Here is a 55,222-nt window from a genome sequence, read left to right as displayed (position 1 = left end):
GGCACTGTTGCAAATAGTCGGTGGTGATAAACTTATCATCCCCTTTTGCTGATGGAGCTGCACATGAACCCATTCAAAGGCCGGCATTTTCAGCGTGACATCATTCTGTGGGCCGTACGCTGGTACTGCAAATACGGCATCAGTTACCGTGAGCTGCAGGAGATGCTGGCTGAACGCGGAGTGAATGTCGATCACTCCACGATTTACCGCTGGGTTCAGCGTTATGCGCCTGAAATGGAAAAACGGCTGCGCTGGTACTGGCGTAACCCTTCCGATCTTTGCCCGTGGCACATGGATGAAACCTACGTGAAGGTCAATGGCCGCTGGGCGTATCTGTACCGGGCCGTCGACAGCCGGGGCCGCACTGTCGATTTTTATCTCTCCTCCCGTCGTAACAGCAAAGCTGCATACCGGTTTCTGGGTAAAATCCTCAACAACGTGAAGAAGTGGCAGATCCCGCGATTCATCAACACGGATAAAGCGCCCGCCTATGGTCGCGCGCTTGCTCTGCTCAAACGCGAAGGCCGGTGCCCGTCTGACGTTGAACACCGACAGATTAAGTACCGGAACAACGTGATTGAATGCGATCATGGCAAACTGAAACGGATAATCGGCGCCACGCTGGGATTTAAATCCATGAAGACGGCTTACGCCACCATCAAAGGTATTGAGGTGATGCGTGCACTACGCAAAGGCCAGGCCTCAGCATTTTATTATGGTGATCCCCTGGGCGAAATGCGCCTGGTAAGCAGAGTTTTTGAAATGTAAGGCCTTTGAATAAGACAAAAGGCTGCCTCATCGCTAACTTTGCAACAGTGCCCATAGGTGATGCATCAAATCGGCTTAGCGAACACACCCGAGGCCTACTAAAGGATATTGAGTCAAGCAATGTACTTACAGTTGAGCAGCAGGCAGAGACAGATCAAATAGCAACGGCAGTAAACCAAATGGTGGCAAGCATTCAAGAGGTTGCGAGCAATGCACAGCATGCTGCAGATGCGGCCGGAAGAGCAGACACTGAGACGGCATCTGGCCAGCGTCTGGTAGCCCACACAAGCCAGTCAATCACTGCCCTTGAAGGTGAAATTAGGCAAGCCACTCAGGTTATTCATGAGCTTGAAGGTCAAAGTAACGAGATATCAAAAGTTCTTGACGTTATACGAGGGATCGCCGAGCAAACGAATTTGTTGGCACTCAACGCAGCAATTGAGGCCGCGCGTGCTGGTGAGCAGGGGCGTGGTTTTGCTGTTGTCGCCGATGAGGTTCGCAGTCTTGCTGCTCGCACACAGCAATCGACAACGGATATTCAAAGCATGATCAGCGCTCTACAAGAGCGAGCGCAATCCGCTGTTACAGTCATGGAGCAAAGTAGTCGGCAAGCGCACACGAGTGTAGCTCACGCAGAGGAAGCAGCTACAGCTCTTGATGGAATTGGCCAACGCGTTAACGAAATTACCGACATGAACGCGCAAATAGCGACTGCGGTCGAGCAGCAGGGAGCAGTAAGTGAAGACATAAACCGCAGTATTATCAATATACGCGATGCTGCTGATACCAATGTACAGACCGGGCAGAATAATTTGCAAAGTGCGAAATCTGTCGCTCAGTTAACTAGCGCTCTGAGCGAACTGGCAAAACAGTTTTGGGAAAAACGAGGATAACGCTTTTCAGTATCTCGACAGGGATAACTTACTTTACCATCGGTTATCCCTTTTAGCCGCACAAATTTTAGCCATGGCTTTTCAGGAAGTCAGGGCTATCAGAATGGCCTTAGAAAGCCTAGTCAAAGAGCTGTCACGAGAACACCGTTAGCTTAGCGTACGATTTTTTCCGAATTCTGCGGTTCCCCCTAATTCCCAGTGACGCATATTTTTTCGCAGGTGCTCTTCAGTCACAGGTTCAGCCAGCTCACGGCATCTCAGTACAGGAAACTCATCGATGTCCCGGATATCATGATCCATAGATTTCGAGGCTGAAATCCCCCGAATATCTGTGATATCGCATGAAAAATGAGGGATATTTTCTTTTCTAATCAGTTGCTGAACCTCAGGAACAGCAAGTGAATGGCTTTCGAGCCGGCGCTGGTAGCCCGGTTTGCGGTAGTCGATCGTCCAGGGACGGGAATGAAATGATGACAGAGAAAAAGACATCCAGTCCTGCCAGTAGACCACCGACCGTGTCCAGAACGTGTCGACAGGGGCGATGATCGGACAGGGAATTAGCTGCCCGGAAGCAATAGCACCCTCCAGGCGGGCTGGCCTTCCCAGAGAATGCTGGATCTCCTCACGTATCCAGCCAGCTGTTCTGCGCCAGACAGAAGGCCTGGCTTCTGCCGCCTGATCGACAAATTTACCTCTTCCCGGTTCATCGCTCATATGCTTTCCCTGATGGTCATATTAGTCCTGATCACGTCCGGCCAGCCTTAGCGTAGCTAAGGATAATCGCGAAAATATACTACGGCAGAGGCTTAACGTCAGTATTTCTACTGCTGAGCATAAGCTGTGGTCACGAATGCCGCCAGGCGGCATGGAGGCGCCAGCAGGTGGTAAACAGAATACTGATGGTGAGTGGCGCCGGGACCCGGCGTAGCCGGAAATGCTGCTTCAATATTCGGGTTAAGAATGCCGAGCAGCGCGCAGGCATTCCGGGAATGCGCCAAAGGCGCATAGAGGCGCCCTCAGAAGTTGACCAGAGCACGGTTGTTAATGGCGCCGTAGCCCGGCGCAGCCGGTTACGCTGTTGATAGGTTCCACCAATCCATCCCTTCGCCCTGCTAAGCCATAACCCGCTTATAGCTATGATGTGGTTTCATTAAGCCCTTTTAACTCCGGTGAGCGGGCTGTACGGCGCTTGCGACGTACAGCGCGTGATTTCCGGAGCCGTGGCGCCGGCAAGGCCGGTGCCCGGGGGCTGTATTGAGAACCTGCCGCGATGTTACTGGCAGCCACTCAAATGTTTAGTTACATCATCCAGCATTAAAAGCGATGTTGTTCCGGGCCTTCGGCCCGGGGCGGCCTCGCTTTTTAGTGGTGGGAGGGGCTGTGATGGTTCAGGTGTGCACGATTCACGTCTTTGCGTGAATATTTTGTATGTTGTAACTATTTTATATGACTAATGCCCGCCGCGTAGTGGCGGGAGGTACATTTGCTGTTTCCGAACCGGCGCGGACGTAGTCCGCTGCAAGGGCGGACATTATCCCCGTTTTCCACAGGAAAGCGGGACTGAATAAGATCCGTTTTTTAATTGAATGATTAAAAAGCGCAAAGGCGCGTAAGCGTTCGTTGGTAAGAAATAGCACAGGGCTACCAGAAGATTAAGAAAAACTTGCGGGTAATACTTCCAGTCATTGCCGGTAAGAAGTCCTCTATGTTTGCGGATATTTGTGCATAACTACAGGGACATGACCAGGTTGCATCATCAGGGTTTTTTTCGCCGGTAATGCGTGTCGTAACGGCAGGCTTTATTGATTGTTTTTTAGCCTGTTTTTAAACGCGGGGAAGCACAAAAACCGCCAGCGGCGGTAGAGGAAAAACGTGGAGTGAGCGTTAAGTTAGCCTGGTGGCTCAGCGTCAAAATTGAGCTTGATCTGACGCAGGTAATGATAGACCAGCAACTCGAAATCATCCGGAGTCATGCCTGAGACTTCCGGCCGCGTGTTGATCAGCCAGGCTGCAATCTGGAACTGCCGGTCATCGAGCTGGGTAGAACGCGCAATTCTGGAAAGGCGCTTCTGTTCTATCGCTCGCTCGCGGCGAACCTTCAGGGCCTGCGCCACTTTCTCGTCAAAGAAGCGCTGTCTGGCCGCTTTTACGGACATCACTTCGCCAGGGGCAAGAATCCCCTCAGCCAGCGCGCGCAGACGTTCTTCACGCTCTTTGAACAGCAGATCGAGATTGACCTGGAGGAGCTTGAAAAACTGCTCTGTTAACGTGACATGACGCGGGAGGTATGTTTTTGTGTACGGGTCCAGGCGACGCATGTACGGCTCGATAAGGCCGTAATTTTCTAACAGATCGAGTGCGCGGCAAATGCGGGAAGGCGTGACCTCTTCACCAGGTATTACCTCACCCCGGGAATCTTTTGGACTTAATGCCTTGCATATCTGTGAACTGTTGAGGGCGACGTTAAACGTGGCAATGTCGCAGCCGCTGACCAGCAGAACGGCCAGTGCATCGAGGAGATGCTGGCGTTCCTGTCGGAAATCGCGCTCACGGCCAGCATTTGTGCGCATATGCACGAAATACGGATGCCGCGAGAAACGGCGTTTCTGGGCACGATGATACCCGTCCCGAAGTACTTTCGGGAGCTCGCTAAAGTTCGCAGGTCGAAGATATTTAGGATCAGCACACTTACACGCCGTCGAGTGTGTTCCGCGACGACGGCGTGTACGCTTCGGAGAAACAACAACAGAATCGCGTGCTTCACGCAGATTCGCTAAGTCGTATTCCGACCAGTCGAAATAGGTAGAATCGGAAAATGTTCCGCTATTCAAACCCGCCCGCACTTATGTTGCACGGAAGGAGCAAATGGCGCAGAAACAGGTGTTGAACTTTTCTGAGCATAAAACTATACTCCCTGCATAGAGCAACAGCTTCTATACAGTTTAGGTAAGCCCCGGTAATCTTCTTCGTCGCCAAACATTGAAAGATTATCGGGGTTTTGTCTTTTCTGGTCCCGGGTAGACACCTCATCAGAACCAGTTCCCTGCCACCTTACGGCGTGGCCGGCCATCAAAATTCTTTAAACGATCAGTAATCTAGCACTACGTGCCCACTCAAGCAAGAATGTCAGCCCATAACGCCAGTTTAACTGGCTTTGTCGATTAAACGGCTAAACAGTTCTGCCTGACTCAGACCGCTTTCTGCACACATTTCCTGAAATTTGCTCTTGAGCTCTTTAGGCACAAGGATCTTAATTTCTTTATGCGTTTCACGTTTCCGCGCAACAAAACTTTGTTGTCGCTCAGAAGCACTCAGCGGATGGCCTTTGCGGTACGCACGTTTTTCTTTCGATGAGGAAACTGCATTTCCAGGCTGCGACATCTCTGCCTCCTCAAGGATCAAATCTGGATCTTTGCAGAGAATACTACAGATTCCTGAAATCAGCGACTTACTTTATGAACGTAACCTGTGTTGGCGCACGGTTTACGTTTCAGGATCGTTTATTGAAATGTCAGTACGTCTGTTTCCAGTCCGTTCCCTGCGCCCAGCGGGATGTCCAGTGATTCAGGTAGCTGCGTGCTAAGACTGGGTCATCCCAGACGACAAGCACGTTCTCCGAATTCGAGCGGTCTGCAGCCCGGCTGAAGTTAAATGAGCCGACCTGGGTGTTGCGGCCATCAGCGACGATCACTTTGTCGTGGAGAATTTTGTAAGCACTGACTGTACGAACCGGGATGCCGGCACCAACCAGAAGGTTCATGGCTGCTTTACTGGCTTTGTTGTTGTTCCCGGCATTAGCTTTCCAGTCCAGAACCACGCCCACATCGATCCCCCGGTGTTTTGCCCTGACAAGCGCCCCGACCACCTCCGGGGAGGTGAAGGAGTAGCCCATCAGACGGATTTCCTGTTGCGCGGTCTCAATTGTCTTAAGAACCAGCTGGAGAGCTGTACCTTCCGGAGAAAATCCTGCCTCAACGGTGGCTGCGTAAGTATTCGGTACTGGCACGCACAGAACCAGACCGAGCAGACTGGGCAGAAACCATCGGCACATATGTTTTTTAGACATTATTTGCATGGTATTTCCTTCGCTGGATGTATTCAGAAACGCCGGAATCGGGGGAAACTTGCTTTTCCCCGATTGCCGGGGTTGGACAACGACGCCCTGCGGAGGCGTCAGGCCGTTTAGTTGAACAAACAGGATCATGCGGAAGTTTTTTCGGCCCTCAAGCTTTGTTCCCCTCGATCCATTGCGGGTAGTCCTTGCTGATATCGCATCGCAGCGTTTTATTGCCAACGCTGATGATGTAACCCGGAGAATACTTCTTCTCACCATCGCTACAGCGGTTATCCTCCTTCAGGCTATTTGCCTTTATCACCTCCGCCAGAATCTGTCGCAGAAGCACGTTAGTCGTGACCTGCTCAGGCACCGCGGTAGGCGCTGCCATAATCTGTTCAGGTAGTTCTGAATGGATAAGTACAGGCCCTTTTGACGAAGCAAACGTCGGCCCGCTTAATGACAGGCAACCGGAGATAACCGCAGATAAAGCGATTTGCTTATTTTTCATGTGAATTCCTTTTGTTTGATTGAAGCAACAGTAAAAACAGGTCAGAGAACACTGACCAGAAAACCAATACACAGCAGATGGAGGGCATAGGCTGGTGCAAACCACCGTCCGGCCTGCAGGCGTCGTCCGGGAGCCGGTACCAGCCCGTGCACGCAAAACAGCACAGTCAACGTCAGCAGTACACCGGAAAGCGTCATCACATCACCATGTCGGGCATTAAGCAGGGCGACCAGCAACAGCCAGACAGCAAACAGGGCTGGCCGCAGTGTGTCCCGGACCTGCCAGACAAGCAGCGCGCCGGCGAGCATCAGTAGACCGGGTATACCGTAACTGGCAGAGCTAAGCGGTAGATATCCCACCAGGGCCATGAACGCTGCAACGCCATTAAGCACGGTCGTTGCCTGCAGGAAGCGGGTCACCTGCATGACAACAGCGAAAGCGAACAGGATATTCAGTTGCCACCACATGAGTCCGGCTTCCCTGAAGGCCAGCCAGTAACCCGGCTGGGCCAGGAGTGCCATCAGCCACAGGCGGTTGAGGCTGTGCTGACGCAGGGTTTTGCCTGCCATGTTGCAGCCACTGACCAGCGCAAACAGGGGGAATGCACAACGCCCGACCATGTTCAGTAAGGGTATCTCCAGCAGGAAGGCAGTGGCGATGTGGTCCCCCACCATTGCCATAAACGCGGCCATCCGGATGACATCGCGCTGCAGCGCGGAGAAATTCAGGGTCAGCCTGAAAGGATGCAGGGCAACAGATTTACCCGGATTCATGTTGCAGCCTCCTGTCGTTGTGCGCAAAGGTGTGCTCTGACGCGCTCCGCCAGCTGTTGCTCATCATCGCCACGCAGCAGCGGGATACCCGCCTGTTTCAGCACCTCTTCCAGCAGCAGGTCACGTCGCTGACGTTTCGGCGCCTGATGGGAACGGTCGTCCAGCTCTACTGCCACAATGATTCTTCCGGTGCGGTCCGTGATAACCACATCGCAGTGCCACTGCGATACCAGGCGGAACAGTTGCCACCATTCACGGCTCCCGGACTTACGATCGGGCGCCACTCTGACGATATCGGCCACACGAACCTGCGGACACAGCCGCCACTGGCGGGTATCGGTCACCCTGTCGAGCCGGCGCAGAAAACGCTGCTCCCGCTCCGTCATCAGCTGACCGGCACTGACGAACGACGGTCGGCGGCACAGCAACAGTTCAGTTCTGCCCGGCCGAATCCCTTTTTCACGCAGCATCTGCAAAAGCGGATGTCGGGCCGAACCGGCCTGCCTGAGCAATACCACAAATCCGGCGAGCAGAACGGCAATGATGAATATTCCGGTAAACATACACATATCCTCCCTGAATCAGTCCCCACCGAGCGTCTTTTCCAGCTCAATGTCTTTTTCCGGTACATTCACCACCCACTCACGCTCGGTACGCAGCATCTGTTCGCGCACCTGCTGGCGGATACCCCGACCGTCAGCCACCGCTTCCTTAATGGCCTCTTCCAGCTCAAGCTCTCCCCGTGCTGTACCGTCACGCAGCCGACGTTCTTCATCAGCAGACAACAGGGGTTCGGGCCTGGTGCTCTCCTCACCCGGCACTGCCGGCAGCAGTTCCTGCCGGGCCTGCTCCGCCAGCTCCCGGGCCGCTTTTTCCTGTGCCTCTGCCAGTTTCTGCTGCTCATCCGGAGGCAGCGTAATGGGGTCTTCCGCTTTCGCCGCTGATTCAGCCTCCGCCACGCTGCGCACTGTCCGTGCCACCTCATCAGGCTCCGAGATCCGTCCCCCGGTCAGGCGGGCTGCATTGAGCAACCGTTCTTCGCCGTGCAGGCGTATCACCACCCCGCTCTCCGGGTTCTCCTGTGCCAGGCGCAGCGCCGTCTGTGCATCATCAGCAATGAGTGTCTGTCCGTTACGGCTGGCCTGCAGGCCGGCAAACTGCGCATCCTCCCCACCACGCAGCCGGGACTCATCACTGAGCACCACGCGCATCCCGTCATCCTCAATCCGGATTTCGGTCAGCAGTGCCCCGGCTTCTTTTCCGTGACGGGTCCACGCCGGCAGGGCTACATAAGGTGTCGGGTATTTCCTGCCGGCAGCAATGAAGCGCGCCATTGTTTCACCCTCAAGGCCGTTTTCCGCCAGAACCCTGCGTCCCAGCGCGGTTTTATCCAGCCGTGAGGCGGTGGCCAGCAGTCGGTTGCCGGTGTCGGATTCATGGTCACTTTTCTGGTGCAGCAGGTCGTGGGCGGTCTGTCCGGCATTTGAGTGCCGGGCATCGCCACTCCAGCCAGCCAGATCGTCGGTATAGACCTGCACATGCTCTTTTGCGCGTGACAGTGTCACGTAGGTGGACTCCAGAGACGCCATTCTTTTCCTGCCACCTTCGGTACCGGTCAGGGCAATGGCAAAGCGTTCACTGGCCCCCTGCACGCCATACACCGTCAGGGCATAGGCGAGGTCAATATGACGGTCCTCCGTCATGGCCTGCGGGTCGACAATTTTCTCCTGATCTCCCTGGCGAAAGCGGATGGCCCCGTCGTCAGTGAACCCGGCCACCTCCCACAGGCTGTTGGCCACATAGCCGCGGTCGGTGTCCGAGCGGGTAAAGCGCACCCTGTCCCCCTGACTGATCGTCAGATCGCGGGGTGTGAAGAGGGAAATATCCTGTGCAGTGTTCTGCTGAGGAGAGATCAGCACCGACTCCCCGTCAGCATTACGCAGCGTGACCACGGCGTCCTGCATATCCACCTCCGCCACAGTCCAGTAGCGCTCGTTCATCATGGCCACGGCGCCGGTGTACTCAGCAAAGGTTTCAGCCGCACGCAGGGCGTTGTCAGGCACCCGGAGCGGCTCCAGGACGGTGAACGTGCGTTCTTCAGCACCTGTATCGCCTTTCTCATGCCGGGCGGCATGTATGGCATCATTGATGGCATGACGGTCGGCGTTGAGTTCTGCCACAACCAGCGTCTGCTGCTGCGCCTCCGGGGTGCGCCCCATCCAGTCATCCCGGATGGCTTCAATGATGTCGGTCCGGACCAGTGACAATTGCTCTGGTGTCAGTGTCTGTTCACCGGCGACAGGAGTGTCCTGCTCCTGGTCCTTTTTCGGCGCACGGATTTCCATGACGGAATTCCCGGGCACCCAGGCTCCTTCCTGACGTGGTACCTGTTGCGGGCTGACGTCATCCACCTGGCGCAGTGATGTATCAACCTGACCTGCGATGATGCTTTCAATCGCCGGGCGCAGCGCCGGGGTCTGGCGGACAATCTCCTGCATCACCACCGTATCGATGGCACTGCGCTGCTGCACCAGGCGGAACGGCAGACCGGTTGAGATGGCCTGCAGCTGCGCGGTATCCCCGCTGGAGACCATTCGTCCGCCGCCTGCGGCAACCAGCTGATAGAGCTCGGCCATATCACGGTTACCCACCATCGAGCTCTCATCGGTCAGGAACAGGACATTGCGGAAGTCCGGTGTTTCCCCGGCTTGTATGGCCAGCCGGGTTTCACTCAAAAAACTGGCGAGCGTTCGTGCCTCCACCCCGGCCTCACGCATCTCATGCACGGCCCGGTGCGTGGGTCCCAGGCCAATGACCTGCGGGCGCACGGATTCAGACAGGGTGTTCAGGGCACCCATCACCGCCCGGAACTGGGTGGTTTTCCCCACACCGGCATACCCCTGAATGGCCATAAAGCGGTCGGTGTTTTCCAGCACTGTCCGCGTGGCCTCCCGCTGGCCTGCCGTCAAACCGGCCAGCACTGAGGCAGGCGTCAGCGCCATCAGGGGCTGTACCGCATCCTTACCCTCAGCAATATGGCGGATGATGGTCTTTTCCATCTCATACGCCACTCGCGGAACCAGCACCCTGTTTCCCGCCCCGGAAACTGAATCCAGTTGTATCAGATCCCCACTGTCCACCTGCCGGGCGATTTCAGTCCGGACATCAGTCAGCGGCTGGCCGGATTTTACCGCTTCTGACAGCAGGGCAATTTCACTGAGGTGTACCTGTCCCTGCTGCGCGCGCGGGATGGCCAGACTCACCGCCTGCTCAGCATCCGACATCAGGCGGTCACGACTGGCCTGTATAGCAGTATCCAGATTTGCCTCGCCGGTCGACTGACGGACCTGGTCACTGGCCAGTCGCACGGCAGACACACTCTCCACTTTGCGTGCTGCCTGCCGGCCTTCCAGCGGCGTATAAATCCGGATGTCGCTGCCGCTCTGCGCCAGCGCGTTCAGGGTCTGTTTATTAAGCCCGCGCGGACCGACGGCGGCCAGTACCGTGCGCGACGCGCTGGTACCCGCTCCGGTCCCTTCCACATAGTCATGGGCCAGCTTCACGGCCCGTTCAGTGGGCAGACGCAGTTCCCGGTCGCCGCTGCGCAGCCGTACCACGCCATTTTCCAGCCCCGCCACGGTGAACTGCTCTTTCGCTTTGATGGCTCCCTTCAGCTCTCGCCCCAGCGCCCTGACGCGGTCCCCTTCAGAAACCGCCAGTGTCCGGCTGCGGTACAGGCTCCAGCTGCCGTCCAGTTGCGTCACCTTCAGTGTCAGACGACTACCGTCTTCCCCCTGCAGCACCAGGCTGTTAGTGGCCTCAGCCACCCGGTCAATGGTGTGCCGGGTCATTGTTTTCTTCTCAGCGTCCCACTGCTCCATCACCATCCCGGGCCGGTAGTTATCACGCTGATGACGGGTTTTGCTGTCCAGCCACACCGGCTCCAGTACCCGGAGTGTCACCTGCTCCCGGCCCAGCTCACCCGCATCACGGCGCATATCCCGGATAACCTCCGTCAGATGCTGCTGTTCCCGGGCACCGGTCACCTGGGCCACGACATCCCGCCCTTCAGCAGACAGGCGCACGTACTCCTGCGCCAGCTGGCCATAACGGGTACGCTTGTCCGCCTCGCTGACCAGTCGTACCTCCGGCAGTTGCGTACCGTAAAACCGGTACTGTGGAATATCCGCCTCTTTCAGCACAGACAGCGCGTTCCCCGTTCCCTGTCGGTTTTCCGTATCCATAAAAATCAGCTGCGCACCGGCGCTGAGCGCCTTTTCCTGCAGCAGCACGGTTTCTTTCAGCGACAGTCTCTCCGCCCGGTCAACGATAACTGTGCCCTGCACCGGCAATACGGTGTCTGCATTCATCTGCGAGCGCAGCATTACATGGCCTGCCAGATGCGGGCTTTCTGACAGAAACTGGCCACTGCGACCGTCGGCTGCAATTATCATCACCTCACGGCCCTGTGCGCGGGCCATCATGGCCACGTCTTCCGTGCGCTCACGCAAGGTTTGCGCGCCTCCGCGACCGCTGAGAATAGCCACCGGGCTTTTATCCTGGGTCAGCACAGAGACAGCATCACCTGCCGGCATATCGCGCTCTTTTGCCCGTTCAGGAAAGACCAGCACGGTTTGCTCCTGAATGGCCGTGCGCGCCAGCTGATGGACACTGAGTTCGTTCAGCAGGTGGATATCGGAAGTAAAAATACCCTTTTCACGGTCAAGCGGGATAAGTCGCTGCCCTTCAATCGCGGCATCAATGCCGGCACGGGCCTGCTCAAACAGACCTGACGCTGACGGCAGACGACTGACCGTGCCGGCCAGCATTTCGGACCAGGTAAACTGGACCTTCTTCTCCGACAATGCCGAAATCGTGTCACTGACGGCTTTCTGCACGTCTGACTCAGAAATCTGAGCGGTAGACACACTGGCGGGCTGGCCTGTTGAGCGAATACCCTCTGTGCCACCAACAACAGGGCCAGGTGGTTCTGCCCGTGTCTGCGCCTGGCCGATGTAGTTATCGATATCGAATTTTTCATCGGTCAGCCGCCGGCGCCATTCAGCTTTCAGCAGATCCGGGTCCGCCCAGGCTTTAGCCTGGCGGGTATCGAGTGCAGCAACGTCGCGGGATTTTTTGGACGCATCTGGCCCTGCCGCTTCGCTGATAGCCTGACTGCGGGTCGAAAACGGCGCAACAGGAACATCCTTTAACTCCCAGAGACCATTTTTACCGGCAGCAACCGTTTCATAACCGAGTTTTTCCGCCTCCTGTCTGAATGGCTGTAATACGAGGTTTCCGATCGCCACCTGCAGCGCATACAGATTTTCACCGAATCCGGTTTTCATACGTGTATCGCTGGCCAGCGCCCGCCATTTGTCTTCCGCAAACGTGGTATTGAACACCAGTGCATGCGTATGGATCTGCGGATCTAAAGCACGGGAGGTATCATGATTGTATAGTGCGGCCACCATGTTTCCCGTCAAAACGGTGTCGGTTTTTCCACTGTCTGTGATGCGCGCGCTGATAAGCTTCTCTACTTCTTTCATGCCGTTTTCCACACTGCGGTTCCACGCATCAAGCAGGCGGGTATCACCACCAATGAGGATCATCATCGATACACTTTTGGGGGCTGAAAAAGTCAGGTCGTAGCCGCTGCGGTGTTTATTCACCCCATTGACCATCCTGGAGAGATCGGTGCCGTCAGGAAGTTTGCCCTGACGTATCGCATCCATATCAGCGTTGGCGACTTCGCCCTTCAGGCCCAGTTTCTCCGCACCATCTCCCAGCCAGCGAGACTCCAGCGAACCGCTGGCATAGTAGTTGTCTTCATGACTGTAATAGGCCGAATCACCCTTTATAGAAGAAATTGAGAGCATCAGAACACCTCCCTGTCGTCATCAAAGTCATGCGTTTTATCTGTCGCATGATTGATGTTGACCTCTTCCCTGCGTGTCATATCGCGAGTCTGGTGTGAGGTCTGAGCCCATGCCTCATACGCTGCGAAATCCACAACCTCACCGTCGCTGTTCAGGCCCGGCGGCATATCCTGAGGTAAATCCTGTTCGATATCACGCTCAGTCCCTCCGGTGGAGGCTGAGCCACCTTCAGCGGTAACTGCAGTGGAAGCCGTGTTTTCGGTATCTGCATCGCCGGAACCCCCCTCTGTCTGCAATGGCCACGTCGCAGGAGGCGTGTTCGCTTCCGCGAGGACAGCAGCCACCAGGTCGGCAGAAGGGGGAGGGGTATTCGAAAGATTCCCCTCCGGTATAAACGCACCGCCCGGAACAGCCTGAATCAACGATTCTCTCTCGAACAATCCGGCAAACTTGTGCCGTTCTTCTTCACTGCGGCGCCGAATTTCATCCTCAAGCGTCTGATCAAGACTCGTCTGTACGTCACGCAGCAACAGGGCATCTGCCACTTTGGGCATTGCCTCATAGCTCATGGAGAGTTTTACAACGGGATAGTCACCGGGCAGGGTGACATAACACTGCAGATCGTTAAGTTTCTGGACGTCTGAATAGGTCACCACCGTGACACGCTCTTCCTCCTTGCCGAAAGAAATCCCGTCACGGACCTGCTCATGGCCGAAGCTGGTCTGTTCGTTGAATTTTTTACGCCGGGTTTCCCCCAGATCTTTTTCTACAAACTGCGCAATTTCCGCACTCGGGGAACGAAAGAAGAATTTGGTATTCAGCAGGTCAAACAGTCCCGCAGCGGCTTTAGGACCATAGATTTCTTCCATCTGGGCGATGTTCTGAAAACCCAGCACAAAACAACCGCCAAATTTACGGGCTTCTGAAATAATCCGCGGTAATGAAGACAATTTATGCAGCGACGCCAGTTCGTCATAGAAGAACCAGACACGCCGCTGCCGGTTCGGCCCCATAGCGAGAAGACTGGTGGCGGCAATGCTGAGCCACAGTGAAATAAGCGGCTTGAGGGACTCATGGTTTTGTTCATCGGAGGTAATGAAAAGCCAGCCATTCTTCGATTTATCGGTCTGGCCTTTCATCCATTCCCGGATGGTAAACTTCTCCCGCCCCGGACGATCAATGCCCTGCAGGTAGCGTAGAGCTTTAACGTAGTTTGTCAGCACGCTCCGGATAGAGATGGCTGTCTTCTCTATTTTTCCGTCAACCAGTGTGGAGGCTGGCGTACCGGCCAGGAAAGCCCGCAGCTGGTCCAACTTTATGGCCAGAAGTGTACGCAGGAATTTGTTGTAGCTGCGATCTTCGTCCTTACGCATGCGCTCAGCACCTTCCGCGAAGATGGTGCGCGCACTGCCCTGCCAAAAAGGATCTTCACCACTACTAGCCGGGATCAGGGTCGTACTGGCATTCTCCAGTTCGGCGATAGAGCGGCATTCCTCCCACAAATCCCAGTTCGGGCAACGGGAATCCAGCGCATTAAGCACTTTATCCCGGGATTCGTCGTAGAAATCCTCAACGAAAGTACAGCCTTTGTCGTAGATAATGACCAGATCGCCCCTGTCACGCAGCTGTTTTAAAATCTTGCGCATCAGGGTGGATTTACCGGTTGATACCGTGCCATGCATAGCCATATTCTGAATTTCAGAATCCAGCTTCAGCGGCAGGTCATCAATACGAATATCAGATGCTTCCCCGCGTTTTTTCATCATCCGGGCAACTTCTTTTGGCGATTCGCAGAGTACCCGGCCCCCGATAATTTCATCCTCACTCTGTTTACGGCCAGCACGCCCGAGATACCAGTACACGGCCAGTGTGGCCAGAAAGGCGATCAGCAGCGCGGCACATCCTGCAATAACCAGTTCCTGTTTCAGCAGTTGGCCGCAGTACATGGTGTAACTGTCACTCAACACCTGCCTGGCGCTGTACTGCAGGTTATGTTCGTAATAACGGATGGTATAGACAGGCTGACTGACCATTTTTTCAGTAAAGGGCGACATTACCCGAACAAACCAGTAAATAATGCCGTTGGTCAGATTCTGAATACTCATTCGCATAAGCAGGACGGCGATGCCAAATAAAACCGTCCCCATAATAACGTAATAAGAAATCAGGTTATTTATTTGCAGGAACATTTTCAGGCGCATGAATGCGACCTGACCGCCCTGCGTTAAGTCGCGAGGATTCAGACTCATTATATTTTCCGTAAATTATTTAATAACGACAGGAAATAATATTTACAATAGATAGCGAGAAATAAGAGCGGTCAAGCAACCGCTCTACTTAACCGAGGATGATGTATGCATTTATTTACTGCAAGGATAGAACTCATTTAATGCTAAAATCGCAACAAGAGCAAATCTATCATTTGATTTAACTTTACCCGGATTCCGCTCAATATATTTATCAACGAGCATTGATAAATCTTTACCATTATTAACTTCATCCCCAGCGCATATAAGAGTGTCACCCGATTTCATTTTAGCTAATGCATTCGTGTATACAATTCCTTCCCACATTGCCTGCATCGAAGAGTTAAGAATGAGGTTCTGTTCCTTCCCTCCATCTAGCGCTTCTTTTTTGATTAAATTATAGTTTTGAATAGTTATCCCATCGGACTGGTCCTTCGCTTCAGCAAATTTAGAGAAGCCGCCAATGAAAACTGCAGATAATATAATCAGACTCCAGACTTTCGTTTTCACGTTATCTCCTTTTCAATCTATTTTTTCTGGATTACCAAAATGGTTACCTCCAGAGTCCATGCTGCCTCCAGTCATGTAAAGACCTGTAGACGGGTTTACCCCCATCAAAGAGAAAGAACTATCATCAACGATATTATTGGCCTCTACCATATCAGGAACACCACTATTTTTTGCCGTGCTTAAGCTACAGCCAATTGAATACACATCTTTTACTTCTGAGTAATTAAATGGTTGCACTTTATACAATCCATTACCGTTAACCACAACTGAATTAGTAAGTGCGTATTTCTTTATGTAATTTCCACTAAGTAGCTGAAAACATACTTCATCATTTTTACTACTTTCACTATTTAACAACAGTTCTTTTATTGCAATCGCATCTCTACCTTTATACTTCATAAATACTAAGATAGAAAAAAACATGCCAAAGACACAATAAATAGGATAGTAAATCAAGGGGGATAACTCTGCCAGTAGAGTAAAAAACAACAAAGTTAAAAACGACAGCTTTATTTTGCAACCTACAAAATATTTTATGTACTCCTCCAAAGGCTCGTACCTTAATAGGTACCCCCTTAATCTTACTGCCCACAACAGGAAATACCCTATAAGACAAAATAGAACTAAGGAAGGAAGAATATATATCCAGTCGTATGAAATGTAGCTGTATGTTGCTCGCCACCAGACTATAGCAAAGCTCACAGGTAAAATCAGTAGACTTAAGTTATATTTACTTCTTACCATAATAGGTTGTTCCTTTATCTTGTGCATCCTGAGCCATCTTCGTTAAGTCATCATTATTTAGTCCGGCCAGTGATTTCTGCGAAGCTTTTTCATTTTCAAATCCCTTCCTATGCTCTTCAGCAGCTGTTGACTGCTCTGACTGTAGATTCTTCCTCATGTCCTGAATTTTTTCTTTCTGCCCCGCTATTTCTTGACTGTCATCATTTAACTGAGTTCTAGCATCAGAATATCTCTGTTCAACTGTTTGTTGTACATTATTTTTTATACCGGCTGCATTTTCGTGATCACGAATAACATCTGAGTTTTCATTCCAGTGATTATTTACACTTTCCTCTCCTGGTACTGATGCTGCCTGACTCATTCCACCACCAAGATTAGCTTTATGCCCATGATATTCAGCCTGAATTTGAGGTAGCATCTTATCCTGAACAAATGATTGAGCCAGTTTCTGTCGTTCTGCTGCAACTTCCGGAGATGATGTGTCACTCAAAACTGCTTCAGCATTACCAGATTTTTGCATCACATAGTTTGCAAATTGCTGGTCAAAATTGCTGTTGATCTGAGCACTATTACTCTGAACATATGCCGCCATTTCGCTGTATTCATGACTGCGAGTCATACTGTCAGAGTACTGTTGGTAGCTGTTTTGGGTCTCTGATAGCGTTGCCGCCAACTGTTCTACTTTATTTGCTGATGCAGCATCAGTATGGGTTCCCCCTGCAGTTACACGACTGCTGGTTACCATATCTAAGCCCTCTCTGAAGTCATTAGCAAACTGAGAGGCTCTATCATTTCTGAAATCATTTGTTTGTGAGTTAGTTTCATTGGTACCATGCGACGATCCGCTACTACCACTAAATTCTGCTCCTGTATGGGCTTCAATTCCGGTTCCAAATAATTTACCTCCCACACTAGCTTTACTTCCTGCTGTTATAGTTCCTCTTGAAGCTTTATCCATAAGTTGGTTATACGCTTCCTGGGTGCTAACGTTATTAGCTTTTGCATACCCCTCTGTAGCTGTGAGCATTTTATTAATACCTGAGCTAGAATTGCTGCCACTACTGTGATCTGAACCCTGTACTAACGAATCGCTGTTCCCACGCTGGCTGGCAAACTGTTGCAACTGACTCCAGCTACTGGAACGGCCACTCTGATATCCGCTGAGTGCAGTTTGTGCCCGCTGTTCAGATTCTCTGGCCTGTTGAGTCAGGCTGCTGCTTGTGACTTCGGCACCATTGAGACTGACAGGCAACTTCGACATTGCTCCAGTGGTATCAAAAACATTCTGCCCGGAAGAGGTTAGCGTTCTGGTAGCACCACTCTCCAGCTGACTGGTCATATGCCCTTCACGATGGCTGTAGTTAGTGTCCCACTTATTACCCTGCACATTTCCGGTCGTCATATTGTTATAGGACCAGTTACCGTCGACAGCCTGAGACGACGATTGTGTGGATGCTGACTGCAGGGTCTGTCCCAGATAGTTCCCCGCCTGCGACACCACCTGTCCCAGGCCTTTCACCATCCCCCAGGCGATAAACGGGATGGACAGCGCCAGCCAGCCGGCTGTGGTGCCGATATCTGAATAGGTATTCTGCACCTGGTCAAACGTGGCCAGCGTCACCGCAGTCCCGTTGAGTTTGCCCTGCAGGTAGAAGTTCATCGCATGGTTCAGTATGGAGAACAGAATGGGCCACATCTGCAGATAGGCAATGGTGTAGATATAGCCTTTAATAATGGTCCAGGACAAGGAGCTCACCACAGCCAGGACAATCAGCACCGGGAACAGCGCCATTGTCATGCCCAGCAGAACGCTGTGCATCACCGGCAGCGTGTTGGCAGCGATGGACGCACTGGTCGCCTGAGACAGGCGCATTTTTGCCATCGATGTCTGCGTGGCGGTGTTCACCAGCCCGGCAGTATCGCCATTCTGCGCTGAAAAGCTCTCCAGACCACTGCGCAGGCCATTCATCACCACGTTCTTGCGGATGATCTCGGTGGAGGTCATGGAACTGCCGTGAAAATAGTTATAGCTGTCGCCCAGCATTTCGGTGAACAGTGCCGTACTGGCACCGTTTGTCGGACCAAAGACCTGGTTCGTGAAACCGTGCATCCGGTTAAGCACCTGCTGGAGAAACGGGAACATATTCCGTCCACTGATATCACTCGAATCAGTGTTTATTTTGGTTGTGGCCTGCTCGCAGGTCAGAAAATTGCGGTTTTTGTCATACAGACCACGCAGAGGACTGGGTTTACTGAATATCAACGCGTATGGGTCTGTAGAATTCATCAGGTCGCCAATGCTGTACTTATTGTTCAGCATAATGTCACCCACCACGCAGTTATGAACGTAATCAGAGAACATGCGCTGAATTTCCGGCTCAGAGAACCGGAAATCACTGCTCCCCGCCGCCAGCTGCGCGCCGAACAGCATCCCGGTTTTGCTGTAAGTCAGCGCGTCCGGCCGGGCAAACACAAAATCGTAAACCTGTGCCATACCTGCACCAATACGGGTGATCAGGCTGGCCGGGGCTGCAAGGCCGGTCGGGACATTATCCACCTGATAGATGGCCGCTGGTTCAGACAGGTCAATAATCTGCACGTTCCGCTTGTCCCCGACCAGAACGGCAATCACCAGGACATAAAACCCGGCCCATTTGACCAGGTCCATAATATTGCGTGTCCGGATATAGGTTGCCGCCCCGACAATCACCGATACGGCGGTGGCCATAGCAATCAGTGAGTCTCCGGCCCTGCTGTTAAAAAATGCCGCCACGCCATTGAGCGTATCCTGAAACCACGCCCCGCCGGCAACGGTGTAAATCGTATCAACGGCCATATCAATTCACCCTGCTGAACTGGTAGTTACCAAGCACACGATCGCTCATCTTTGAGGAGACCTGCTGGCGGATAAAGCGGATTTGCTGCTGCGCGGAGATAAGGGCATCTTCTTTGATCTGCACTTCCATACGCAGCGAGTTAAGCGCCTGACGCGCGTCGGCCAGCCCGCTTTTCAGCTCTTTCATGTTGGCGCCCGGATAATCTTTGGTGGCAAGCGATCCGTTAACCACCTTCATCACGGCTTCCAGATACTGCAGATAGATGTCGACCGCGATGTAATCCGTCAGCTGGGCAAACAGGGACTGAGAGACACTCAGTGACGACTGGTCCACAATCCAGGAGAGAATGGGGATGGAGGTACTGTTGATGAACTGCTTCTCTTTTTCCGTCAGCGGCGTGTCGGTGATGGCCTTGTTCTCGATGCTGGTCAGCATGTCCTGCACCATCTTAATAAGCGATTTGTCTGCGGAAATCGTCACGTTATTCAGAGTCGGGGACAGGCATTTATTCTGGTTATCGCAGACGTATACCTTTGCCGTCCCCCCGCTCATCATCGCTGTCAGCAGGCTGCGGTCCGATGCCATTGAAGACAGTATCCGCAATTCGCCGTTGCTGCCGAAAATCACCGAACCACTGATGCTCATGGCGAACTGACGCAGCTCTGCGTTGCTGCTGAGCGAGCTATTGCCGAGCGCATCCCACATCAGGTTGATATCCTTCAGAACCTGGTCCTTTTCCGCGCCGGTGGCTTTATCAGCGACGGAACCGTATTTGCCTCCGGAGGTACAGCCCTGACGGGAAGCCACCCAGTCCGAAAACACGCTGGTTTGCCCGCCAACAGACTGGCAGACGTTCTGCTGGCTCTCGCCCCACAGCGATGCCACGCTGTCGACCATCGCCTTTGCCGCCTGACAGCTGGACATATTGAACCGGTTAATATCAGCGGCCATCTTCTGCAGAAAGTCTTTCGCGGCCTTGAGTTCCGGTACGGTGGTTTCCAGCGCAAGGTCAAAGAAGTAGCCTGCCGCGTTCGCCATCGTCTGTTTCACAAACGCCATAATCTGGTCGGAGTTAATAAAGGAAAACGCCCCCAGATACACGTCAATCCCGCCGCACCCGGCGTTGATGGATGGCAGACTTATGGAAACCAGCTGAATGTTCTTGTTGCCGGTGCGCGCGTAGAACGAGCCTCCGGAGACATAACGTGCGGCCTGCCCCTGCCAGGCTTTTGCCGAGGTGGTGTTGCTGGCATAACTCATGTCATTAAAGAATGAATTCATGTCATCCTGCAGCGCGGCATGCGCCGTTCCTGCGCTGTACAGGCCCAGCGCAAAGGCCAGGCAGAGCGGTTTCAGTCGCATTATTGTTGTCCCTGAGCGTTGAGTGGAATGCTTTTCCCGGCCTGACGATCCAGCGCCATCCGGAGTACTTCATCGAGGCGGGCGCGGAATTCTCCAGCCCCTGCGGCACCCTGCAGCAGCGGCCAGGTTTCCATCGTATTGACGTTGGTCAGAAAGGTGGTTGGCGTGGCCACCGGCAGGCCACTCTGGAAATATTCCACCATCACATCCGGCGTTGCTGGCAGAACATCGGGGAATTCGGCATCTCCCTTCCCGTCAAGGCTAATAGGGAAAACGTCAAGACCGGTTTTCTGAGAAAAGGCTTTTAGAACCGGAGCAAACTGGCGGCAGTACTGGCAGGTCGACTGCATGAACAGCACCACCTTCCAGTCCTGCAGGTTAACTTTCCGCCCGTCACTCAGCGTATACCAGACAGGTGACGTATCCTGAGCGGCACGGTCTGTTGTCGGTGTCGCCCTGTTCCCCGGCAGGCTGAGAGCGTCCATAGCAGGGGCGCTGCGGCCCGTTTTTCCGGCTTCAAGAGCACGAATATCATCCAGTGTTCCGGCCTGCAGACAGCCGGCCAGCATCGCCGCCATCAGGATGGCGGTCCGCAATGCAGTAATAAGCATGGGTTACCTCAAAGACAGGTGTTATCAGTAGTCAGGTGCAAAGTGGGTAAGGACGCTGACCATCTGGCGATCCAGGTCGTCGTGGCTCATAAACCCCCACGCAAGGGGTTGCCACTGGTGAGTTTTCGGGTCGACCAGAAACGTGGCCGGGAAGTGGGTGACACGCATTTTTTCGGCCTGTCCGCTGTCAGGGCGACTTTGCGGAAGCTGGTCGCTGAGTTTACCGTCCACACTGACGGCCATCAGGCTGATCCCCCGATCTTCACAGAAAGCACGTATCACCCCGGCCATCAGGTTGTCGACGGCATTATTGCCCCGGTAGAAAAAGAACAGGCCATAACGCTGCGCCACCTGGCTGATAACCGCATTCTGGACCTTCTTCTCTTCAGTCAGGCGAGCTTCCACCGTGCCGTTGTAATGGCTGCGCTTCACGTTGTAATCCAGCTCCGGATACTTCAGCCGGGCCAGTTTCGCCGTCTGGGTAAAGTCCGTTGCCCGGTCAGTCCAGAAGTTCTGGAGTGTCATAAAGCGGCGAAAGTTCTCCGCAGATGGATACAGAATGGCGGTGTCCAGCGCTTCACGGGTAGCCTGCTGGAGCACCTTTTTCTGCTCTGATGGCGTCATGCTGGCCAGACGTTCCCGTAGTGTCGGCGGCGACGCTGGTTCGGGCTCTGCCTCTTCAGCATTGGGGTTGTACCACTGCCATCCCTCTTCCCGGGCATAGTCAGGTGCCAGCACATCCTCAGGAGCAGCATGCAACGATGCTGCCATCATCAGGGCAAGCGCACCGGCAATACATCTCATGGCGCGTTCTCCTTCATTTTTTCCGCGATGATGTCCTGCGCTTTTTTCAGTAACGCCTGGTCTTCGATGTGTAGGTTTTGGTAAATACCAGGTGGCCGACAACGCTGAATCCCGCATTTTTCCATGCGGCCATAAAGCGATCGACGCGGTTCCAGCCGTAGAAGCTCACCATCAGCGCGTCTTTTTTGAGGACGCGATACATCTCATGGCAGGCGGGTTGCAGCCATTCATCTGTTTTATCGCCGGCGATGGTACGCCCCTGACGGTCACGAAAACCGACGAGATATGGCGGGTCGGTCAGAATGAAATCGACAGCATTATCCGGAAAGCCGGACATGATATGGACGCAATTACCCTGGATAAATCGGGACATGGTAGTTCTCCTTTCTCAAATGCGGCGCCAGTTACGCCGTGCCGATACGACAGCCGGGCGAAAAGCGGAGAATGCATGGGCGGTGCCGCAAGCCGCAGCGCAGTGAAAAAGCCCACGCTGGCTGGACGGTTTGACGGCGAAAATTGAGACGGAAAACGACGGGAAGACAGCGGGTAATGCCTTTGAAATTAACTGCGACCGGGTGAGGACACCGGCAGAGCGAACCCTTGCATTCGAAGCGGCCCGGCTAAAGTAGCGGCACGGCGGCCGCACGATGGCAGGAACCTCAAATACGGCCTATGTTCAGAACTGAGGTGAACACTGATTACAGATCCACAGCGGAGAAACACAATGTGCGGTCGGTTTACGCAATACAACTCCCGCGAGGAGTACCTGGCCTTTCTCGGAGAAGAAGCTGAACGGGACATTCCATATGATCCGGAGCCCGTCGGCCGCTACAACGTTGCGCCCGGAACCCGGGTATTGCTGCTGAGTGAACGTCGCTCGCAGCTGCATCTTGATCCTGTTCACTGGGGTTATGCCCCGGAGTGGTGGAACAAGCCCGCTCTCATCAACGCCCGGAGTGAAACTGCGGCCGGCAGCCGGATGTTCAGGCCACTCTGGGAGCACGGACGGGCCATTGTTTTTGCTGACGGCTGGTTCGAGTGGAAACAGCAAAACGGCGTGAAACAGCCGTTTTTCATTTACCGTAAGGACGGAAATCCACTCCTGCTCGCTGCCATCGGGAAACCACCTTTTGAGAACGGCAATGACCTGGAAGGGTTCCTGATCGTCACGGCCGCTGCGGATGAGGGACTGCTGGACATTCACGATCGGCGACCGCTCGTGTACTCACCGGCTGCCGCACGTAAATGGCTCAGCGAAAACACAACCAGTAAAGAGGCGGAAGACATTGCCCGTGAGGGCAGTCTTTGCGCCGAAGATTTCACATGGCACCCCGTCAGCCGGGCTGTTGGCAATCCCCGGAACCAGGGCCGGGAACTGATAGAGCCACAGGCTTAGCAGACGGTGAGATACCCGGTATCCACTCACAGGGTTATGCACCGTTTCTGAGGATAACCCTGAGCCTGTTTTATCCGCCAGAACAATGACCTGGCAGGAGCAGGTAAAATTCTTCTTGCAGGACGGGAAATATCTTAAATAATACTGTATATAAAAACAGGTATTTTAAGAGGTATGCCATGTTACTTTTTGTCGCCCCCGAACAGGAGCCGGTGCCGTCCACTGCCCCGCTGTTCACCGAACGTTGCCCGGCGGGTTTTCCGTCGCCGGCCGCCGATTACACGGAGGAGGAACTGGACCTGAATGCCTATTGCATCCGGCGTCCGGCTGCAACGTTCTTCGTCAGGGCTATCGGGGATTCGATGAAAGAGATGGGCCTGCATTCCGGCGACCTGATGGTGGTCGACAAAGCCGAAAAGCCGGTGCAGGGTGACATTGTCATCGCGGAGACTGATGGCGAATTCACGGTTAAACGCCTGCAGCTGACACCCCGTATCGCCCTGCTGCCGATGAACCCGGCCTATCCCACTCTCTATCCGGAAGACCTGCAGATTTTTGGGGTGGTGACAGCCTTCATACACAAAACACGGGGCATGGACTGATGTACGCGCTTGCTGACGTGAATTCGTTCTATGCCAGCTGCGAAAAGGTTTTTCGCCCTGACCTGCGAAACAAACCCGTCGTCGTTCTCTCAAATAACGATGGCTGCGTCATTGCGAGAAGTCCTGAAGCGAAGCGGCTGGGTATCAAAATGGGGGTACCGTGGTTTCAGCTGAAGTCGATGAAATTTCCGGAGCCGGTTATCGCGTTCTCCAGTAATTACGCCCTCTACGCATCAATGTCGAACAGGGTCATGGTTCACCTGGAAGAGCTGGCGCCGCGCGTGGAGCAGTACAGCATCGACGAGATGTTTCTGGACATTCGCGGTATAGACAGCTGCATCGATTTCGAGGGTTTCGGCCGGCAGCTGCGTGAGCACGTTCGTTCCGGCACAGGGCTAACCATCGGCGTCGGAATGGGACCGACCAAAACGCTGGCTAAAAGCGCACAATGGGCGTCGAAAGAGTGGCCACAGTTTGGTGGCGTGCTGGCGTTAACGCCAGACAATATCCGCCGTACGGAAAAACTGCTGTCACTGCAGCCGGTGGAGGAAATCTGGGGGGTTGGCCGCAGGATCTCAAAGAAGCTGAGCACAATGGGGATAACAACTGCACTGCAGCTGGCGCGCGCGAACCCTGTATTTATCAGGAAAAACTTCAATGTAGTTCTGGAGAGAACGGTCCGGGAACTCAATGGAGAAAGCTGTATTTCCCTGGAGGAAGCACCTCCCCCCAAACAGCAGATAGTCTGCAGCAGGAGCTTTGGGGAGCGTGTCACGACGTATGAAGCCATGCGACAGGCAGTCTGTCAGTACGCTGAGCGTGCAGCTGAAAAGCTGCGCGGAGAGCGTCAGTTCTGCAGGCATATTGCCGTGTTTGTGAAAACATCGCCGTTCGCCGTAAATGAGCCCTACTACGGTAATCTGGCCAGTGAAAAACTACTCATCCCCACGCAGGACACACGGGACATCATTGCCGCTGCCGTCAGAGCTCTGGACAGGGTCTGGCTGGATGGTCACCGTTACGCAAAGGCAGGCTGTATGCTGAACGATTTCACGCCAACCGGGGTATCGCAGCTGAATTTGTTTGATGAAGTACAGCCGCGGGAACGGAGCGAGCAGCTGATGCAAGTCCTGGATGGTATTAACCATTCCGGTCTGGGGAAAGTGTGGTTTGCGGGACGTGGGATTGCGCCTGACTGGCAGATGAAACGAGAAATGCTTTCCCCTGCGTACACAACGCGCTGGAATGATCTTCCGGTGGCAATGATAAGATGATCTGCCACCGAAAGATTTCGCATGCGAAATCTGGGTTACATCTACCCGTCAGAATTCGTCATCCGAATAGCCAGATTTCGCATGCGAAATCACTTCTTTTGTGCGGCCTTCCGTTAAATAGTGCGTGACTGTTGTTTCTGATGTGGAGTAATCAACACCCTCTATTTTATGAACTTCTATGCCATCGAGTTTTAGCTCAAGTATATCTTCCCTATTTTTCTTACGTGATAGCACCTTAAATTCACGACGGAAATCATCGGGAGTCGTCCTTATCTCTGGGTCAAAGTATGAAATATCCTCATCATGCTGATACATATTTACTTCAGCTTCCCGGAACCTTCGGTCCGCATTCAGTACCCCAGACGATTTATGAAACAGGATAATATTCATGACAGAAGGGTCTGTACTTTCCTTTGGCTTTTGCGCGGAAGTAAACAGTATCCCATCGAGTTCGCAACGCTCAAATGTTGAGAGATAATCAGCGATAGCTTGCGTCAACAAGTAATTTGTTTCTTCAAGCTCAGGAACAACCGGCATAACAAGTTTTCTGGAGAGATTCTGAATAAAACTACTGCGCTCATATCGAAGTAGATACTCCGGATCAAAGCGGCTAAATCCGTTAACAGCCAGCCCTTTCAGACTGGAGAGGTCGAGTAATCTGACTGTCCGCAACAAAGTGAACTCAGCAACAGCAACATAACTACCTACAGGTGGCCGCACTTCGGATATGGCATTTTTTCTGGACGTAGCGCCATAGAAGACTGAGATACCTCTAGCATTCATTCTGCCGGAAGGTGTCAGTTCAGGAGGAGGAGGACCGAAACTCGACTCGGGCATACGTAATGCGATTTCAAGTGCATCCTCTGACTGAAAAATACGACCACGGAAAATTGGTTTGTTAGGCTCAAAATCGATGAATGCTGAGGGATGATTTTCGTGAAGGTAAGTAAAAACCTCTTCGAAAGTTGCCATCGCGTCCATATTAAAAAATCGATTACTCTCCCGAAGTTTCCTTTCCATTGAATTCCATTTTCTGGAAAGGTTTCCTGAGATGGTTACAGCTTCAACAAAATGCGGCTCATCACCATATTTTCTTTCATGTGAGCTCCAGTCAAACCATAACTCGTCGAGCAGTTCCGATAAGTCATTGATGATATTATCATTGTCTGTAACCTCTTGCTCCAGAACAGAGAAGAGAGGTTCACCTTCATACTCTTCCAGATAATGGTTATATTCTCCGCCCCGATAATAATTTTCAATCAACCAGTCGACCTTTTCAGCCAGTGTTTCCATCGACATCGTCATCTCTTCGGAGTCACAATAATCGCATGATTCTGAGGCATCAGGATCGCTTGCGATGATGTTGTTCAGATAACGGTCATCGTTCAGACACTGCCTGCAAATTCTCTTTGAACCCGGCACTCTGTTTATTCCTTAGGTTAGACAGATTTCGCATGCGAAATCTTTTGATTTAATCACGTCGATGCAGCTGTATAAGAGCCTCAGAAGGACGATAGTGCTGCTTTGCCCACCGCCCGTAATTATTAACGGACTCATACTGACGTTCTGCAGCACCATCACGGTAATACAGTATATGGATAATTCCATGAAGCTGCAGGTAACTGGCTACCGTGGTTACATTATTACGAACGAAGCGCGTGTGGCTCTGGAAGGTATCAAGATCAACTCCATCCTGTCCGTCATCAAGCGCATCAAGAATAAAAGCGATTAATGCAGAAGCGATAGAACGTCTGCCAGAGCCTGCGATACAAGCATCAAGCTCTTGAAAGGTCATGTGGATTTCCTGTTGTAACGGTAGCTGGCATCCTCTTCAATTGCTGCCACGAACCATCCGGTAGCAGTTTGCCTGTCTATGCTATCAGGCAAGGAAGCGACTAACTGCTCAAGTGGAAGTTTACGATTAGCTCTGAATATCAGCGCCGACATACCACACCAGTCCTGGTTACTTTCGGGCTTCCAGCCGATGCTGAGCATCAATGTTAACGCCGTCTGAGCAGCCCACAACGGAGTTTCAGCCGGGTTAGAGGCCCATGAAAGTAACGCCGCGCCGGGTACGGGCCTGCTTCTTGTAACGTATCCCAGATTGATAGCCGCTTCTGTTAATGCGGCAGCTGCTTCGGATTGCGTTCCGGGATAACGAAGCGCCCAGTGGCGGACAATTTGGCCACGGAATGCCGTGGCCATTTCGGTGAACGGGGTTGATTTCATCACTGAGAGCGCATCCCTTTGACGCGTAGTTCAGAAGCCTCAACTGAAATCTCACCAATGTCCATTTTCACCCACACATACCCAGCTTTGTCTGGCGCACGGTCAGTCATTATTACCCCTTGCTGACCGTCTATCTCGACAACAACCTGCCAGGTTTTTACATCTGAATTACTGCCCAAAGGCTTGGTTGGTTTTTTGTTCTGAGCCTTAGATTTCGCATGCGAAATCTCACCTTTGCTTTTGTTCTTAACTGCATCAAGAACAGCTTTAACCTGCGAACGTGAAATACCAGACTCTCGCGCAGCCGCGATAAGCTTCTCGGCCTCTTCAGGAGACTTTTCATTTACCTGTATCAGTGTGTATGCCAGATCGACATCGGATGTGACTTTATCCCGGAGAAGGGCGGTAACATTTTCTGGTGCATCAATGAGACGAAGGTGTTTACTGACAAATGAGGTAGGCTTACCCATTGTTTTTGCGATTTGCTCACCCGTCATATTGAACTCATGCTTGAGCTCATAGAACGATTTTGCAGTCGCTAATGGTTTCAAACCAGACTGCTGCAGGTTTTCAATAAGCTGACCGATGATGCGTTCTTTTCTTTCCCGTGGTGGTTTACCCACATAAATATCAATGTGGGTATCACCACGCTTACGGGCTGTGCGAACACGCGTTTCGCCTAACCATATCTGGTAGCCACGTCTGTCACGAGGATAACAACGAGGCGGGGTAAGCATCCCTATAGTTTCGAAGGTATCAGACATACCATCGATGATGTCTTCCTCGAAGTCTTCTTCAGGTCGCACTTGTTCTTCAGCATAAACCAGATTTATATCGACGCGTATTATCTGACCATCAGGTTCGATATCCGGGCGGGCAATATCCGCCATAATCTGGTGCGCAGCTATATCATGGCTCTGCTCATCTGGTTGTTTATTTGCAATGACCTGTTCAATATCAGAAACAACAGATGCTTTTTTTTTCATTTCCTGCTGCGCCTGGAGTCGTCTCATAAACGGTTTCTTGGCCATTACTTACCTCCTGCGAGCAGAATAATTTTCCGGGTAAGTTCTTTATATTGAATTGCAGGAAGACACTTGGGGTCGTATTCATCAAAGGAGAGACCTAGTTCGATCGCTTCTTTTGCAGCAGCAGGTACAAATGATATATAGGCGAGAATGTATTCTTCAGAGTAGCCTTTTCCCTGAAGGATCTCGATGAGGAGATTCAGGTTCAGTGTATCAATAGGCCCCAGATATCCTTCTTTAAGTGGCTTTTTATAATTTTTGACCTGCGTCTGCGTCACATAAGTCCCCATGAACTGCAGCGAAGGATTGTAGTTCCGCTTAATTTTCTGCATATAAGTAAGCTGTTTACCAACTGCATTACGGGCCTGCTTCTCCAGCAGGGTAGGGATCAGAAGGTAATCAGCTGACATATGCGCTGCGATCATGACATTTGAATAAGATGGCGCTGAATCAGCAATAATAAAATCAAACTGTTTCTTCAGTTCTTCAATACGGTCCCTGAAGTCGAACATGCAGTCGCTGTTTCGGTAGTTAATTTCATTAAGTTCACTGGTAGCACCGATAAAAAAGCGCCCGCCAGGAAGCTCAATCGGTCGAATCTCTGTTTCAGAAAAGAAAAGCTGATATGTATTCGCTTCACCGGGTGTAAAACTGTTACTTAATGGTTCGCGTTCTATCTCATAAGGTAAGCCGTCAGGGAATGCCCTCTCCGTCAGACCAGTTGTCCAGTCCATATCAATTTCAAGCACACGGAAACCAGCTTCACGAAGGTCATGTGCGATTTCACTGGATGACTGCGATTTAACGATTCCGCCCTTCTGACTACATACAACGATCAGTTTTCCGATAGGTCCAATTTTCAGTGTCATGTAACAGTCCTTAAGATTTCGCATGCGAAATGTTTGAGAAGGGGCGGCACGGCTTGAAAGAGTATTTCAATAATGAAATGAATTCATTGCGGGATTTCATACACACTCCTGTGAGTCAGGCGTTTCGCCAGGTGCAGAAGCAGCTATCTGCCACTGCGTTTGTTGTCGCGCTTTCATGACAACACAAACAGTATACAGAGAAAATATAAGATATCAATAATGATACGCAATAGATTTCGCATGCGAAATCACATTTTATGTCCGTTAGTAAAAGCCGAACCAGCGGCTTTTTTACGTCGCTGGTTTAATACCCTCGCCATCTGGACACTCCGATAATTCAGTCCAGTTTTAGCAGTTACCGCCGTCCAAAGAACCAGAATGACCGCTTTTTGTTCATTACCTCAATTGCAGCTTTCTCACGACGTAGTTCTTCGCTGGCAAATCCCTGGAACTGATCTAAGGCTTCTTTAGCCTTTTTCCGGACTGGGGCTTTTTCTTCACGTTCAGCAGTGCCCATCGAGCATGCAAGAGAAACAGCATAGTAAGCATCAAAAGCTAGCTCTCTCATAGTATTAGTCGTGCACGTAAGGGATAACGTTTCGTGGCGCCTTGTAAGCTCCATGTAATCATCTCCATCTGGCCTGAAATCGGTGAGCATATATTTCTGCATCATCATTCGTGAACTGGATAAAAAATCTACGTAGCGCTCAGTTTTAACGTCGAAATCTTTACGTCGCTGAATTAAGGCTTCTTTCCTTAACTCGTGCCGCTGTGATAATTTGAGCGTCAGATACCCGCCTAATATTGTTAGCGCCGATCCAAGCCCAATTTTAACGGCGTTATCAGCTACATTTACCCACTCAGTCGCCATTTTCTACCCCGTTCTTCCTGTGGTGATCATGGTCGCTAGTATAAATCCCCATGCACTTGGACATACAGGTCATTCTGTCCAGTAGACAGGCAGTTACCCTCCAGATAGGATATACCACCATGATTAAGTCTCTAGGTACAATTATGAGTTCGTCTGCTGCCGTAACCGTTCTCACCGGTGTAACCGTTTTTGTTGTTGGTCAGCTCATCGCAAAAAGATTCATTGAGCCTTATATATCATTCCGGGAACAATTAGGGAGGATTACAGCGCTTTTATTACGTGAACAAGCAACGATAACAAATTTTAGAGCCAATCATGAAACCATCCACGATTTGAAAGACGCTGCGTCTCAGTTAATGGCGAAGTATTCAGCCTTGCCTAGCAGCCTCAAAAGAGACTATGTGGTTATAAAGTTTGTACCATCAAAATCTGAAGTCCTTGGGGCAGCGCAAAACCTGAATGAAATCACCTCAATACTTGCTGGCAACAGCAAGGAAAATACCTACGTTCTCATAAAGGAGATTGGACTCAAGCTCAATATACCAACTACCTATTCTCATTAATCCCTCGCCACATTGGACACTCAGGTAATTCTGTCCAGTTCAATCCATGCCTCGCTCTATCACCTTCAATCATGCACCAAGAATGTACAAAAAATGTTTTCTAACTTGGACATTTCGGCACTATCGGAAAAAGTGTCCAGAAAATATTTCTGGTGATCGTATTTAATTTTGTTGACCCGCTGCGCAAACCGTGAGTCTGTTCAGAACTTGCTTCTGAGCAGGCGAGGGGTTGGACAAGCCCGGCGGGCGCGTCAGCCAGTCACACTTAGGTGTCCCCAAAAGATACTAGCGACTTCGAATCTAAAACCCTGCTAAGATACCATTTAAATGTTACCTATATTTTTGATACCACTTAAAAGTAACCACAGGCGATAAAATGTACATTTATGCGTATCTTCGTGCGTCAACAATTGAGCAGGATGCACTTCGAGCTAAAAACAGGCTGAAGGAGTTTGCAGCTCATCATGGGCAACGCATAGCTGGATGGTATGTTGAAAATGCATCAGGAGCATCACTCGACCGTCCGGAACTCAATCGGATGCTGTCTGATATGGAATCAGGTGATGTGATTCTGATTGAGCAGGTAGATCGACTTTCTCGCCTCAGCGATGCCGATTGGGACACTCTTAAACGGCGGATGTTTGAAAAAGAACTATCGGTCATTAGCCTTGACCTTCCTACTAGTCATATTGCTCTTACTCATGCAGCTTCTGATGACTTCACGAGAAGTATGCTCCGGGCTGTGAATGGCATGATGCTAGACATGCTGGCCGCTATCGCTCGCAAAGACTATGAGGATCGTCGCCGGCGACAGAAAGAGGGGGTTGAAAAAGCCAGATTAGAAGGTAAGTATGCCGGTCGACAGGCGAATAAAGCCAAACATGAATTGATACGAACATTACGCCTGCAAAACGGAAAATCAATAAATGAGACAGCTCGACTGGCAGGAGTATCCAGAATGACCGTTATTCGGGTGTGTAAACCAGCTGATGCTTAGAGATGATACTTCGCACGTATCCAAGCAAGCTGCACGGAGGAATCAAGAATTAGTGTTATTTAGATGCGAAAAACCCCAGCAGAGCCGGGGTCTTTCAATTCTTTTGCCTGATGTGCCTTCACTAGAACCCATGAAACATGGGGGATGATTCAACACTGGCTTACGTTATGTGATTACAATAGCGTAATATAGTTGGTACGTCAATGCGCATAGAAGGCGAGACAGGGTACTCCCTGGACAGGAGATTAAATGCCTCAAAGAATTAATGATTACAAACCTGTACTTTCACTACTTTCAACAGCAAGACTTGCAAGCGTTCCTGCTATCTTTAACGTACACACCGATTTGGAAATGTATGGATTTAGCCTCTGGATCCAGAATGCAGCTGCCGCACTTTATCCACTGGTACAGCAACTTGAACTTGTTCTCAGGAATTCAGTTGATAAAACAGCTCGTACAAGATTTGGTGAACGGTGGTGGGATACCATCTCGTATGATACGACGAAAGACAATCACGGCAAGTTCATCAAATGCATCAGAGATGCTGAACGAAGCTTACTTACCAATTGGAAAGCCAAAGAAGTCGCTCGCCTTGGCTTAACCCATCCATCACAAGTAACAACGACGCCACCAGTTTTTTCCCATGATGATATTATTGCAGCGACAACATTTTCCACATGGGAGAACGTTTTTCTTGAAGCGCTTCATACAGACGATAACTCAAAAAAAAATAATTTTCTCTGGCCTAACTCCCTTCCGAAAGCTCTGAGAAGACTAAGCGAAATTGACAACAAACCCATTGAGGCCCGTCGTAAACTGCTGAACCTTCTAAAAGAAATCAGAGACTACCGCAACAGACTTTTTCATCATGACTGCATCTGGATAAAAATCAAAACTGTAGATAAACAGACTGCAATTGAATCAATCCGTGAAAAAATAAATCTAATCGAGAAGATCATAACCGCGATCAGTCCCGTAACTAACCGCGCTTTGACTGCGTGGGGTATGTATGAAAATGCGCGGCGGATCTGCTCCACTGCAGAACTATCCATTTATACGAATCTTAACTACCAGGTACCAAACATAGCTACGCCAGGGCTGCTTGGCCAGTTATTGCTTCAGACAAATGGTGGAAAAGAAACTGTACCTATGATGCTGCAAAATGAGGCCTGTGTTTTCTATAAGTTGAGGTGAAGGTAAATAGCTTTAGCGGAAGCGAGGGGATGACGAAGGGGTTAGCATGTCAGCGGCTACTATCAAAACATATGTTCTCCCGCTCCCCATCTTTTCCTGGTTCTCCCTGTCCGGTCATCAGCGAATACTGGTGGGACAGGGAGACCATAGGGTAGAAAGACTGTGTTCTACGACGCGTCGGCCATCCATCCATGATGACTGATTAAGACAAGGTGCAGAGTACTGTTTAAAAAATAATAAAAAAATGAAGTCCTTGTTTTCTAATTGAATTTTTTTTCAGAATTTACATTTGCTGCACGACCCTCCGTCTGTGCTCTCTTCTTTTTACTTTGTTCTGAATCAAAGAAATCGCAAACATGTTTGATGCAAATCACTATATGTAGCACCTAAAATGCTTCCAGCCCCAACAGATAGGGGCAGGCCCCGGAACTGTGCTTTTGCCAGGAGCACTCATCACTTAATCCGGGCGATAAATATGGTGGTAAGGCTTTGCTCAACAAAACCGTTTCCGCGTGAAGTGATGATAGCGACGGAGAGCCACCCTCATACGGAGACACGGTATGGACCGACGTAACTGTATGTGCCTGTTCATACTGACCATGATCAGCCATCTGATCACCGGGCAGGAAAGCTGGATGGTTTACCTGAATCATATCAGTCTGACGGTACAGTTTTACTAAAGACCACAAACAAAAAAACCACCTGCCAGGGTGGTTTTTTTGTGTTCAGACCTGAAGTAGACCCGAACGGGTAAGGCTTTGCTCAGGCGGAATTATGCCTCCGCGCCCTCAGACGACGCAACACCTTTATTGTATAGGGCAATACACATTTATGATCTCAGGCAATATATTTTGCTTTACAGTTTGCGTGTAACACCTCGCTTAGCTTTTTCCGGGCTGTGATAACATATCCGGGCCATTTTTCAGAGCCAGGGCAGATGAAGAAGAAAAACAGCACACCCACTCCTCACGATGCCACGTTCAGGCAGTTCCTGACGCAACCGGATATTGCCCGGGATTTCATGGAAATCCACCTGCCCGCAGATCTGCGGGCAGTCTGCGATCTCAGCACGCTGAAACTGGAATCAGGCTCGTTTGTTGAGGATGATCTCCGCCAGTATTTCAGCGACGTCCTCTACAGCCTGAAAACTACAGCCGGCGACGGATATATTCATGTTCTGGTCGAACACCAGTCAACGCCGGACAAACATATGGCTTTCCGCCTCATACGCTATGCGGTAGCCGCCATGCAGCGCCATCTGGAGGCTGGGCATAAAAAACTGCCACTGGTGATACCGGTGCTGTTCTATACGGGTAAGCGCAGCCCGTATCCGTACTCTACCCGCTGGCTGGATGAATTTGACGATCCCGGGCTGGCAGGCAAACTCTACAGCGGCGCTTTCCCGCTGGTAGACGTTACGGTTATTCCGGATGATGAAATCGCTGGCCATCGCAGCATGGCCGCCCTGACTTTACTGCAAAAGCATATTCACCGGCGGGACCTGGCAGAACTGGTTGACCGGCTGGCGCCCATCTTGCTGGCGGGATACTTGTCTTCATCGCAGGTGATATCGCTGGTACACTATATAGTACAGGCAGGCGAAACATCCGACGCCGAAGCCTTTGTACGCGAACTGGCACAGCGTGTGCCGCAACACGGAGACGCACTTATGACCATCGCACAGCAGCTAGAACAGAAGGGCATCGAGAAGGGGATTCAGCTCGGTGAACAACGTGGTATTGAAAAAGGCCGTTCAGAAGGGGAGCGCGAAGCGACTCTGAAAATAGCCCGTACCATGCTCCAGAACGGCATTGACCGCAATACCGTCATGAAAATGACCGGTCTGACTGAAGACGACCTGGCGCAGATCCGCCACTAATCCCCCTTTCCTGGCACTCCCTGTCCGGCCATCAGCGAATACTGGTGGGGCAGGGAGGCATCCCCTTCAGGCTCTGCCTGCCACCCACAGCGGTTAAACAGCTTTACCACACCGGCCACGTTCCCCGTCAGACGCGCTGTCAGCGGATTTATCTGCCGGCCTTTATCGTCAAAAGCGACATCGAGGTTGCCCCGTGAGAGATAAATACCGTTCACGCCTGCACTGAGTGCCACAGCATACCGGCCGGACCATTCCCGATCGCTCAGCAGACGGTAGTTCCAGTGCATATCTTTCGCTGTTTCCAGGGCATAGGTCAGCCGGAACAGGTCATTCTGCTCAGACAGTTCGCCGGTGCAGGAACGCCAGAGATAATCCAGCTTGCTGGCCAGCTTCGCGCTGACGCCCAGCTGGCGCCCCTGTTTCAGCAGCCACTCGATGTCCGGATTTATCTCCCGGGGGAAACGCCGCTGTTTCAGCGCGGTCGCCAGCCAGCGGGTGAGAAAGAGGTTTTCCTGTGCTGGCGAGAGAACGCCACCATCCTGCCTGGCCAGCGCAAGCGCCACCAGGGCGCACCATGCCAGATGGCCTGATTTTTCTGTCAGCGTCACTGCTTCTCCCGTGAGTCAATAAACTGATGTAATTCATCGAGCATAATCAGCACACGTCGGCCAGTCTTACGGGGAAACATCCTCCGCATCTCACGCGTCAGCTGCTTCTTCTCCCATCCGTAAGGGAAAATAATGCTGTATTCACTTCTCTCAGGGAGGATATCAGGGCCCGCGACGATTCGCGCCACCTCCTTATTCAGGCGTTCGCCTCGCCAGCCATAAGCCGCCAGTCGCTTACGGATACGTGCAACGGGAAAACGTTTATCGGAGTGACGGGGGAAGAGTAACGTCCCGTCCTCATTTCGTTTGATGCCGAACATATCCAGAGACTGTTCAATCACCACTGTTCGCGTGGGGAAATGCTCACGCATACTTTTCATCATATTTTCCATTCCAGACTCCTGAATTAATACCTGCAGCTGTCTGGCCAGCCAGAGAGCAGCGTTATGCTGGCTCACTCTCTGCGTCATCATTCATTTCACACTGGAGCTCATGCCAGTATCCGGCAATATTGTTTACCACCTGTGCCGTCATAACCGCGTCAGTGACAGCGGAATGAGCCTCCCCGATCCAGCTCAGGCCAGCCTGACTGACAGCACCGGAAAGCGATATGGTACCGTAACGATTGGAGGGTCCGTAATAACCCGCAGCGAGCCGCATGGCGCAGTACACCGTCAGAGAGTCCAGCCAGCTGGCAGGGTCGTTATGCGCTGCCGCTGTCTGCTTCAGAATGCGCGTATCAAACTCAGCATTGAAAATAACCAGCGGGCGCCGGCCGATATGGTGCTGCAGCTGCTGCGCAATATCGGGCCACGATGGCGCACTGACCAGATCATCGTCATTGATACCGTGTACTGCAGCTGCTGCCGGATCGATGCCGACAGTGGGTTTCAGGCGGGTCTCAAATATCCTCTCACCGCGGGCATTCACCAGACCGATTTCCAGCGCCTGCGCGCCGGCATCAAGTCCGGTCGTTTCGGTATCGAGGAAGACGGGGTCCAGCGTTAACCAGGTATGTGCCAGCATGGCGAACCTGCCACGCTCACTCTTCATCCGGGCCTGCAGGCCCAGACGTGCGCTGGCCTGCCGCTGTTTTTCTGTCTGTGGGCGTTTCGCCCGCATCGGGACGCAGTCAGCCAGCCGCCATACGCCGTATTTCCCGCCGTAAGGACTTTTGTACATTCTGACCGGTTCCACACCGGGGGCTGGCTTCATCCTGAACTCATCCCGAAGTCGCCCTTTGGTGTAGCATTTATCCTCCGCCCGGGGCGCTTCATCACAGGCGTCTGAATTGTCATCATCACGCATTCTGGCCACCTGTCTGTTTATTGCCTGAAAGCGCCGCCATCAGTGACTGGTTCTGACGCTTCAGGGCTTCAGCCTCACCACGCAGTGCCGCGACCGTTTCTTTCTCCCCCATCGTCTCCAGACGGGCATCATCACGCTGGTTTTCCAGCTGCGTGCAGCGATCTGTCAGACTGGCTATTTCGCTGCCCATACGGACCAGTTGCTCCGAGGAGGCCTTTTCCTGCGATTCCAGCCTTGCGGTGAGGCTGCTGACTCTGTCACGTTCAAGCGCAAGCTCACCGGCGCGCGCCTGTGCATCAGCGACGGCCTGCTCGAGGCGCTGCTGCAGCGTATCGCGGGTGGCCTGATGCTGCTGACGTTCTGAGGCCAGCGCGTTTTCCTGCGATTCCAGGCGGGTAAGGAGAGTATTCACTTTATCGCGTTCAGACTTCAGTTCTTCTGTACGCGCATTCGCTTCGGCAGAAATTTGCTCCAGTCGTTTCTGCAGGTCTTCCCGCGTGTTTTTGTGCTGGGCCTGCTCCGCATTAAGCGCATCCTGCAGCACTGTCTTCTGCTCCTGATACCGCTCCTCCCGCTGTCGGGCATTCTCTTCAGCGGCCGCAAGACGCTCTTTCAGCTGGGCCATCTCCACATCCTGCTGCTGACGCTGTGAACGTTCTGATTCCAGCGCCCGCGTCAGCCGGTCATATCCGTCCTGCAGTTCATCCAGTTTTTCTTCCAGGTCGTCGACCGTCTGCGCGGCGTCGGCCAGTTCCCGCTCTGCCTGTGCGGTCTGTTCACCGGCAGCACGCGTGACTTCCGCAACCCGGCGTTCTGCAGCCCGGACAGCCTTGTCATTCAGTTCGGTCGCCAGCTGGGTGATGCGTTCGGACAGCGCTGCGGAGACGGCCTTCACTTCTTCAGCCACTTCCACAGGCAGCTCGGCAACGGGTTCAGTGACGACCGTGCTCTGTGATGCCTGGTATTCGTCCCATATCTGGCGGAGACGTGTCGGATTGCCGCCACCCACCTGGTTACGCAGTGCGAACCCGGTGATATTCCGTCCTTCAGCCTGCAGGGCCAGCCCTGCTTCAATAATCTGTTCTGGTTCGTATGTCGCCGGACGCATCTGTCAGTCTCCGCATAAAGGGGTATGCTCACATTATACACAAACAAACTAACAAATAAACTAACTAACAAACAAATTAAAGACGTGACAGGGTAGCGAAAAGGACACCAGGACAGCGCACCGCCGGTAGAATTGCCGGTAGCATGTCCGGAGCCAGGGCGGGATGCACCACAGGTACGATGCACGCCACTCCCCTTGCCGGGTACTGATGTTAATGCTAATGTACGCATACGTTAGCATTAACCGGAGACAGACATGCCGCAGGATGAATCAGTCGTCGAACGGGCCAGGGAATACTTTTTTCGGCACCACCGGTATACAGAGGAAGACCTGGAATCCGACTACCAGGCAGAACTGCGTAACTACAGGGATGACACCTGGGAAGCACCACAACGGGCCGCCAGACTCAGTGCGGCCGTCAAGCGCTACAAAACGTATGAGATGCTGTACTTCTTCTTCCGGATCGCTGATGAAGCCGGGCTGGACTATACTCCGCTGGTTGTAAAGCGCCTGTGCGCTCATCTTTTCGACAGGCAGGGCAGCCAGAATATTATTGTTGATATCTTTGGCCAGAAGGGACGCATGCACCGCAGCCATGACAGTGATCCTGACATTATTGCTGACGTTGCCGAACGCTACCGGCAGCAGGCAGACGACCACTGGCAGACAGTCCTGAAGAATATCGGGAGAGTGAAGCAGGACTACCGGAAAAATCAGAACAGGCAGAAAGGCGCAGGGGATTAAATGCATCATTAATGCTAATGTACGCATACATTAGCATTAATCACATAAGTCAGTGAAAATAAATCAGGCTTATTCAACGTGGTGAAGGTTCTTTGGCCAGCTGCTGGAGCTGCTTACCGAAATCTGGAAAGCCTGCAGCTGAAAGTACATCAGCTACAGCACTGGCTCTGGGATGGCCACGTTCAAGCCAGACCAGTTTGAGAGCAACTCCTGACTTATCCGTATCATGCATGTGACGCGGCAAACCGGAATTACCAAACGGGCATTCAAAGGCATTCATGGCGTCGAAAAAGCTGCCGAAGAGTTCATCTGCCGGAATAGCAAACAGATGCCATTGCTGACGTATAGCGGAGATCATCGGCACGTTTACACCGTAGCGACAGAGTCTGCCGGTAAGCGGAACCGCAATGCCCAGGCGGCATGCCTGATAACGGGCAGCGCCAAAATGGTGTGAGCCACCGTCGTTCAGCCAGTAGAGTCTCCGCTCTGCCCACGGATATTCAGCAAACAGCATCCGGTCGAGCCGTAATTCGGGGAGCCCGCAGAATTCGGAAAAAATCGTACGCTAAGGTTTTCCGGGCATCCGTAAGGGCCGAAACTTCCCGTCTTCCAGTCTGCGGCTCTGCCGCCAGACGTAATCGCCGGTTAGGTTGATGTGCTCCCAGCCCAGCGGCGACAGGAATTGCAGCAGCTCGCCGTCCACCGGCTTGCCGGCCTCGACCAACCCCTGGGTGGCGCGTTCCAGGTACACCGTGTTCCACAGCACGATAGCCGCCGTCACCAGGTTGAGGCCGCTGGCCCGGTAGCGCTGCTGCTCGAAGCTCCGATCCCTGATTTCCCCAAGGCGGTTGAAGAACACCGCCCTGGCCAGCGAGTTGCGCGCCTCACCTTTGTTCAGGCCGGCATGCACGCGGCGGCGCAGTTCAACACTTTGCAGCCAGTCCAGGATGAACAGCGTGCGCTCGATCCGGCCCAGCTCGCGCAGGGCCACGGCCAGTCCGTTCTGGCGCGGGTAGCTGCCGAGCTTGCGCAGCATCAGCGAGGCGGTGACGGTGCCCTGCTTGATCGAGCTGGCCAGGCGCAGGATGTCGTCCCAGTGGGCACGCACGTGCTTGATGTTCAGGGTGCCGCCGATCAGCGGGCGCAACGTCGGGTAGGCTTGCACGCCCTGCGGCACGTACAGCTTGGTTTCGCCGAGGTCGCGGATGCGCGGCGCGAAGCGGAAGCCTAGCAGGTGCATCAGGGCAAAGACGTGATCGGTGAAGCCGGCCGTGTCGGTGTAGTGCTCCTCGATCCGCAGGTCGGACTCGTGGTACAGCAGGCCGTCGAGCACATAGGTGGAATCGCGGACGCCGACATTCACCACGCGGGTGCTGAACGGCGCGTACTGGTCGGAGATATGGGTATAGAACAGCCGTCCCGGCTCGCTACCGTACTTCGGGTTGACGTGCCCGGTGCTCTCGCCCCGGCCACCCGCGCGGAAGCGCTGGCCATCGGAGGATGAGGTCGTGCCGTCGCCCCAGTGGGCGGCAAAGGCGTGGCGATACTGGTGGTTGACCAGCTCGGCCAAGGCCGCCGAATAGGTTTCGTCGCGGATGTGCCAGGCTTGCAGCCAGGACAGCTTGGCGTAGGTCAGGCCGGGGCTCGACTCGGCCATCTTGGTCAGCCCGAGGTTGATCGCATCACCGAGGATTGCGGACAGCAGCAACGTCCTGTCTTTGGCCTCGGCCCCGTCCTTCAAGTGGGTGAAGTGGCGGCTGAAGCCCGTCCAGTCGTCCACGTCCATCAGCAGTTCGGTGATCTTGATGCGCGGCAGTAACTGGCTGGTTTGGTCGATCAGCGCCTGCGCCCGATCCGGCACCGCCGCATCCAGCGGGGTGATTTTCAGCCCTGACTCGGTGAGGATGGCATCGGGCAGCTCGTTGTCCTTGGCCAGGCGGGTGACGGTGGCCAACTGCTCGTCCAGCAGCTGCAAACGCTCTTCCAGGTACTGGTCGCTGTTCGGGTTGATCGCCAGGGGCAGGGCCTGCTCGCGCTTGAGTGCGGCGAACTTCTCGGCCGGCAGCAGGTAGTCGTCGAAGTCGCGGAACTGCCGCGAGCCCTTGACCCAGATGTCGCCGGAGCGCAGGGCGTTCTTCAGCTCGGACAGGGCGCAGATTTCGTAGAATTTCCGGTCGAGGCCTTCCGGGGTGATCACCAGCGGCTTCCAGCGCGGCTTGATGAAGGCCGTGGGTGCATCGGCCGGCACCTTGCGCAGGTTGTCGGCGTTCATCTCACGCAGGGTCTGCACGGCTGCCAGCACGCCTTGCGCGGCCGGCCCGTGCTGTTCCCCAACTTTTCGCTCGGCGAAGAGTATGAACATGCGCCGCCGGCGACGAATCGCCAAATCTCACCGTATCTCCCGAGCGGACGATTTCGCACCGGTCTGCCCGTCGAAGGGCTTGCGATCGAACGGGGCGACCTTTTCTATGCATGTCCGCGAGCCAGCGTCTTTTATGGCACGGCGCTCGACGCCGACCTTCGGACGCGCGGCGTAAGCACGCTTGTCATGGCCGGGATAAGCACCACCGGCGTTGTTCTTTCAAGCGTCGCCTGGGCTAGTGATGCGGACTACGACGTGCGTTTGGTCCAGGACTGCTGCTACGACCCGGATCGGGATGCCCACGAAGGGGTCGGTTCCGGCTGAGGGCGAAATGACACCCTAAGCTTTCGGTTCCTTGGGCCAAAGATATTCGCCAGTCAGTAGAATGTGCGCCCAGCCCAATGGGGATATGTGGGGAAGAAATTCAGGGGGAACATCCAACCCTTCGTTCCGCCGCTCCGTGACGGCATGACCAAGATGGACGGTATTCCAGTAAATGATCACCGCAGTCAATAAATTGAGCCCAGCGATTCGGTAGTGCTGCCCCTCTGTCGTGCGATCGCGAATTTCCCCCTGCCTCCCGATACGGAGCGCATTTTTGAGCGCATGGTGGGCCTCTCCCTTGTTAAGACCGATCTGAGCACGCCGCTGCATGTCCGTATCCAGGATCCACTCAATAATGAAAAGGGTCCGTTCAATACGACCAACTTCACGAAGCGCAACTGCAAGGTTGTTTTGTCGTGGGTAAGAAGCGAGCTTGCGCAGGAGTTGGCTGGGCCTGATTTTGCCAGCGGTCATCGTCGCGGCACAACGGAAAATATCAGGCCAGTTCGCAACGATAAGATCCTCCCGGGCTTTTCCACCTACCAACTTGCGTAACTCCCTGGGGGTCGTATCGGGATTAAATACGTACAACCGCTTCGATGGCAGATCCCTGATTCGCAGAACGAGATTGTAGCCGAGCAGGCTACTGGCTCCGAACAAATGGTCGGTGAATCCTGCTGTATCGGCATACTGTTCGCGAACATGGCGACCGACCTCGTTCATCAGTAGTCCATCGAGAATATACGGTGCCTCGCTCACGGTCGCCGGGATCGACTGACAAGCGAATGGCGCGAACTGGTCGCTTACGTGAGTATACGCTTTGAGGCCGGGAACAGAACCATATTTGGCATTGACCATGTTCATGGCTTCGCCATGCCGCGCTGTCGGGAAAAACTGACCATCGCTCGATGCTGACGTGCCCATCCCCCAGACGCGTGACATCGGCAGTTTACCCTGCGCGGCCACCACAATTGCCAATGCCTGGTTCATGGCTTCGCTTTCAACATGCCAGCGGGCAAGGCGTGAGAGCTGCCAGTAATCATGCGTGTTTGTAGCTTCCGCCATCTTACGCAGGCCCAGATTGAGCCCTTCAGCGAGCAGGACGTTGAGCAGACCGATCCGGTCGCGACATGGAGCCCCGGTTCTCAGATGGGTAAACGCATCTGTGAAACCAAGGGCTGCATCAACTTCAAGCAGCATGTCGGTAATCCGAACGGACGGCATTCGGCGATACAGATCCAGTATGAGTGCCTCGGCACCATCCGGCACGTCTGCTGTCAACCTGTCGATCCGCAACGTTCCATCTTCTATGCTACCGTGCGGAATAGTGCCGTTACGGGCAGCCCGGGCCAGCCGCTTAAGAGCGATCGTGAGTCGCGCCTTTCTGTCTGCCAGCCAATCCTGTGGGTTGGAAGGCACGGCCAGTTTTGCATTTTCCTGCGCCGCGATCATCGGCACCAGTACCTGCTTGAGGTCACCATAGCGGCGCGAATGAGCGAGCCAGACATCTCCGGAACGAAAAGCATCCCGGAGGTGAAAGAGTACCGCCACTTCCCAAAGACGGGTATCTCCTTTTTCCTGAGCTCGTAAATGACGGTTCCATTTGGAGCTGGGCCGCAGGAAACGCCTTTCTGGCGATGCAACACCTTTCATCTCTCCGATCGACAAAGCTGCTGCTACCAATGGTCCGGCGACCGGCGCGGCTTCGAGCTTCAGACAGCGCAACATGCGGGGCGCATAACGACGAAAGCGATGGTATCCCTGCCCGACATATGCAAGAGGCTCATCGGCTAGCGTGTTGCTGAGTTGAGTCCCTGTCGCTACCAGTTGAGCGAGCCGGTCCCATGCAACCGAACTGGCGACAGCCATCTCCAGCGGGGTTCCGTCACTGCGGGCCTCAAGCAACGAAGCTCCCAGCGCGGTGAAGGTACGGATCGTATCCGTGAGTGTGGCTTTAGAGCCGGAAATTGTTTCGTCATGCTGGCGCTTCGCTTCCCGCCAGGTTTTTCCTACGATCCTGTCATGGGTTTCGACTATGGCATCAGCAATCGCCGCTTCCCACTCCACAACACAGACGGCAAGGATCGCCCAGCGGCGGTCCGAAGTGATGTCACGCAAACCGTCGGTGAAGTAGCGTTCACCCTGCCGACGCAGCCGGGCAATGCGATGGGCAGGTATGCTGGCCAAAGCACTATGATTGATATTCAGGGTACGCAGAAATTCGAGCCTGTCGAGCAAACGGTTAGCAGCAGCCGAGTTGTTACCAACCTCGAAGTTGCGAAGCCAGATGAAACGACTGATATTGCCGGCGAGCATTTCACTCAGAAGTTTGTCCAGGTGATCGCGAACATCCGCTGTTAAATTTTCCGCAATCCGCGTTTCAATCCGCCGCTCAGCGGCGACCAGAGCATCCGCGCACAAGCGCTCGATTGTCGATACTGCGGGCAGAATGGTGGAAGTTTCCCGACACCGCACAATAAAACGATGAGCAAGATCCTCGTTTGATCTGGCATCTTCGGCCTGGCCGAAAGTCCACTCCCGCAGATCACGGGCACCACGGCCCGTGAAGGTCTTGTAGCCGTAAATTTCGCGCAGCGTGTCCATGTGCTGCTGACGGGTTTGGCGCCGTGTGGCATAAGTGAGAAGCGCATCAGCCGGAACTCCAAGCTGAGCACCGACGAAGGAAAGGACTTCACGCGGGATCATCTCACCAGGAGCCAGTGCACGGCCCGGATATCGTAAGGCACAAAGTTGCAGGGCAAAGCCAATCCTGTTTTCCGGTCTGCGGCGCTGCCTAATGTTTTCCAGGTCATCATCGCCCAGCGTGTAGAACTTCAGTAGCGACAGTTCGTCCGTGGGCAGATCGAACAGCGCTGCTCGCTGCCGTTCGGTGAAAATATGGCGTCGTGACATACAAATTCGTCCCTTTTGAAGTATAGTCTGTTTTGGACAACAGCCAGCCCATATAAATCAGGGCGTTCCGATACAAAAATCCAGGAGGGTTCAATTGGGACATCGTGCCGCCATTTACTGCCGGGTTTCAACAGCGGATCAGTCTTGTGAACGCCAGGAATTTGATCTGCGAGCCTTCGCCGGCCGTGCCGGCTACGACGTGGTGGGAATATTTAAGGAAACAGGTTCAGGAACTAAACTCGACCGGGCCGAGCGAAAGAAAGTCCTGGCGCTTGCCCAGTCCAGACAAATTGATGCAATCCTGGTCACTGAGCTTTCCCGGTGGGGGCGCTCGACGCTCGATCTGCTCAATACGCTACGTGAACTGGAGAACTGGAAGGTTTCCGTGATAGCCATGAATGGAATGGCGTTCGATCTTTCGTCGCCGTATGGACGAATGCTGGCGACGTTTCTTTCCGGCATTGCGGAGTTTGAGCGGGATCTCATCAGCGAGCGGGTCAAGTCAGGCCTTGCTGTTGCGAAGGCACGTGGTAAGAGGCTTGGTCGTCAGGCCGGAGTGCGACCAAAATCAGACCGACTTTTGCCTAAGGTGGTTGCGATGAGGGCCGAGGGACGCAGCTATCGCTGGATCGCACGCGAGCTCGGTATCAGCAAGAATACCGTCGCTGACATCGTGCAACGACACAGAGCTAACGCTTAGGGTGTCATTTCGCCCTCAGCCGGAACCGACCCCACGAAGCTCTGTTGCGTTCCGGGTTCGGCGGACGTGTACAGGTCGTGTAATTTTCGGGCCTCGCATGATCGCGGCCATAGCCGCAGGTGGATTGGTGCGAGGCAGGGCCAGTCCAAGTCAGGGTGCGGTCATCGCGGCGCCTGCAACTCTCAAAAACCCATCGCCGTAGCGGAGGTCTTGTAATCGCATGTCATTACGCACGCCCGATTTATTGTTCACAGCGATAGCACCTGCCATTTGGGGCAGCACCTACATTGTCACCACCCAATACCTGCCGAACTTCTCACCGATGACGGTCGCGATGCTGCGGGCGTTGCCGGCGGGTTTATTGCTCGTGATGATCGTCCGACAGATTCCAACGGGAATCTGGTGGATGCGCATCTTCATCCTCGGCGCACTTAATATTTCGCTATTCTGGAGCTTGTTGTTTATTTCGGTCTACCGCCTGCCGGGCGGGGTCGCGGCGACGGTAGGCGCTGTGCAGCCGCTGATGGTCGTGTTCATCTCTGCCGCTCTGCTAGGTAGCCCGATACGATTGATGGCGGTCCTGGGGGCTATTTGCGGAACTGCGGGCGTGGCGCTGTTGGTGTTGACACCAAACGCAGCGCTAGATCCTGTCGGCGTCGCAGCGGGCCTGGCGGGGGCGGTTTCCATGGCGTTCGGAACCGTGCTGACCCGCAAGTGGCAACCTCCCGTGCCTCTGCTCACCTTTACCGCCTGGCAACTGGCGGCCGGAGGACTTCTGCTCGTTCCAGTAGCTTTAGTGTTTGATCCGCCAATCCCGATGCCTACAGGAACCAATGTTCTCGGCCTGGCGTGGCTCGGCCTGATCGGAGCGGGTTTAACCTACTTCCTTTGGTTCCGGGGGATCTCGCGACTCGAACCTACAGTTGTTTCCTTACTGGGCTTTCTCAGCCCGGGGACCGCCGTGTTGCTAGGATGGTTGTTCTTGGATCAGACGCTGAGTGCGCTTCAAATCATCGGCGTCCTGCTCGTGATCGGGAGTATCTGGCTGGGCCAACGTTCCAACCGCACTCCTAGGGCGCGTATAGCTTGCCGGAAGTCGCCTTGACCCGCATGGCATAGGCCTATCGTTTCCACGATCAGCGATCGGCTCGTTGCCCTGCGCCGCTCCAAAGCCCGCGACGCAGCGCCGGCAGGCAGAGCAAGTAGAGGGCAGCGCCTGCAATCCATGCCCACCCGTTCCACGTTGTTATAGAAGCCGCATAGATCGCCGTGAAGAGGAGGGGTCCGACGATCGAGGTCAGGCTGGTGAGCGCCGCCAGTGAGCCTTGCAGCTGCCCCTGACGTTCCTCATCCACCTGCCTGGACAACATTGCTTGCAGCGCCGGCATTCCGATGCCACCCGAAGCAAGCAGGACCATGATCGGGAACGCCATCCATCCCCGTGTCGCGAAGGCAAGCAGGATGTAGCCTGTGCCGTCGGCAATCATTCCGAGCATGAGTGCCCGCCTTTCGCCGAGCCGGGCGGCTACAGGGCCGGTGATCATTGCCTGGGCGAGTGAATGCAGAATGCCAAATGCGGCAAGCGAAATGCCGATCGTGGTCGCGTCCCAGTGAAAGCGATCCTCGCCGAAAATGACCCAAAGCGCGGCCGGCACCTGTCCGACAAGTTGCATGATGAAGAAGACCGCCATCAGGGCGGCGACGACGGTCATGCCCCGGGCCCACCGGAACGAAGCGAGCGGGTTGAGAGCCTCCCGGCGTAACGGCCGGCGTTCGCCTTTGTGCGACTCCGGCAAAAGGAAACAGCCCGTCAGGAAATTGAGGCCGTTCAAGGCTGCCGCGGCGAAGAACGGAGCGTGGGGGGAGAAACCGCCCATCAGCCCACCGAGCACAGGTCCCGCGACCATCCCGAACCCGAAACAGGCGCTCATGAAGCCGAAGTGCCGCGCGCGCTCATCGCCATCAGTGATATCGGCAATATAAGCGCCGGCTACCGCCCCAGTCGCCCCGGTGATGCCGGCCACGATCCGCCCGATATAGAGAACCCAAAGGAAAGGCGCCGTCGCCATGATGGCGTAGTCGACAGCAGCGCCGGCCAGCGAGACGAGCAAGACCGGCCGCCGCCCGAAACGATCCGACAGCGCGCCCAGCACAGGTGCGCAGGCAAATTGCATCAACGCATACAGCGCCAGCAGAATGCCATAGTGGGCGGTGACGTCGTTCGAGTGAACCAGATCGCGCAGGAGGCCCGGCAGCACCGGCATAATCAGGCCGATGCCGACAGCGTCGAGCGCGACAGTGCTCAGAATTACGATCAGGGGTCTGTTGGGTTTCACGTCTGGCCTCCGGACCAGCCTCCGCTGGTCCGATTGAACGCGCGGATTCTTTATCACTGATAAGTTGGTGGACATATTATGTTTATCAGTGATAAAGTGTCAAGCATGACAAAGTTGCAGCCGAATACAGTGATCCGTGCCGCCCTGGACCTGTTGAACGAGGTCGGCGTAGACGGTCTGACGACACGCAAACTGGCGGAACGGTTGGGGGTTCAGCAGCCGGCGCTTTACTGGCACTTCAGGAACAAGCGGGCGCTGCTCGACGCACTGGCCGAAGCCATGCTGGCGGAGAATCATACGCATTCGGTGCCGAGAGCCGACGACGACTGGCGCTCATTTCTGATCGGGAATGCCCGCAGCTTCAGGCAGGCGCTGCTCGCCTACCGCGATGGCGCGCGCATCCATGCCGGCACGCGACCGGGCGCACCGCAGATGGAAACGGCCGACGCGCAGCTTCGCTTCCTCTGCGAGGCGGGTTTTTCGGCCGGGGACGCCGTCAATGCGCTGATGACAATCAGCTACTTCACTGTTGGGGCCGTGCTTGAGGAGCAGGCCGGCGGCACCGTTGAACAGGCTCCGCTCTCGCCGCTGTTGCGGGCCGCGATAGACGCCTTCGACGAAGCCGGTCCGGACGCAGCGTTCGAGCAGGGACTCGCGGTGATTGTCGATGGATTGGCGAAAAGGAGGCTCGTTGTCAGGAACGTTGAAGGACCGAGAAAGGGTGACGATTGATCAGGACCGCTGCCGGAGCGCAACCCACTCACTACAGCAGAGCCATGTAGACAACATCCCCTCCCCCTTTCCACCGCGTCAGACGCCCGTAGCAGCCCGCTACGGGCTTTTTCATGCCCTGCCCTAGCGTCCAAGCCTCACGGCCGCGCTCGGCCTCTCTGGCGGCCTTCTGGCGCTCCTGCTGCGGCGTCCGCTCGTGGGCCGTGGCGCGGGTCGGGGTCGTTTGCGGGAAGGGGCGGAATCCTACGCTAAGGCTTTGGCCAGCGATATTCTCCGGTGAGATTGATGTGTTCCCAGGGGATAGGAGAAGTCGCTTGATATCTAGTATGACGTCTGTCGCACCTGCTTGATCGCGGCCGCGATAGCTAGATCGCGTTGCTCCTCTTCTCCATCCGCGTTCCAAGCTGCGGAAAGGCACCCATAAGCGTACGCCTGGTCGAGCAGGCGACGCGGATCGACGTCCAGCGCACGAGAGAATGCGTCCGCCATCTGTGCAATGCGTCTAGGATCGAGACAAAGGTCGTCTCTGTCAGCCGGATCGTAGAACATATTGGCGGCGCCAAAGCCCACTTCACCGACCAGACCGACGGGATCTATCACCAGCCAGCCGCGACTGGAGAACATGATGTTTTCATGATGCAGATCGCCATGTAGCCCACGCAGTTCCGAGGCATTGCTCATCATTTGATCGGCTATAATCGCCGCGTGGACGTAGTCAGTTTGACAACCTGCGTTTTGATCATCGCGCGCCCGCTGAAACAAAGCTGCAAAGCGATCCCGGATCGGGAGAAGGGCAGAAGGCAGGGGTTCCTCAGATGCGGCATACAGCTTCGCCATTAGTTCCGCTGCAATTTCGGTCGCCTGGTAGTCGCCGTGCTCGGCAACGATGTGAGAGAGCATTCGCTCCCCGGCATATTCGAGCAACATCAGATTGTTCTCACGACCGAGCAACCGGACTGCTCCCCTCCCATTGCGCCATACCAGATAGTCGGCCCCGCGCAGTTCATCAGCAATGTCTTTTATAGGTTTCAATCCCTTGACGATTGCAGGAGTCCCGTCTGGCAATGAAACTTTCCAAACGAGGCTGGAAAAGGTGTCCGCAATGAGAACAGGTTGCGAAACGTGCCAATGAGCAGGAAAAACAGGCGGCATGAACATCAACCCCAAGTCAGAGGGTCCAATCGCAGATAGAAGGCAAGGCGTTCGCGGTCGGGGGCTTCGATCCCCAATACATTGAATAGGACAGCGAAGGCGCGCTCTGCTTCATCTGGCGCTGCCCAGTTCTCTTCGGCGTTAGCAATCATGAGTGCCAAATCGGCATAGCGATCTGCTGTTCCGAGCCGCCCAAGGTCGATCAGACCCGTGCATTGAAGAGTTTTAGGGTCCACCATGAAGTTCGGCATGCAGGGATCACCATGGCAAACAACCATATCGGTGCGCTCTTGGTCGAGCCGCACCGGTAGCTCTCGTTCGACACGAGCCAAAAGATCGAGCTGCGGCGTACTCTTGTCCTCGTCCGGTAAGAAGTCGGGATTGACGGCATTGCGGGACACCACATCAACGGCGCGTCCGAACATTCGCGACAGCCTGCGCTCAAACGGACATTGATCAACCGATAGGCTGTGAACAGCGCCAAGTTGCTGCCCCATTGACGGCCACGCTTTGAGCAAATCCGCTCCAGACAGATCAGCCGCCGGTACTCCCGGAATTGCCGTTATCACCAAGCATGCACCCTCCTGTTCCTCCTGCCAGTTGATGACCTCGGGGCAAGCCACACCTCGACCTTTGAGCCAAATGAGGCGGTCACGCTCTCCAGCGAGCTCACCGCGGCGGGAAGCAGGTGCGATTTTCGCGAAGGCATGCCCGTCACCACGTCGAAAAACAAAATCACCAGATTCTCCGCCTCTGACAGGCAACCAGTCAGAATGCGATTCACCAAAAAAAATATTAGTTCGATTCAATGGAGGTTCCTTCAGTTTTCTGATGAAGCGCGAATATAGAGAAATATCCCGAATGTGCAGTTAACGAATTCTTGCGGTTTCTTTCAGCGCCGCCAATACCGCCAGCCCGTCGCGCAAGGGGCGCGGCTCGTGTGTGCGGATGAAGTCAGCTCCACCTGCGGCGGCGGCAAGCTCTGCAGCGAGTGTCGCGGCCCCGACATCCCCCGGACCACGGCCTGTGAGCGCGCGCAGAAAGGATTTGCGCGAAACAGACAGAAGCACCGGCAAATCGAAGCGCAGCCGCAATTCATCGAACCGCGCCAGCACCGAGAGCGAGGTTTCGGGAGCAGCCCCCAGAAAAAACCCCATGCCGGGATCAAGGACAAGGCGGTTGCGTTTGATACCGGCACCCGTCAGCGCCGCGATGCGCGCGTCAAAGAACGCCGCAATGTGATCCATGATGTCGCCAGCGGGTGCCTCGCGCCGATCTGCCTGCCCGTCTTGCACCGAATGCATAACGACGAGTTTGGCAGATGATTTCGCCAATTGCGGATAGAACGCAGCGTCTGGAAAACCGCGAATATCATTGAGATAGGCCACACCACGCGACAAGGCATAGGCTTGCGTCGCGGGTTGATAACTGTCGAGCGAGACGGGAATGCCATCTGCCTTGAGCGCGTCCAGCACCGGCGCGATACGCGCGATTTCTGTGTCGGACGAAACAGGCGCGGCGTCGGGATTGCTGGATGCCGGACCGAGGTCGATCACATCTGCCCCCTCGGCCATCAGCTTACGCGCCTGCGCAATGGCTGCGTCTGGCGCCAGATACCGGCCTCCATCGGAGAAACTGTCCGAGGTTATGTTGACGATGCCGAAAATGATGAGCGATTTATTCATGGGGGCTTCTATAATAATAATAATCGAGCATGAGTCTCATACGGATGCTCGGGTCGAAAGGGAATCCCCAGGCGAGTAACCTGTTTGCGGTGATCCATTAGCTGCAGGAGCAGAATAGCATACATCTGGAAGCAAAGCCAGGAAAGCGGCCTATGGAGCTGTGCGGCAGCGCTCAGTAGGCAATTTTTCAAAATATTGTTAAGCCTTTTCTGAGCATGGTATTTTTCATGGTATTACCAATTAGCAGGAAAATAAGCCATTGAATATAAAAGATAAAAATGTCTTGTTTACAATAGAGTGGGTATCGGAGACGAAGAAGGACAAGGTACATGCTGACCGATACCAAGCTGCGCAATCTCAAGCCCAGGGACAAACTCTACAAAGTGAATGACCGGGAAGGTCTCTATGTGGGGGTCGCCTCAGAAAACGGAATCTATGGTCACTCCCGTTTTTGCAACACCGATTTTGACGACAAGTTGGCTTGCTTGAATCTATCCGGCGTCTGAATGGGATTTTATTCCCGCGCCTCGATGAGTTCCGCGCCTGATGAACCTCCAGAAAATATACGGCTTCAATGAGCCTTTCCGTTTTACAGGTTCCTCAACAGGCCGGTGGGCCGTTAGTATCATCAATATCAGTATTCGCAAAACCAGATGAATGATTGTTTAAACTGGTGTATTTCTGCCTTTATGCTTCGTAAGTTTGCTGTCGCGCCGTCAGTGCCCAGGCTATTCTGGCCAGCTTGTTTGCCAGAGCACAGGTGACGACAAAGTTGCTTTTCCGACACAACAACTCCCTGACCCAGTCGGCCAACTTGCCAGACTGGTGTTCCAGTTTTTGTATGAATACCCTGGCACACTGAACCAACAAAGTTCGGATCTTTTTGTTGCCCCGCTTGCTAATCCCTAACAATGTCGTCCGACCTCCCGTGCTGTACTGTCGGGGTACCAGCCCTGTTGCCGCCGCAAAGTCACGGCTGCTGGCGTACTGCTTCCCGTCGCCAATCTCAGTTGAAATAGTACTGGCAGTCAGCGTTCCAACGCAGGGAATACTCAGCAAGCGCTGTCCAACCTCATCTTCGTCCAACTTTCGTTTCAACTGAGATTCCAGATCTTTAATCTGCTCAACAAGATAGTGATAATGCTGTTGTAATTTCAGCAGTAACTGGCTGAGATAAAGAGGCAAACTACTGTCCTCAAGAAGGGTACTCAGTCGACTAATAACGGCAGCACCTCGCGGAACGCTGATACCAAATTCCAGCAGAAAAGCATGCATCTGATTAGTTGTTTTCACCTTATCCTGAACCAGGGATTCACGGACACGATGCAGAGCTCGCATTGCCTGCTGAGATTCGGTTCTGGGCTGCACGAAACGCATAGATGGACGTGATGCTGCTTCACAGATAGCTTCAGCATCAACGAAGTCATTTTTGTTGCTTTTAACGAATGGGCGGACAAATTGCGGTGATATCAGCTTTGGAAAATGCCCTAACTCTTCCAGCTTGCGTGCCATAAAGTGAGAACCGCCACAGGCTTCCATCGCGATGGTTGTTGCCGGGCATGTCGCCAGAAATTCGATTAGCTTTGGTCGGGTGAATTTTTTACGGTAAACGGCCTTCCCACGATGATCCTGACAATGAATATGGAAAGAGTTCTTACCCAGATCGATACCAATAAGCGCAATGTTTTCCATGATGGTTCTCCGAATGAAAGCCTGTCCTCAGCATAGTACTGGGAAGGAGGGAGTGACCATCTCATTAAATAAAGCACGCTAAGCCGGTTGCAGCGGTCGTAGCGGCCTGAACTTGCCCGCGCCGATCTTGGCGCTGCTGCGCCAGAGGTAATCGCCGGTGAGGTTGATGTGCTCCCAACCGAGCGGCGACAGGTACTGCAACAGCGCGTCATCAACGGCATGGCCGTTGCCACGCAGCGCGTGCGCAGCCCGTTCCAGATAGACCGTGTTCCACAACACGACGGCAGCCGTTACCAGATTGAGGCCGCTAGCCCGGTAGCGCTGCTGCTCGAAACTGCGGTCGCGGATTTCACCCAGGCGGTTGAAAAACACTGCCCTGGCCAGCGCATTGCGCGCCTCGCCCTTGTTCAGGCCGGCATGCACGCGGCGGCGCAGTTCCACGCTTTGCAGCCAGTCCAGGATGAACAGCGTGCGCTCGATGCGGCCCAGCTCGCGGAGCGCCACGGCCAGGCCGTTCTGGCGTGGGTAGCTGCCGAGCTTTCGGAGCATCAGGGAGGCCGTCACCGTGCCCTGCTTGATCGAGGTGGCCAGCCGCAGGATTTCGTCCCAATGGGCGCGGACGTGCTTGATGTTGAGCGTGCCGCCGATCATGGGTTTCAGCGCGTCATAGGCGGCGTCGCCCTTCGGGATGTAGAGCTTGGTGTCGCCCAGGTCGCGGATGCGCGGCGCGAAGCGGAAGCCCAGGAGGTGCATCAGGGCGAAGACGTGATCGGTGAAGCCCGCCGTGTCGGTGTAATGCTCCTCGATCCGCAAGTCGGACTCGTGGTACAGCAGGCCGTCGAGCACGTAGGTCGAATCGCGCACGCCGACGTTCACGACCTTGGTGTGAAATGGCGCGTACTGGTCAGAAATGTGGGTGTAGAACGTCCGCCCTGGGCTGCTCCCGTATTTCGGGTTGATGTGGCCGGTGCTCTCGGCCTTGCTGCCGGTGCGGAAGTTCTGGCCGTCCGACGATGAGGTGGTGCCGTCGCCCCAGTGCTCGGCGAAGGGATGGCGGAACTGTGCGTTGACCAGATCGGCCAGCGCCGCCCCGTAGGTTTCGTCGCGGATGTGCCAGGCTTGCAGCCAAGCCAGCTTGGCGTAGGTCGTGCCGGGGCAAGACTCCGCCATCTTGGTCAGGCCCAGGTTGATCGCGTCGGCGAGGATCGTGGTCAGCAACAGGTTCTTGTCTTTGGCCGGGTCGCCCGATTTCAGATGCGCGAAATGCCGAGTGAAGCCCGTCCATTCGTCCACCTCCAGCAGCAGTTCGGTGATCTTGACGTGCGGCAGGATCATTGCCGTCTGGTCGATCAGCGCTTGGGCGGTGTCGGGTACCGCCGCGTCGAGCGGCGTGATCTTCAAGCCTGACTCGGTGATGATGGCGTCCGGCAGCTCGTTGGCCGTCGCCATACGGTTGACGGTGGCAAGCTGTGTTTCCAGCAGCGTCAGCCGGTCGTTCAGGTACCGGTTGCAGTCGGTGGCCACGGCCAGCGGCAATTCGCTGGCCTGCTTGAGGCTGGCGAATTTCGCGGGCGGCACCAGGTAGTCCTCGAAGTCCTTGAACTGGCGCGACCCCTGCACCCAGATGTCGCCGGAACGCAACGCGTTCTTCATCTCCGACAGCGCGCACAGTTCGTAGTAGCGCCGGTCGATGCCGGTGTCGGTCATGACCAGCTTCTGCCAGCGCGGCTTGATGAACTCGGTCGGCGCGTCGGCGGGCACCTTGCGGGCGTTGTCGCTGTTCATGCCGCGCAGCACCTCGATGGCGTCGAGCACGTCCTTCGCGGCGGGAGCGGCCCGCAGCTGGCACTGTTGCAAAGTTAGCGATGAGGCAGCCTTTTGTCTTATTCAAAGGCCTTACATTTCAAAAACTCTGCTTACCAGGCGCATTTCGCCCAGGGGATCACCATAATAAAATGCTGAGGCCTGGCCTTTGCGTAGTGCACGCATCACCTCAATACCTTTGATGGTGGCGTAAGCCGTCTTCATGGATTTAAATCCCAGCGTGGCGCCGATTATCCGTTTCAGTTTGCCATGATCGCATTCAATCACGTTGTTCCGGTACTTAATCTGTCGGTGTTCAACGTCAGACGGGCACCGGCCTTCGCGTTTGAGCAGAGCAAGCGCGCGACCATAGGCGGGCGCTTTATCCGTGTTGATGAATCGCGGGATCTGCCACTTCTTCACGTTGTTGAGGATTTTACCCAGAAACCGGTATGCAGCTTTGCTGTTACGACGGGAGGAGAGATAAAAATCGACAGTGCGGCCCCGGCTGTCGACGGCCCGGTACAGATACGCCCAGCGGCCATTGACCTTCACGTAGGTTTCATCCATGTGCCACGGGCAAAGATCGGAAGGGTTACGCCAGTACCAGCGCAGCCGTTTTTCCATTTCAGGCGCATAACGCTGAACCCAGCGGTAAATCGTGGAGTGATCGACATTCACTCCGCGTTCAGCCAGCATCTCCTGCAGCTCACGGTAACTGATGCCGTATTTGCAGTACCAGCGTACGGCCCACAGAATGATGTCACGCTGAAAATGCCGGCCTTTGAATGGGTTCATGTGCAGCTCCATCAGCAAAAGGGGATGATAAGTTTATCACCACCGACTATTTGCAACAGTGCC

Annotated in this window: 47 protein-coding genes and 5 pseudogenes; 15 read left to right on the top strand and 37 right to left on the bottom strand. The window is 54.0% G+C overall.

Translation table 11 applies throughout. The features are described 5' to 3' along the window. Positions 1–63 precede the first annotated feature (63 nt). Together OGV74_RS01055 and OGV74_RS01050 are read left to right on the top strand one after the other, a co-directional pair. Positions 64–768 (top strand): IS6-like element IS26 family transposase, encoded by a 705-nt coding sequence (locus OGV74_RS01055; RefSeq protein WP_001067855.1) that lies wholly within the window; start codon positions 64–66, stop codon positions 766–768. A 53-nt stretch (positions 769–821) separates the two neighbouring features. Beyond that, positions 822–1,661 (top strand): annotated as a pseudogene (locus OGV74_RS01050) (methyl-accepting chemotaxis protein); the annotation flags it as partial. Between the two features lie 147 nt (positions 1,662–1,808). Here the strand turns inward: OGV74_RS01050 and OGV74_RS01045 are convergent. The 17 genes and pseudogenes from OGV74_RS01045 to OGV74_RS00965 form a co-directional block, all read right to left on the bottom strand. Further along, positions 1,809–2,375, bottom strand: a complete 567-nt coding sequence (locus tag OGV74_RS01045; protein WP_227629624.1) for a DUF6685 family protein — start codon at positions 2,373–2,375, stop codon at positions 1,809–1,811. A gap of 1,175 nt (positions 2,376–3,550) precedes the next feature. Further along, the gene (repA, locus tag OGV74_RS01040; protein WP_074173836.1) at positions 3,551–4,492 is read right to left on the bottom strand and encodes a plasmid replication initiator RepA; all 942 of its coding nucleotides are present in this window, start codon (positions 4,490–4,492) and stop codon (positions 3,551–3,553) included. Then, positions 4,485–4,562, bottom strand: a complete 78-nt coding sequence (gene tap, locus OGV74_RS01035) for a RepA leader peptide Tap (RefSeq protein ID WP_071530466.1) — start codon at positions 4,560–4,562, stop codon at positions 4,485–4,487. Before tap ends, repA (OGV74_RS01040) begins: the two co-directional genes overlap by 8 nt. A 243-nt stretch (positions 4,563–4,805) precedes the next feature. Further along, positions 4,806–5,042: a replication regulatory protein RepA gene (repA, locus tag OGV74_RS01030; protein ID WP_000081846.1), complete on the bottom strand. Its 237-nt coding sequence runs from the start codon at positions 5,040–5,042 to the stop codon at positions 4,806–4,808. 130 nt (positions 5,043–5,172) lie between these two features. Beyond that, the gene (locus tag OGV74_RS01025; protein WP_063615439.1) at positions 5,173–5,736 is read right to left on the bottom strand and encodes a phospholipase D family nuclease; all 564 of its coding nucleotides are present in this window, start codon (positions 5,734–5,736) and stop codon (positions 5,173–5,175) included. Positions 5,737–5,884: 148 nt separating this feature from the next. Beyond that, positions 5,885–6,226: a hypothetical protein gene (locus OGV74_RS01020; protein ID WP_063615438.1), complete on the bottom strand. Its 342-nt coding sequence runs from the start codon at positions 6,224–6,226 to the stop codon at positions 5,885–5,887. Between the two features lie 41 nt (positions 6,227–6,267). Next, a complete protein-coding gene (gene traX / locus OGV74_RS01015) occupies positions 6,268–6,999 on the bottom strand; it encodes a type-F conjugative transfer system pilin acetylase TraX (RefSeq protein WP_063615437.1) in 732 nt (243 codons plus the stop codon). After that, positions 6,996–7,562, bottom strand: coding sequence for a DUF2726 domain-containing protein (locus OGV74_RS01010; RefSeq protein ID WP_063615436.1), 567 nt, complete (start codon positions 7,560–7,562; stop codon positions 6,996–6,998). Before OGV74_RS01010 ends, traX begins: the two co-directional genes overlap by 4 nt. 18 nt (positions 7,563–7,580) lie before the next feature. Continuing rightward, positions 7,581–12,878, bottom strand: coding sequence for a conjugative transfer relaxase/helicase TraI (gene traI, locus OGV74_RS01005; protein WP_063615435.1), 5,298 nt, complete (start codon positions 12,876–12,878; stop codon positions 7,581–7,583). Beyond that, positions 12,878–15,127, bottom strand: a complete 2,250-nt coding sequence (gene traD, locus OGV74_RS01000; protein WP_063615434.1) for a type IV conjugative transfer system coupling protein TraD — start codon at positions 15,125–15,127, stop codon at positions 12,878–12,880. The genes traI and traD overlap by 1 nt, the downstream gene beginning before the upstream one ends. Positions 15,128–15,238: 111 nt before the next feature. Further along, positions 15,239–15,634 (bottom strand): Rap1a family protein, encoded by a 396-nt coding sequence (locus OGV74_RS00995; RefSeq protein ID WP_063615433.1) that lies wholly within the window; start codon positions 15,632–15,634, stop codon positions 15,239–15,241. A gap of 12 nt (positions 15,635–15,646) precedes the next feature. Further along, positions 15,647–16,183 (bottom strand): hypothetical protein, encoded by a 537-nt coding sequence (locus OGV74_RS00990; RefSeq protein ID WP_129753978.1) that lies wholly within the window; start codon positions 16,181–16,183, stop codon positions 15,647–15,649. Between the two features lie 181 nt (positions 16,184–16,364). Then, positions 16,365–19,214: a conjugal transfer mating-pair stabilization protein TraG gene (gene traG / locus OGV74_RS00985; RefSeq protein WP_063615431.1), complete on the bottom strand. Its 2,850-nt coding sequence runs from the start codon at positions 19,212–19,214 to the stop codon at positions 16,365–16,367. 1 nt (position 19,215) lies between these two features. After that, on the bottom strand, positions 19,216–20,577 hold the full coding sequence (gene traH / locus OGV74_RS00980; RefSeq protein WP_008455329.1) for a conjugal transfer pilus assembly protein TraH: 1,362 nt from the start codon (positions 20,575–20,577) through the stop codon (positions 19,216–19,218). Then, positions 20,577–21,188: a type-F conjugative transfer system pilin assembly thiol-disulfide isomerase TrbB gene (gene trbB / locus OGV74_RS00975; protein ID WP_063615430.1), complete on the bottom strand. Its 612-nt coding sequence runs from the start codon at positions 21,186–21,188 to the stop codon at positions 20,577–20,579. Before trbB ends, traH begins: the two co-directional genes overlap by 1 nt. 24 nt (positions 21,189–21,212) lie before the next feature. Further along, positions 21,213–21,992 (bottom strand): type-F conjugative transfer system pilin assembly protein TraF, encoded by a 780-nt coding sequence (gene traF, locus OGV74_RS00970; protein WP_045912014.1) that lies wholly within the window; start codon positions 21,990–21,992, stop codon positions 21,213–21,215. A gap of 61 nt (positions 21,993–22,053) precedes the next feature. After that, a pseudogene (locus OGV74_RS00965) lies at positions 22,054–22,365 on the bottom strand (DNA methyltransferase); the annotation flags it as partial. A gap of 351 nt (positions 22,366–22,716) precedes the next feature. On the opposite strand from OGV74_RS00965, the gene OGV74_RS00960 reads away from it, so the two are divergent. The 3 genes from OGV74_RS00960 (at position 22,717) to OGV74_RS00950 (ending at position 25,264) form a co-directional block, all read left to right on the top strand. After that, entirely contained in the window at positions 22,717–23,388 is a 672-nt protein-coding gene (locus OGV74_RS00960; protein ID WP_063615392.1) for an SOS response-associated peptidase family protein, read from the top strand. 179 nt (positions 23,389–23,567) lie between these two features. Then, complete coding sequence (gene umuD, locus OGV74_RS00955; protein WP_063615391.1) at positions 23,568–23,990, top strand: translesion error-prone DNA polymerase V autoproteolytic subunit; 423 nt, start codon at positions 23,568–23,570, stop codon at positions 23,988–23,990. Beyond that, positions 23,990–25,264 carry a Y-family DNA polymerase gene (locus OGV74_RS00950; protein ID WP_063615390.1) on the top strand — a complete coding sequence of 425 codons (1,275 nt, stop codon included), beginning with the start codon at positions 23,990–23,992 and terminating at the stop codon, positions 25,262–25,264. Before umuD ends, OGV74_RS00950 begins: the two co-directional genes overlap by 1 nt. A gap of 48 nt (positions 25,265–25,312) precedes the next feature. Here the strand turns inward: OGV74_RS00950 and OGV74_RS00945 are convergent, their stop codons facing one another. The 6 genes from OGV74_RS00945 to OGV74_RS00920 form a co-directional block, all read right to left on the bottom strand. Continuing rightward, positions 25,313–26,686 (bottom strand): RES family NAD+ phosphorylase, encoded by a 1,374-nt coding sequence (locus OGV74_RS00945; protein ID WP_063615389.1) that lies wholly within the window; start codon positions 26,684–26,686, stop codon positions 25,313–25,315. Positions 26,687–26,735: 49 nt separating this feature from the next. Next, positions 26,736–27,059 (bottom strand): hypothetical protein, encoded by a 324-nt coding sequence (locus tag OGV74_RS00940; protein ID WP_000143877.1) that lies wholly within the window; start codon positions 27,057–27,059, stop codon positions 26,736–26,738. Further along, positions 27,056–27,493: a hypothetical protein gene (locus OGV74_RS00935; RefSeq protein ID WP_023197091.1), complete on the bottom strand. Its 438-nt coding sequence runs from the start codon at positions 27,491–27,493 to the stop codon at positions 27,056–27,058. Before OGV74_RS00935 ends, OGV74_RS00940 begins: the two co-directional genes overlap by 4 nt. Continuing rightward, positions 27,493–28,524, bottom strand: a complete 1,032-nt coding sequence (locus OGV74_RS00930; protein WP_048242298.1) for a ParB/RepB/Spo0J family partition protein — start codon at positions 28,522–28,524, stop codon at positions 27,493–27,495. Before OGV74_RS00930 ends, OGV74_RS00935 begins: the two co-directional genes overlap by 1 nt. Beyond that, positions 28,524–29,390 (bottom strand): ParA family protein, encoded by an 867-nt coding sequence (locus OGV74_RS00925; protein WP_063615388.1) that lies wholly within the window; start codon positions 29,388–29,390, stop codon positions 28,524–28,526. Before OGV74_RS00925 ends, OGV74_RS00930 begins: the two co-directional genes overlap by 1 nt. 355 nt (positions 29,391–29,745) lie before the next feature. Further along, complete coding sequence (locus tag OGV74_RS00920) at positions 29,746–30,261, bottom strand: hypothetical protein (RefSeq protein WP_063615387.1); 516 nt, start codon at positions 30,259–30,261, stop codon at positions 29,746–29,748. Positions 30,262–30,380: 119 nt separating this feature from the next. Here OGV74_RS00920 and OGV74_RS00915 point away from each other — a divergent pair, with 119 nt between their 5' ends. The 4 genes from OGV74_RS00915 to OGV74_RS00900 all read left to right on the top strand — a co-directional run bounded on the left by OGV74_RS00915 (position 30,381) and on the right by OGV74_RS00900 (position 34,894). Further along, on the top strand, positions 30,381–30,824 hold the full coding sequence (locus tag OGV74_RS00915) for a hypothetical protein (RefSeq protein WP_063615409.1): 444 nt from the start codon (positions 30,381–30,383) through the stop codon (positions 30,822–30,824). A gap of 376 nt (positions 30,825–31,200) precedes the next feature. Beyond that, the gene (locus OGV74_RS00910; RefSeq protein ID WP_063615386.1) at positions 31,201–31,821 is read left to right on the top strand and encodes a recombinase family protein; all 621 of its coding nucleotides are present in this window, start codon (positions 31,201–31,203) and stop codon (positions 31,819–31,821) included. A 249-nt stretch (positions 31,822–32,070) separates the two neighbouring features. Beyond that, positions 32,071–33,015 (top strand): Abi family protein, encoded by a 945-nt coding sequence (locus tag OGV74_RS00905; protein ID WP_063615385.1) that lies wholly within the window; start codon positions 32,071–32,073, stop codon positions 33,013–33,015. Between the two features lie 937 nt (positions 33,016–33,952). Further along, positions 33,953–34,894: an Rpn family recombination-promoting nuclease/putative transposase gene (locus tag OGV74_RS00900; protein ID WP_063615384.1), complete on the top strand. Its 942-nt coding sequence runs from the start codon at positions 33,953–33,955 to the stop codon at positions 34,892–34,894. Here the strand turns inward: OGV74_RS00900 and OGV74_RS00895 are convergent. The 4 genes from OGV74_RS00895 to OGV74_RS00875 are packed head-to-tail and all read right to left on the bottom strand — an operon-like array spanning position 34,891 to position 37,918. Beyond that, positions 34,891–35,502, bottom strand: a complete 612-nt coding sequence (locus OGV74_RS00895; RefSeq protein WP_063615383.1) for a DUF2913 family protein — start codon at positions 35,500–35,502, stop codon at positions 34,891–34,893. The two genes, OGV74_RS00900 and OGV74_RS00895, sit on opposite strands and share 4 nt — an antisense overlap. Next, positions 35,499–35,894 (bottom strand): hypothetical protein, encoded by a 396-nt coding sequence (locus tag OGV74_RS00890; RefSeq protein WP_063615382.1) that lies wholly within the window; start codon positions 35,892–35,894, stop codon positions 35,499–35,501. The genes OGV74_RS00895 and OGV74_RS00890 overlap by 4 nt, the downstream gene beginning before the upstream one ends. 52 nt (positions 35,895–35,946) lie before the next feature. Beyond that, on the bottom strand, positions 35,947–36,810 hold the full coding sequence (locus OGV74_RS23335; RefSeq protein ID WP_063615381.1) for a 3'-5' exonuclease: 864 nt from the start codon (positions 36,808–36,810) through the stop codon (positions 35,947–35,949). Continuing rightward, on the bottom strand, positions 36,803–37,918 hold the full coding sequence (locus OGV74_RS00875; RefSeq protein WP_063615380.1) for a DNA-binding protein: 1,116 nt from the start codon (positions 37,916–37,918) through the stop codon (positions 36,803–36,805). Before OGV74_RS00875 ends, OGV74_RS23335 begins: the two co-directional genes overlap by 8 nt. Before the next feature lie 255 nt (positions 37,919–38,173). On the opposite strand from OGV74_RS00875, the gene OGV74_RS00870 reads away from it, so the two are divergent. Then, a complete protein-coding gene (locus OGV74_RS00870) occupies positions 38,174–38,662 on the top strand; it encodes a hypothetical protein (RefSeq protein WP_063615379.1) in 489 nt (162 codons plus the stop codon). A 73-nt stretch (positions 38,663–38,735) separates the two neighbouring features. On the opposite strand, the gene OGV74_RS00865 is transcribed toward OGV74_RS00870, so the two are convergent. Together OGV74_RS00865 and OGV74_RS00860 are read right to left on the bottom strand one after the other, a co-directional pair. Beyond that, positions 38,736–39,176 carry a DUF6685 family protein gene (locus OGV74_RS00865; RefSeq protein WP_227629625.1) on the bottom strand — a complete coding sequence of 147 codons (441 nt, stop codon included), beginning with the start codon at positions 39,174–39,176 and terminating at the stop codon, positions 38,736–38,738. A gap of 51 nt (positions 39,177–39,227) precedes the next feature. After that, positions 39,228–40,979 (bottom strand): annotated as a pseudogene (locus OGV74_RS00860) (Tn3-like element TnAs1 family transposase); the annotation flags it as partial. A 3-nt stretch (positions 40,980–40,982) separates the two neighbouring features. On the opposite strand from OGV74_RS00860, the gene OGV74_RS00855 reads away from it, so the two are divergent. Further along, on the top strand, positions 40,983–41,348 hold the full coding sequence (locus OGV74_RS00855) for an isochorismatase family protein (RefSeq protein WP_286520121.1): 366 nt from the start codon (positions 40,983–40,985) through the stop codon (positions 41,346–41,348). A 15-nt stretch (positions 41,349–41,363) separates the two neighbouring features. Here OGV74_RS00855 and OGV74_RS00850 read toward each other — a convergent pair whose 3' ends face one another. Next, positions 41,364–44,261: a Tn3-like element Tn5403 family transposase gene (locus OGV74_RS00850; protein ID WP_001553819.1), complete on the bottom strand. Its 2,898-nt coding sequence runs from the start codon at positions 44,259–44,261 to the stop codon at positions 41,364–41,366. A gap of 94 nt (positions 44,262–44,355) precedes the next feature. Between OGV74_RS00850 and OGV74_RS00845 the strand changes: the two genes are divergently transcribed. Both OGV74_RS00845 and OGV74_RS00840 read left to right on the top strand, forming a co-directional pair. Further along, a complete protein-coding gene (locus OGV74_RS00845) occupies positions 44,356–44,961 on the top strand; it encodes a recombinase family protein (RefSeq protein WP_000509966.1) in 606 nt (201 codons plus the stop codon). A 220-nt stretch (positions 44,962–45,181) separates the two neighbouring features. Next, complete coding sequence (locus OGV74_RS00840) at positions 45,182–46,066, top strand: DMT family transporter (protein WP_000058717.1); 885 nt, start codon at positions 45,182–45,184, stop codon at positions 46,064–46,066. A gap of 31 nt (positions 46,067–46,097) precedes the next feature. On the opposite strand, the gene tet(A) is transcribed toward OGV74_RS00840, so the two are convergent. After that, positions 46,098–47,297 carry a tetracycline efflux MFS transporter Tet(A) gene (tet(A), locus tag OGV74_RS00835; RefSeq protein ID WP_000804064.1) on the bottom strand — a complete coding sequence of 400 codons (1,200 nt, stop codon included), beginning with the start codon at positions 47,295–47,297 and terminating at the stop codon, positions 46,098–46,100. Between the two features lie 105 nt (positions 47,298–47,402). Here tet(A) and tetR(A) point away from each other — a divergent pair, with 105 nt between their 5' ends. Continuing rightward, positions 47,403–48,029, top strand: coding sequence for a tetracycline resistance transcriptional repressor TetR(A) (gene tetR(A) / locus OGV74_RS00830; RefSeq protein WP_031606906.1), 627 nt, complete (start codon positions 47,403–47,405; stop codon positions 48,027–48,029). A 321-nt stretch (positions 48,030–48,350) separates the two neighbouring features. On the opposite strand, the gene OGV74_RS00820 is transcribed toward tetR(A), so the two are convergent. Genes OGV74_RS00820 through sul2 form a run of 3 tightly spaced genes read right to left on the bottom strand, consistent with a single transcriptional unit; the run spans position 48,351 to position 50,866 of the window. Beyond that, complete coding sequence (locus OGV74_RS00820; RefSeq protein ID WP_000480972.1) at positions 48,351–49,187, bottom strand: aminoglycoside O-phosphotransferase APH(6)-Id; 837 nt, start codon at positions 49,185–49,187, stop codon at positions 48,351–48,353. After that, entirely contained in the window at positions 49,187–49,990 is an 804-nt protein-coding gene (gene aph(3'')-Ib, locus OGV74_RS00815; protein ID WP_001082319.1) for an aminoglycoside O-phosphotransferase APH(3'')-Ib, read from the bottom strand. Before aph(3'')-Ib ends, OGV74_RS00820 begins: the two co-directional genes overlap by 1 nt. Positions 49,991–50,050: 60 nt before the next feature. Beyond that, the gene (sul2, locus tag OGV74_RS00810; protein ID WP_001043260.1) at positions 50,051–50,866 is read right to left on the bottom strand and encodes a sulfonamide-resistant dihydropteroate synthase Sul2; all 816 of its coding nucleotides are present in this window, start codon (positions 50,864–50,866) and stop codon (positions 50,051–50,053) included. A 329-nt stretch (positions 50,867–51,195) separates the two neighbouring features. On the opposite strand from sul2, the pseudogene OGV74_RS00805 reads away from it, so the two are divergent. Continuing rightward, positions 51,196–51,300, top strand: a pseudogene (locus OGV74_RS00805) (Arm DNA-binding domain-containing protein); the annotation flags it as partial. A gap of 253 nt (positions 51,301–51,553) precedes the next feature. Here OGV74_RS00805 and OGV74_RS00800 read toward each other — a convergent pair. The 3 genes and pseudogenes from OGV74_RS00800 to OGV74_RS00790 form a co-directional block, all read right to left on the bottom strand. Beyond that, positions 51,554–52,558 carry an IS110-like element IS5075 family transposase gene (locus OGV74_RS00800; RefSeq protein ID WP_000427619.1) on the bottom strand — a complete coding sequence of 335 codons (1,005 nt, stop codon included), beginning with the start codon at positions 52,556–52,558 and terminating at the stop codon, positions 51,554–51,556. A 78-nt stretch (positions 52,559–52,636) separates the two neighbouring features. Further along, positions 52,637–54,403: pseudogene (locus OGV74_RS00795) on the bottom strand (Tn3 family transposase); the annotation flags it as partial. A gap of 51 nt (positions 54,404–54,454) precedes the next feature. Then, positions 54,455–55,159 (bottom strand): IS6-like element IS26 family transposase, encoded by a 705-nt coding sequence (locus OGV74_RS00790; protein ID WP_001067855.1) that lies wholly within the window; start codon positions 55,157–55,159, stop codon positions 54,455–54,457. Positions 55,160–55,222 lie beyond the last annotated feature (63 nt).

The sequence above is a fragment of the Citrobacter sp. Cf116 genome, assembly GCF_030336505.1.
GTDB classification, from domain to species: domain Bacteria; phylum Pseudomonadota; class Gammaproteobacteria; order Enterobacterales; family Enterobacteriaceae; genus Citrobacter; species Citrobacter freundii.
The sequence above is the reverse complement of the archived record's forward strand: the minus strand, read 5'-3'. Positions and strand labels throughout refer to the sequence as shown.

What these genes read in the sequence shown, in the direction of transcription:
- OGV74_RS01055 (WP_001067855.1), top strand. Translation starts at nt 64, where the DNA reads ATGAACCCATTCAAAGGCCGGCATTTTCAGCGTGACATCATTCTGTGG.
- OGV74_RS01045 (WP_227629624.1), bottom strand. Translation starts at nt 2,375, where the DNA reads ATGAGCGATGAACCGGGAAGAGGTAAATTTGTCGATCAGGCGGCAGAA.
- tap (WP_071530466.1), bottom strand. Translation starts at nt 4,562, where the DNA reads ATGCTCAGAAAAGTTCAACACCTGTTTCTGCGCCATTTGCTCCTTCCG.
- repA (WP_000081846.1), bottom strand. Translation starts at nt 5,042, where the DNA reads ATGTCGCAGCCTGGAAATGCAGTTTCCTCATCGAAAGAAAAACGTGCG.
- OGV74_RS01025 (WP_063615439.1), bottom strand. Translation starts at nt 5,736, where the DNA reads ATGCAAATAATGTCTAAAAAACATATGTGCCGATGGTTTCTGCCCAGT.
- OGV74_RS01020 (WP_063615438.1), bottom strand. Translation starts at nt 6,226, where the DNA reads ATGAAAAATAAGCAAATCGCTTTATCTGCGGTTATCTCCGGTTGCCTG.
- traX (WP_063615437.1), bottom strand. Translation starts at nt 6,999, where the DNA reads ATGAATCCGGGTAAATCTGTTGCCCTGCATCCTTTCAGGCTGACCCTG.
- OGV74_RS01010 (WP_063615436.1), bottom strand. Translation starts at nt 7,562, where the DNA reads ATGTTTACCGGAATATTCATCATTGCCGTTCTGCTCGCCGGATTTGTG.
- traI (WP_063615435.1), bottom strand. Translation starts at nt 12,878, where the DNA reads ATGCTCTCAATTTCTTCTATAAAGGGTGATTCGGCCTATTACAGTCAT.
- traD (WP_063615434.1), bottom strand. Translation starts at nt 15,127, where the DNA reads ATGAGTCTGAATCCTCGCGACTTAACGCAGGGCGGTCAGGTCGCATTC.
- traG (WP_063615431.1), bottom strand. Translation starts at nt 19,214, where the DNA reads ATGGCCGTTGATACGATTTACACCGTTGCCGGCGGGGCGTGGTTTCAG.
- traH (WP_008455329.1), bottom strand. Translation starts at nt 20,577, where the DNA reads ATGCGACTGAAACCGCTCTGCCTGGCCTTTGCGCTGGGCCTGTACAGC.
- trbB (WP_063615430.1), bottom strand. Translation starts at nt 21,188, where the DNA reads ATGCTTATTACTGCATTGCGGACCGCCATCCTGATGGCGGCGATGCTG.
- traF (WP_045912014.1), bottom strand. Translation starts at nt 21,992, where the DNA reads ATGAGATGTATTGCCGGTGCGCTTGCCCTGATGATGGCAGCATCGTTG.
- OGV74_RS00960 (WP_063615392.1), top strand. Translation starts at nt 22,717, where the DNA reads ATGTGCGGTCGGTTTACGCAATACAACTCCCGCGAGGAGTACCTGGCC.
- umuD (WP_063615391.1), top strand. Translation starts at nt 23,568, where the DNA reads ATGTTACTTTTTGTCGCCCCCGAACAGGAGCCGGTGCCGTCCACTGCC.
- OGV74_RS00950 (WP_063615390.1), top strand. Translation starts at nt 23,990, where the DNA reads ATGTACGCGCTTGCTGACGTGAATTCGTTCTATGCCAGCTGCGAAAAG.
- OGV74_RS00940 (WP_000143877.1), bottom strand. Translation starts at nt 27,059, where the DNA reads ATGACCTTTCAAGAGCTTGATGCTTGTATCGCAGGCTCTGGCAGACGT.
- OGV74_RS00935 (WP_023197091.1), bottom strand. Translation starts at nt 27,493, where the DNA reads ATGAAATCAACCCCGTTCACCGAAATGGCCACGGCATTCCGTGGCCAA.
- OGV74_RS00930 (WP_048242298.1), bottom strand. Translation starts at nt 28,524, where the DNA reads ATGGCCAAGAAACCGTTTATGAGACGACTCCAGGCGCAGCAGGAAATG.
- OGV74_RS00925 (WP_063615388.1), bottom strand. Translation starts at nt 29,390, where the DNA reads ATGACACTGAAAATTGGACCTATCGGAAAACTGATCGTTGTATGTAGT.
- OGV74_RS00920 (WP_063615387.1), bottom strand. Translation starts at nt 30,261, where the DNA reads ATGGCGACTGAGTGGGTAAATGTAGCTGATAACGCCGTTAAAATTGGG.
- OGV74_RS00915 (WP_063615409.1), top strand. Translation starts at nt 30,381, where the DNA reads ATGATTAAGTCTCTAGGTACAATTATGAGTTCGTCTGCTGCCGTAACC.
- OGV74_RS00910 (WP_063615386.1), top strand. Translation starts at nt 31,201, where the DNA reads ATGTACATTTATGCGTATCTTCGTGCGTCAACAATTGAGCAGGATGCA.
- OGV74_RS00905 (WP_063615385.1), top strand. Translation starts at nt 32,071, where the DNA reads ATGCCTCAAAGAATTAATGATTACAAACCTGTACTTTCACTACTTTCA.
- OGV74_RS00900 (WP_063615384.1), top strand. Translation starts at nt 33,953, where the DNA reads ATGAAGAAGAAAAACAGCACACCCACTCCTCACGATGCCACGTTCAGG.
- OGV74_RS00890 (WP_063615382.1), bottom strand. Translation starts at nt 35,894, where the DNA reads ATGGAAAATATGATGAAAAGTATGCGTGAGCATTTCCCCACGCGAACA.
- OGV74_RS23335 (WP_063615381.1), bottom strand. Translation starts at nt 36,810, where the DNA reads ATGCGTGATGATGACAATTCAGACGCCTGTGATGAAGCGCCCCGGGCG.
- OGV74_RS00875 (WP_063615380.1), bottom strand. Translation starts at nt 37,918, where the DNA reads ATGCGTCCGGCGACATACGAACCAGAACAGATTATTGAAGCAGGGCTG.
- OGV74_RS00870 (WP_063615379.1), top strand. Translation starts at nt 38,174, where the DNA reads ATGCCGCAGGATGAATCAGTCGTCGAACGGGCCAGGGAATACTTTTTT.
- OGV74_RS00865 (WP_227629625.1), bottom strand. Translation starts at nt 39,176, where the DNA reads ATGCTGTTTGCTGAATATCCGTGGGCAGAGCGGAGACTCTACTGGCTG.
- OGV74_RS00850 (WP_001553819.1), bottom strand. Translation starts at nt 44,261, where the DNA reads ATGTCACGACGCCATATTTTCACCGAACGGCAGCGAGCAGCGCTGTTC.
- OGV74_RS00840 (WP_000058717.1), top strand. Translation starts at nt 45,182, where the DNA reads ATGTCATTACGCACGCCCGATTTATTGTTCACAGCGATAGCACCTGCC.
- OGV74_RS00820 (WP_000480972.1), bottom strand. Translation starts at nt 49,187, where the DNA reads ATGTTCATGCCGCCTGTTTTTCCTGCTCATTGGCACGTTTCGCAACCT.
- sul2 (WP_001043260.1), bottom strand. Translation starts at nt 50,866, where the DNA reads ATGAATAAATCGCTCATCATTTTCGGCATCGTCAACATAACCTCGGAC.
- OGV74_RS00800 (WP_000427619.1), bottom strand. Translation starts at nt 52,558, where the DNA reads ATGGAAAACATTGCGCTTATTGGTATCGATCTGGGTAAGAACTCTTTC.
- OGV74_RS00790 (WP_001067855.1), bottom strand. Translation starts at nt 55,159, where the DNA reads ATGAACCCATTCAAAGGCCGGCATTTTCAGCGTGACATCATTCTGTGG.